This is a genomic window from Streptomyces sp. NPDC127097, from assembly GCF_042724075.1.
Classification (GTDB): domain Bacteria; phylum Actinomycetota; class Actinomycetes; order Streptomycetales; family Streptomycetaceae; genus Streptomyces.
Genome location: NZ_JBHXFI010000025.1, coordinates 1 through 57671, shown reverse-complemented (window position 1 = coordinate 57671; position 57671 = coordinate 1). Strand labels below are relative to the sequence as shown.

Genomic DNA, 57671 nt, shown 5'->3' with positions numbered 1-57671 from the left:
CCGAGGTGGTCCTCGGGGTCCTTGTCGTACTCCGGGGCGACCCGCTCCAGCCACCCGTCCAGGTCATGGGCCGCGACCTTGCGCAGCACCGCGTTCACGAACTTCGCCCGGCCGTCACCCAGCACCACCCGCGCCAGTTCGACGCTGGCGCTGACCGCGGCGTGGCTGGGGATACGGGTGCCGAGCAGCTGGTGCGCGCCGAGCGTCAGCACGTCCAGGACCGGTGGGTCCACCTCGCGCAGCGGCCGGTCCACGCACTGCGCGATGATCGCGTCGTACGTGCCCTGCCACCGCAGCGAGCCGTACACCAGCTCCGTCGCCAGCGCCGCGTCCCGGGCGTCGAAGTCCCCGCCCTCCCGCGCCTTGCGCAGCAGGGGCGGCAGGACCAGATTCGCGTAGGCGTCGCGCTCGTCGACGGCCCGCAGCGCCTCGAACGCGAGGATCCGGACCGGGTCTTTTTGCGGGCGGCGATAGGGCTTGCTGGGGCGACGGCGCGGCTGCTGACTCACAGAAAGGTGCTCCGGATACGAGATGAGGGGTCGGTCCCAGCCTACGCGGGCCCGTCGGGCCGGGCGCGCGGGGCGGCCCAGGCCCGGAAACGGCCTGACGTCGGCAGGTGACCGCTCCGGGGACGGCCCGCCGTCGGCAGGCGACCGCTCCGAGGACGGCCCGGAGACGGCAGGCGACCGCTCCGAGGACGGCCCGGAGACGGCTCGAAGTCCGCGGGTGACGGCCCCGGCGGGCGGGCCCCTCGGTCGGTCCCCTCGGGAATACCCGCCCGCCCCCGCCACGTTGTGGCCCGCAGGGGGCGCCGGCGTCCCCTACGGGATGTGTTCGCCCACCCCCTAAGCGCTGTCCCCCAGCCGCTCCCCGCCCTGGATACGCACCCCGCGCGCCCAGTCCGCGGCCTTCATCGGCTTCTTGCCCTGCGGCTGGACCCAGATGAGTTCCACGGGGTGGCTGCCCGTACCGACGTGGACCGCCTTCTTCGTGACGGCGAGTTCGCCGGGCGCCAGGCCCAACTCCGCGTGGTCCGCGGCGGAGACGGCCGACATCAGCTTGAGGCGCTCACCGCGGAAGACCGTCCAGGCGCCGGGCGCGGGCGCGCAGCCACGGATCACCCGGTCGACCCGCAGTGCGGGCGCCGTCCAGTCCACCTTCGCGTCCTCGACCTCGATCTTCGGGGCGAGCGTGACGCCCTCGGCCGGCTGCGGCACCGCCTGGAGCGTGCCGTCCTCGATGCCGTCCATCGTCGCCACCAGCAGCCCGGAACCGGCGAACGCCAGCCGGGTCAGCAGATCGCCGCTGGTGTCGGTCGGCCGGACCTCCTCGGTCAGCACCCCGAAGACCGGGCCGGAGTCCAGGCCGGTCTCGATCTGGAAGGTCGAGGCGCCGGTCACCTCGTCCCCCGCGAGCACCGCGTGCTGCACGGGCGCCGCGCCCCGCCAGGCGGGCAGCAGCGAGAAGTGCAGATTGACCCACCCCTTGGCGGGAATGTCGAGCGCGGCCTTCGGCAGCAGCGCACCGTAGGCGACCACCGGGCAGCAGTCCGGCGCGATCTCCCGCAGCCGGGCCAGAAAGTCCTCGTCGCGCGGCTTGGCGGGCTTGAGCACCTCGATGCCCGCCTCCTCCGCACGCTCCGCGACGGGGCTGGCGACCAGCCTGCGGCCGCGTCCGGCGGGGGCGTCGGGCCGGGTCACCACGGCCACGACCTCGTGCCGGTCCGAGGCGATCAGGGCATCGAGGGCGGGTACGGCGACCTCGGGGGTGCCGGCGAAGACAAGCCTCATGGGTGGCGAACTACCTCTCACACGCAGCGGAACGACACACCAGTCTATGGGTCCCGCAGGAGGCCATGGGCGGTGGTCCGAGGGGGCGTACACGAATTCCCGCGCCTTGTAGGAAAGCTCGTACGCCCCCATACCGTGACCAGAGCCGCTGCTGTCGCGTTGGTCAAACAGCATTGACCCGGGCCGGGCCGCTCTGGCGGCCCGCTCGTATCACATCCTTCCTATTTCACGCCGGTTCGAGAGGCTTGCTCATGGCCGACCACGCAACCCACGACGCCCAGGCGCGCGCCAGCCTGCATCTCCTGGTGCGGGACATCGAGCGGGTACGCCGGCAGGTGGACGCACTGCGCACGCTGACCGCTCAGCTCGGCAACGTCTACCGGCCCCGGCGCACGGGCCCTTCCGCGGGCTTCGTCGTCTACGGACGCGCGCCCGCTCCGACGGTGCGCCTCGCCCAGGAACTGCGGGACAGCGTCGAAACCCTCGTCACGGCCGCGGTCGACTTCGACCGTTCGCTGGGATTCTCGTGGGACGCGGTGGGCTCGGCGCTCGGCGTCACCAAACAAGCGGTACACCGTCGTTACGGTGCCCGCAGAGCCGCGGCCCAGCCCGCCGCGGAGGCCAACGGCGCCGAGCCGGCGGTGCGTTCGCCGGAGGCCACCGCGACCCGTGCGGTGACCGTGGCCGCGGGGCTGCCCGGCGCGCCGTCCGTCCCGGCCGCCCGTTCCATGCCCGCCCAGCCCTCCGCGGCCGCCCGCGACGAACCGGCCCGGCCGGGCGCCTTCCCCGGCCCCCGCAACGGCTGAACCACCCGCGACACCGGGCGCCTTCGCCCCCACGCCGCTCGCCAACGCCCCGGGACGCCGCCCTCGGTCCCGGGGCGGCGCCATGTCCGGGGCGCTGACGCCACGACGGCCCGCCCCTCCTCCGGCGGAAGCTCCCCCGGGCGAACGCTCACCCCAGATCAGGCGGATCGATCCGGACCCGTACGGCCTCCCCCTCCCGCTTGACCAGCCGGGCCGCGCGGGCCGCCTTGAGCGCGGCGGCGAGGGCCGCGCCCTGGCCGGGGCGGACCCGGACCAGCGCACGCTCCCACTGCTCGCCCGGCGGCGGGTCGCCCGGCCGGCGCGGGCGGGCGGGGTCCGGCACCGGAAGCGGTACGGGCCCCAACACCTCGGCGCCCGCCGGGAGTTCGGCGGAGCTCAACAGCTCGGTGACATCCTCGCCGCGGCCGGCCACGGAGGCCATCCGCGACACCGGAGGGAAACCCAGCTCGGCCCGCTCGGCCAGCTCACGGACCGCATGGCCGACCGGGTCCCAGCGCACCAGCGCCTGCACCGGCCGCAGCGTCGGCTCCGCGATCACCGCGACCGTGCCTCCCGCCGCCTGCCCGCGGACCAGTGCGGCGGCGCCCAGCCAGCGGCGCAGCGCCTCCTCCCCCGCCCGCAGGTCCGGCCGCCCCAGCAGCGCCCAGCCGTCCAGCAGCAGCGCGGCCGCATACCCGCCGCCCTCCGCCACCGGCTCCGCGCCCGGGGTGCTCACCACGAGCGCGGGGACATCGGGCACCGTGGCCAGCACATGATCCCGCCCGGAGGTCCGCACCGGCACCGCCGGGAACACCCGGCCCAGCTCCTCCGCCGTCCGCCGCGCGCCCACGATCTGCGCCCGCAGCCGCGCGCCGCCGCACTCGGAGCAGTGCCAGTCCGGCTCCGGGCGGCCGCACCACGCGCAGCACAGCTCGCCGGCCTCCCGCGCCTCCAGCGGGCCTGCGCAGGACCGGCAGCGCGCGGGGGTACGGCACCGTTCGCACGCCAGCCGGGGCGCATACCCCCGGCGCGGGACCTGGATCAGCACCGGTCCGCGCTGAAGGCCCTCCCGCACCACCTGCCAGGCCATCGACGGCAGCCGGGCGGCCCGCGCGGCGGCATCCCGCGCCTCGTCACCGTCGCCGACCGTACGCACCAGTGGCGCCGCGGCCCGCACCTGTTCGCGCTCGGCGGTCAGCGGGCGGGCCCAGCCCGTCTCGACCAGCTGGGCCGCCTCGACCGTGCAGCTCAGCCCGCCCAGCAGAAATCCCGCCCGCTCATGGACCGACCGCTGGATGAGGACCTCACGGGCATGCGGCTGCGGGGCATGCGGATCGCTGTGGCTGGCGTCCCCGTCGTCCCAGAGGGCGACCAGGCCCAGGCCGGCGACCGGCGCGAACATCGCCGCCCGGGTCCCGACCACGGCGCGCACCGCGCCACGGCTGACCGCCAGCCAGCGGCGATAGCGCTCCTCGGGCCCGGCGTCGGCGGTCAGCAGCACATGCCGGCCGGCGCCGATCAGCTCGCCGAGCGCCGCGTCCACCCGCGCCGCGGCCCGCCCGTCCGGCACCACCACCAGCGCACCGCGCCCGCCCGCCAGCGCCGCGGCCGCCGCCCGCGCCAGCTCCTGCGGCCAGGTCGCCCCGGGCAGCGCCGTCCACACCGCCCGCGGTGCGTCCCCCCGGGTGAGCGCGGCGAGGAAACCGGCGCCGGCGCCGTAGCGCTCCCAACTGCCCGGCTCCGGGGGCGGGTTGGGCGGTAGAGGGTCGGGGGACGGCTTGGCTTCCGCGCGCGCCCGGCGGGGCGGCACCGCCAGCTGCACCACATCGGCGAGCGTCCCGGCATAGCGGTCCGCGACCGACCGGCAGAGCGCCAGCAGCTCGGGGGTCAGCACCCGCTCCGACGACAGCACCTGCGCGATCGGGGCGAGCACCCCCCGGTAGTCGCTCTCCGCGACCCGCTCCACGATGAATCCGCTGACCAGCTTGCCGCCCTCGCGCCGGCCGCCCTTCTCCCCCGCCCCGAAACGCACCCGGACCCGGACCCCGGGCTGCGCCTCGTGATCCATCGCCGCCGGCACCGCATAGTCGAAATACCGGTCGAGGTGCACCAGCCCCTTGTCGACCAGCACCCGCGCCACCGGCAGCTCGGCCGCCAGCTCGGCTCCCCGCCAGGTCCGCGGTCTGGCCCGCTCCGCCTTGGTCTCCCGCACGGCCTCCCGGATGAGGGCCAACTGCTCGCCCGCATCCGCCGCCCCCGCCTCCGGTCGCCCGTTCTCCCTGCTCACAGCATCAGTCTTAGCAGACCGCACGGACAGTGCCCGGCGGCCTGTGGACAACCGACGGCCCCGGACCGCCGAGCGGTCCGGGGCCGTGGCACTCACACGGGCGCTACGGGACTTACAGCCCCGCGGCCGCCTTCAGCGCCTCCACGCGGTCCGTGCGCTCCCAGGTGAAGTCCTCCAGCTCACGGCCGAAGTGGCCGTAGGCGGCGGTCTCCGCGTAGATGGGACGGAGCAGGTCGAGGTCGCGGATGATGGCGGCCGGGCGAAGGTCGAAGACCTCGCCGATGGCCTGCTCGATCTTGTCGGTGTCCACCGTGGCGGTGCCGAAGGTCTCGACGAAGAGACCAACCGGCTCGGCCTTGCCGATCGCGTAGGCGACCTGGACCTCACAGCGGGCCGCGAGGCCGGCCGCGACGACGTTCTTGGCGACCCAGCGCATCGCGTAGGCGGCCGAGCGGTCGACCTTGGACGGGTCCTTGCCGGAGAAGGCGCCGCCACCGTGGCGGGCCATGCCGCCGTAGGTGTCGATGATGATCTTGCGGCCGGTCAGACCGGCGTCACCCATGGGGCCACCGATCTCGAAGCGGCCGGTCGGGTTGACCAGCAGCCGGTAGCCGTCGGTGTCCAGCTTGATGCCGTCCTCGACCAGCTGGTTGAGGACGTGCTCGACGACGAACTCGCGGATGTCGGGCGCGAGCAGCGAGTCGAGGTCGATGTCGCTGGCGTGCTGCGAGGAGACCACGACGGTGTCGAGGCGGACGGCCTTGTGGCCGTCGTACTCGATGGTGACCTGGGTCTTGCCGTCGGGACGGAGGTAGGGGATGGTCCCGTTCTTGCGGACCTCGGACAGCCGGCGGGAGAGCCGGTGCGCGAGGTTGATCGGGAGCGGCATCAGCTCAGGCGTCTCGTCGCAGGCGTAGCCGAACATCAGGCCCTGGTCGCCGGCGCCCTGCCTGTCCAGCTCGTCGTCATCGCCCTCGACGCGGTTCTCGTACGCGGTGTCGACGCCCTGGGCGATGTCCGGGGACTGCGCGCCGATGGACACCGAGACGCCACAGGAGGCGCCGTCGAAGCCCTTCTTGGACGAGTCGTAACCGATGTCCAGGATCTTGTTGCGGACGAGGTTGGGGATGTCGGCGTACGCCTTCGTCGTCACCTCGCCGGCCACATGCACCAGGCCGGTGGTGATCAGCGTCTCCACGGCGACCCGGGACGTCGGGTCCTCCTTGAGGAGAGCGTCGAGGATGGTGTCGCTGATCTGGTCAGCGATCTTGTCGGGGTGGCCCTCGGTGACGGATTCCGAGGTGAACAGGCGGCGGGACACATCGCTCCCTGGGGTTGCAGCGGCTGCTGGCTGATCATTGGCGGACGGGCCGAGAGCTGCGCTCGGCCCGATCCACTCGCCAGTTTATCGGTCGGATGCGGCGTTCGGGCACACGGTCTCGATTTATGGACCCCCCGTGACCTGGGACACCGCGGCTTACGCTAGGACGATCACCTCGAGAATGTGCCGGGTCAAGGGGACATGCCCGATTTTGCAGGGCTGACGGAGTGATTCCGGGGCCGCTTCGGCGCTTCAGCGGCGAGTCTCGGCCAGGCGGGGTGCGACCAGGTCCCAGACCGTGTCGGCCAGGGTTTCTTTGGGCCCGTACGGCACCGGGGTCTCGGTTCCGTCGGCCGCGAGGATCACCGCTTCGTTCTCCGCCGAGCCGAAGGCTTTGTGCTCGCCGACCTCATTGACGACGAGCAGGTCACAGCCCTTGCGGGCGAGCTTGGCGCGTCCGTTGGCGAGCACCTCGTCGGTCTCCGCGGCGAAGCCGACCACGAGCTGGCCCGGGTGTGCCCGCTCGGCGGAGAGCTCGGCGAGGATGTCCGGATTTCGCACCAGGGCGATGGGTTCCGGCTCCTGGCCCTCGACCTTCTTGATCTTGCCGGAGGCGTAGACGGCGGGGCGGAAATCGGCGACGGCGGCGGCCATGACCACCGCATCGGCGTCCGCGGCGGCCTTCACCACTTCCTCACGGAGCTGTCGGGCGGTACCGACGGGGATCACGTCCACACCGGCCGGATCGGGCAGCTCGGTGTTGCCGGCGACCAGGGTGACCCGGGCACCGCGGGCCACCGCCGTACGGGCCAGCGCGTAGCCCTGCTTGCCGGAGGAGCGATTGCCCAGGTAGCGGACGGGATCCAGCGGCTCGCGGGTGCCGCCCGCGCTGATCACGACATGGCGGCCGGCGAGATCCTGCTCGCTCGCGCGTGCGCCGCGGGCCAGCACCCGGCGACAGAACGCGAAGATCTCGGCCGGGTCGGGGAAGCGGCCCTTGCCGGTGTCGACGCCGGTCAGCCGGCCGACCGCGGGGTCGATCACCAGCGCGCCGCGGCGGCGCAGGGTGGCGACGTTCTCCTGGGTGGCGGGGTTCTCCCACATCTCGGTGTGCATCGCGGGCGCGAAGATCACCGGACAGCGGGCGGTGAGCAGCGTGTTCGTCAGCAGATCGTCGGCGAGGCCGTGCGCGGCCTTGGCCAGCAGGTCGGCGGTGGCGGGCGCGACCACGACGAGATCGGCGGCCTGGCCGATACGGACGTGCGGGACCTCGTGGACGGACTCCCAGACCTCGGTGCCGGCCGGATTGCCGGACAGCGCCGACCAGGTGGCCTCTCCGACGAAGTGCAGCGCGGAAGCGGTCGGCACCACCCGTACGTCGTGCCCGGACTCCGTCAGTCGCCTCAGCAGTTCGCACGCCTTGTACGCGGCGATCCCGCCGCTGACCCCCAGGACGACCCTGGGCCGCTCCCGCTCCCGCTTGTCCATCGCTTCGCCGCTCCCCGGGCTAGGTCCCTGTGTATGCCCCTATGACACACCAAGGGCCCGGCGGACACGCCGCCGGGCCTCGATGAACGGTACTGCTGTGCTGCTTACTGCGCGGGGCCCTCGATGGCCTCCGAGGTCAGCAGACCCGCGTTGATCTCGCGGAGCGCGATCGAGAGGGGCTTCTCGTGGACGTGCGTGTCCACGAGGGGGCCGACGTACTCGAGCAGGCCCTCGCCGAGCTGCGAGTAGTACGCGTTGATCTGGCGCGCGCGCTTGGCGGCGTAGATCACGAGGCTGTACTTCGAATCGGTGGCCTCGAGAAGCTCATCAATGGGCGGGTTGATGATGCCCTCGGGTGCAGTGATGGAAGAGGACACTCTCTACCTTCCGAAGGGGGATGAAGCGTGGGTGTGACGCAGAAGTCCTGGTCGGCCGGGGAGCTGCGCGGTCAGCCGCGGGTGTTCCGGTCCCCGGAACGATTCAGCATCAAGGCTAGCAGCTCGCGGCTGACGTCCTCGACGGAGGTGTTGACAAGCGTCATATCGAACTCTTTCTCCGCTGCCAGCTCGACCCTGGCGGCGGCCAGCCGGCGCTCGATGACCTCCGGCGCCTCCGTGCCCCGTCCGGTGAGCCGGCGGACCAGCTCGTCCCAGCTCGGCGGGGCCAGGAAGACCAGCTCGGCCTCCGCCATGGACTCGCGGACCTGGCGGGCGCCCTGAAGGTCGATCTCCAGCAGGACCGGTTCCCCGGCCGCCAGCCGGTCCAGCACCGCCTTGCGGGGGGTGCCGTAGCGGTTGCCCGCGAACTCGGCCCATTCGAGCAGCTCACCGTTGGCGATGAGCTTGTCGAACTCCTCGCCCTCGACGAAGAAGTAATGGATGCCGTGCTGCTCCCCGGGCCGCGGCTTGCGGGTGGTGGCCGAGACCGACAGCCAGACCTCGGGGTGGACCTTGCGCATATGCGCGACGACCGTGCTCTTGCCGACCCCGGAGGGGCCGGAGAGCACGGTCAGCCGCGGCTGTCTGGCCGGGGGCGCGGGGGTCGTCCCCCGGGAGACGTCAGAACTCATGCAGCGATTATTCCAGCTTCCCGGTGATGCCGGAAAATTCAGGAAGCGGTGCTGCCGAACTCGCGCTCCAGCGACGCGATCTGGTTGGAGCCGAGCCCCCGGACTCGGCGGCTCTCGGAGATACCGAGCCGCTCCATGATCTGCTTGGCGCGGACCTTGCCGACGCCCGGCAGGGACTCCAAGAGGGCGGAGACCTTCATCTTGCCGATGACGTCGTTCTCCTGGCCCTGCTTGATGACCTCATGGAGGGAAGCACCGGAGTGCTTGAGCCGATTCTTGACCTCGGCGCGCTCCCGGCGAGCCGCGGCGGCCTTCTCGAGCGCGGCTGCGCGCTGTTCAGGGGTAAGGGGCGGAAGAGCCACGCCTACGTCACCTCGGATGTCGAACTGTCGGATACGGACCAGTGTGGAACCTAGTCACCCCACACGTGCGGAGCAACGAGCAACGCGCTTACGTGCAGTGCTCTCGACGGAGACTAGCGGCCGAGGGCGCCAGAGTCAGCGAGAACAGACGAAAAGTCCTGGTCAGACTCTGCTGACCAGGACATTTCGGGACCAAAGTCCCCGTCTTTCGGGTCCTAGGCGAGCGCGGTGCGCACTTCCCCGGCGAATCGGTCCGCCGCCGCGCGCAGCGCCGCGGGGTCCGGACCGTGCCGCAGCACCCCCCGGCTGACGCTCGGCACGACGTTGTGCACGGCGTTTCCGAAGACCTTCGGCAGGTCGGCGGGCGTGGCGCCCTGCGCGCCGATGCCGGGGGCGAGCAGCGGACCGTTGATCGCCAGATCGAACGAGGAGAGATCGCCGAGCGTGGCGCCGACGACCGCGCCGAAGGAACCCAGCGGCTCGGCTCCGGCGTTCTCGGCGGCAAGATGGCCGAGCATCGTCGCCGCGAGGGTGCTGCCGTCCTCCCGCACCGCCCGCTGGACCTCCGCGCCCTCCGGGTTGGAGGTGAGGGCCAGCACGAAGAGGCCGGCGCCGCTCTCGCGGGCCAGGTCGACGGCCGGCCGGAGCGAGCCGTATCCGAGGTACGGGGAGACCGTCAGCGCGTCGGAGAACAGCGGGGAGTCGGGGCGCAGGAAGGTCTCGGCGTAGGCGGCCATGGTGGAGCCGATGTCGCCGCGCTTGGCGTCCATCAGGACCAGGGCACCGCGTTCGCGCGCCTCGGCGACGGCGGTCTCCAGGACGGCCAGGCCGCGCGAGCCGAAGCGCTCGAAGAACGCGGACTGCGGCTTGAAGACGGCGACCGTCTCGCCGAGGGCCTCGACGACCGTGCGGGTGAAGCGGGCCAGGCCCGCGACATCGTCGTTCAGGCCCCAGTCGGCCAGCAGCGAGGCGTGCGGGTCGATCCCGACGCAGAGCGGGCCCCGCTCGTCCATGGCCTGGCGCAGGCGCGCGCCGAAGGGGGCGGCCGGGTGGGCGACGGCTTCCCGGGTCATCCGGTCACCTTCTTGTGCTCGGCGCCGACCGCGTCGGCGAGGGTGGCGTAGGGGCTGTTGCGCAGGCGGGCGGCCAGCCCCTTGTGGATCGTGCGGCACCAGAACGGGCCCTGGTAGATGAAGGCGCTGTAGCCCTGGACCAGGGTGGCGCCGGCGAGGATGCGCTGCCAGGCGTCCTCGGCGGTCTCGATGCCGCCGACCCCGACGAGGGTGATCTTGTCGCCGACACGGGCGTAGAGGCGGCGCAGGACCTCCAGGGAGCGCTCCTTGACGGGCGCGCCGGACAGTCCGCCGGTCTCGGCGATCAGCTTCGGGTCGGAGGTCAGCCCGAGGCCCTCGCGGGCGATGGTGGTGTTGGTGGCGATGATCCCGTCCAGGCCGAGCTCGACGGCGAGGTCGGCGACCGCGTCCACGTCCGCGTCGGCGAGGTCCGGGGCGATCTTGACCAGCAACGGGACCCGGCGGTCGGTGACCGTGCGGTCGGCGGCCTCGCGTACGGCGGACAGCAGCGGGCGCAGATGCTCGACGGCCTGGAGGTTGCGCAGCCCCGGGGTGTTCGGGGAGGAGACATTGACGACCAGGTAGTCGGCGTGCGGGGCGAGCCGCTCGGTGGAGGTGACGTAATCGGCGGTCGCCTCGTCCTCCGGTACGACTTTGGTCTTGCCGATGTTGACGCCGACGGTGGCCGGGAACACCGGGTTGCGGGCCGCCAGGCGGGCCGCCACGGACGCGGAGCCGTCGTTGTTGAAGCCCATCCGGTTGATCAGCGCGCGGTCCGGTACGAGCCGGAACAGGCGCTTCTTGGGGTTGCCGGGCTGCGGCTGCGCGGTGACCGTGCCGATCTCGACATGGTCGAAGCCGAGCATGGTCATCCCGTCGATGGCGACGGCGTTCTTGTCGAAGCCGGCGGCCAGGCCGAAGGGGCCGTGCATCCGGCGGCCCAGGGCCTCGGTGCGCAGCTCCTTGTAGCGGGGCGCGAGGGCGGCCGCGAGGAAGGTGCGCAGCACGGGCAGGCGCACGGCCAGCTGGATCCAGCGGAAGGCCAGGTGGTGGGCCTTCTCGGGGTCCATGCGCTGGAAGAGCAGTTGGAAGAAGAGGCGGTACATCGTCGGTGGTGCCTTCCGCACGGGGAGGGACGGGGGGGCTCATGAAGAGGGGGACACCGTTTCGGTGTCCCCCTCCCGGCCGCTACTCCTGGCGGGCCGCGGTGAGATGTTCGGCGTGTTCCTGGAGGGAACGCACGCCCACGTCTCCGCGGGACATCGCCTCGATGCCCTGTACGGCGGCGGCCAGCGCCTGGACCGTGGTCAGGCAGGGGACGCCACGGGCGACGGCGGCGGTACGGATGTCGTAGCCGTCCAGCCGGCCGCCGGTGCCGTAGGGGGTGTTGACGATCAGGTCGACCTGGCCGTCGTGGATGAGCTGGACGATGGTCTTCTCACCGTCCGGCCCCTCGCCCTCGGACTGCTTGCGCACCACGGTGGTGTTGATGCCGTTGCGGCGCAGCACCTCGGCGGTGCCGGAGGTGGCGAGCAGCTCGAAGCCGTGGGCGACCAGCTCACGGGCCGGGAAGATCATCGAGCGCTTGTCCCGGTTGGCGACCGAGACGAACGCGCGGCCCTTGGTGGGCAGCGCCCCGTAGGCGCCGGACTGGGACTTGGCGTACGCGGTGCCGAAGACCGAGTCGATGCCCATGACCTCGCCGGTGGAGCGCATCTCCGGGCCGAGGACGGTGTCCACCCCGCGGCCGTGGATGTCGCGGAACCGCGACCAGGGCATCACGGCTTCCTTGACGGAGATCGGCGCGTCCAGCGGCAGGGTGCCGCCGTCGCCGTTCTTGGGCAGCATGCCCTCGGCGCGCAGCTCGGCGATGGTGGCGCCGAGCGAGATCCGGGCGGCGGCCTTGGCGAGCGGTACGGCGGTGGCCTTCGAGGTGAAGGGCACCGTACGGGAGGCGCGGGGGTTGGCCTCAAGGACGTAGAGGATGTCCCCGGCCATCGCGAACTGGATGTTGATCAGTCCGCGGACGCCGACGCCCTTGGCGATGGCCTCCGTCGAGGCGCGCAGCCGCTTGATGTCGAAGCCGCCGAGGGTGATCGGGGGCAGCGCACAGGCGGAGTCGCCGGAGTGGATACCGGCTTCCTCGATGTGCTCCATGACGCCGCCGAGGTAGAGCTCGTGGCCGTCGTAGAGCGCGTCGACGTCGATCTCTATGGCGTCGTCGAGGAACCGGTCGATGAGGACCGGGTGCCGGTCGATCAGGCCGGCGTGCCGGGTGAGGTACTCCCCCAGCGAGGGCTCGTCGTAGACGATCTCCATACCGCGGCCGCCGAGCACGTAGGAGGGGCGGACCATGACCGGGTAGCCGATCTCGGTGGCGATCTGCTGGGCCTCGGCGAAGGAGAACGCGGTGCCGTACTTGGGGGCCGGCAGTCCGGCCTCGGTCAGCACCCGGCCGAAGGCGCCGCGCTCCTCGGCGAGGTCGATCGCCTCGGGCGAGGTGCCGACGATCGGCACACCGTTGTCCTTGAGCGCCTGCGCCAGGCCCAGCGGGGTCTGCCCGCCGAGCTGGACGACGACACCGGCGACCGGTCCGGCCTGGGTCTCGGCGTGCACGATCTCCAGGACGTCTTCCAGCGTCAGCGGCTCGAAGTACAGACGGTCGGAGGTGTCGTAGTCCGTCGAGACGGTCTCCGGGTTGCAGTTGACCATCACGGTCTCGTAGCCGGCGTCGCTGAGCGCGAACGAGGCGTGGACGCAGGAGTAGTCGAACTCGATGCCCTGGCCGATGCGGTTGGGGCCGGAGCCGAGGATGATCACGGCCGGCTTCTCGCGCGGGGCGACCTCGGTCTCCTCGTCGTAGGACGAGTAGAAGTACGGGGTCTTCGCGGCGAACTCGGCGGCGCAGGTGTCGACCGTCTTGTAGACCGGGCGGACGCCGAGGGCGTGCCGGACCTCGCGGACGACGTCCTCGCGCAGGCCGCGGATCGCGGCGATCTGGGCGTCGGAGAAGCCGTAGCGCTTTGCGTCCGCAAGGATCTCCGGGTGGAGCTTCTCGGCGGCCGCGATCTCGTCGGCGATCTCCTTGACGAGGAAGAGCTGGTCGACGAACCACGGGTCGATCTTCGTGGCGTCGAAGACCTCCTGCGGGGTGGCACCGGCCCGGATCGCCGCCATGACGGTGTTGATCCGGCCGTCGGTCGGGACCTGGGCCTTCTCCAGCAGCGCGGCCTTGTCCCCCGGCTCGGAGACGAAGTCGAACTGGCTGCCCTTCTTCTCCAGGGAGCGCAGGGCCTTGTTGAGCGCCTCGGGGAAGTTACGGCCGATGGCCATGGCCTCGCCGACCGACTTCATGGTCGTGGTCAGCGTGGCGTCGGCGGCCGGGAACTTCTCGAAGGCGAAGCGCGGCACCTTGACGACGACGTAGTCGAGAGTCGGCTCGAAGGAGGCCGGGGTCTTCTCGGTGATGTCGTTGGGGATCTCGTCGAGGGTGTAGCCGACGGCGAGCCGGGCGGCGATCTTCGCGATCGGGAAGCCGGTGGCCTTGGAGGCCAGCGCCGAGGAGCGCGAGACGCGGGGGTTCATCTCGATCACGATGACCCGGCCGTCCTCGGGGTTGACCGCGAACTGGATGTTGCAGCCGCCGGTGTCGACGCCGACCTCGCGGATCACCGCGATGCCGATGTCCCGCAGGATCTGGTACTCGCGGTCGGTGAGCGTCATGGCCGGCGCGACGGTGATCGAGTCGCCGGTGTGCACGCCCATCGGGTCGAAGTTCTCGATGGAGCAGACGACCACGACGTTGTCGTTCTTGTCGCGCATCAGCTCCAGCTCGTACTCCTTCCAGCCGAGGATGGACTCCTCCAGGAGCACCTCGGTGGTTGGCGAGAGCGTCAGGCCCTGGCCGGCGATCCGGCGCAGCTCCTCCTCGTTGTGGGCGAAGCCGGAGCCGGCGCCGCCCATGGTGAAGGAGGGGCGGACGACGACGGGGTAGCCGCCGAGTTCGTCGACGCCCTTCAGGACGTCGTCCATGGAGTGGCAGATGTACGAGCGGGCGGACTCGCCGTGGCCGATCTTGCGGTTGACGGCCTCGACGACCTCCTTGAAGAGGTCGCGGTCCTCGCCCTTGTTGATCGCCTCGACGTTGGCGCCGATCAGCTCGACGTTGTACTTGTCGAGGGTGCCGGACTCGTGCAGCGAGATCGCGGTGTTCAGCGCGGTCTGGCCGCCCAGGGTCGGCAGCAGCGCGTCGGGGCGCTCCTTGGCGATGATCTTCTCGACGAACTCCGGGGTGATCGGCTCGACATAGGTCGCGTCGGCGATCTCCGGGTCGGTCATGATCGTCGCCGGGTTGGAGTTCACCAGGATGACGCGCAGGCCCTCGGACTTGAGGACCCGGCACGCCTGGGTGCCGGAGTAGTCGAACTCGGCGGCCTGGCCGATGACGATCGGGCCGGAGCCGATGACCAGGACGGACTGGATATCGGTGCGCTTAGGCACGCTGGCCCTCCATCAGGGATACGAAGCGGTCGAAGAGGTACGCGGCGTCGTGCGGACCCGCTGCTGCTTCGGGGTGGTACTGGACGCTGAAGGCCGGCTGGTCGAGGAGGTGCAGGCCCTCCACCACGTTGTCATTGAGGCAGACGTGGGAGACCTCGGCGCGGCCGAAGGGGGTGCCTACGACCTTGTCGAGCGGAGCGTCGACGGCGAACCCGTGGTTGTGCGCGGTGACCTCGACCTTGCCGGTCGTACGGTCCTGCACCGGCTGGTTGATGCCGCGGTGGCCGTACTTGAGCTTGAAGGTGCCGAAGCCCAGGGCACGGCCCAGGATCTGATTGCCGAAGCAGATGCCGAACAGCGGCGTCTTGCGCTCCAGCACTCCGCGCATGACGGAGACCGGGTGGTCGGCGGTGGCCGGGTCACCGGGGCCGTTGGAGAAGAACACGCCGTCCGGGTTCACCGCGTAGACGTCCTCGACGGTCGCGGTGGCGGGCAGCACGTGCACCTCGATGCCGCGCTCGGCCATCCGGTGCGGGGTCATGCCCTTGATGCCCAGGTCGATCGCGGCGACGGTGAACTTCTTCGTGCCGATCGCCGGGACGACGTAGGACTCCTTGGTGGCGACCTGCGTGGACAGGTCGGCGCCCTGCATCTCGGGGGCCTGGCGCACCTTGGCCAGCATCGTGCCCTCGTCGGGCAGCGCCTCACCGGAGAAGATGCCGACCCGCATGGCGCCGCGCTCGCGCAGGTGCCGGGTCAGCGCGCGGGTGTCGATGCCGCTGATGCCGACGACGCCCTGGGCGACCAGCTCGTCGTCCAGGGAGCGCACCGAGCGCCAGTTGGACGGGAGCCGGGCGGGGTCGCGGACGACGTAGCCGGCGACCCAGATCCGCTGCGACTCGGGGTCCTCGTCGTTCACCCCGGTGTTGCCGATGTGCGGGGCGGTCATGACGACGACCTGGCGGTGGTACGAGGGGTCGGTCAGCGTCTCCTGGTAGCCGGTCATGCCGGTGGAGAACACCGCTTCGCCGAAGGTCTCCCCCACGGACCCGTAGGCGCGGCCGCGGAAGGTGCGGCCGTCCTCCAGGACGAGTACGGCGGGGATCTTGGCGGTCCCCCTGGTGGAGGTCGTCATCGTGCGCCTTCCGTTTCGGTGTGCTCGGTGGTGCTGGTGTGGTGCTCGGTGGTGCTGTGCTCGGTGGTGCTCAGCCGGTCGATGGCCTCGACCCAGGCCGGGTGCTCGGTCGCCTTGTCGGAGCGGAAGCCGGAGTCGATCTCCTTGTCCCCGTGCCGCCAGGTGACGATCAGCAGGCCGCCCTCGGGGAGGACCTTGCCGGCGATGCCCTTGTCGAGGCGGGCCCCGCGCAGTGCGGCGGCCGGCACGAAGAAGTCCTGGGCGCCCGGCCGTACGACGTCCAGCCCCTGATCGGTCAGGGTCAGCTCGACGCGGCTGCGGGTGCCCAGACCGTGGGCCACGATCCGGTCCAGCCACTGCCCGGCGGTGGTGGAGCCGTGGTAGCGGCCGCTGAGGGTCAGCTCGGGCTCTCCGGGCTCGTCCGGGGTGGCCGGCAGCTCGGGCAGATCGCCCTGGAGGGTGCCGCGCCACTTCCAGCCCTGGCGCATCAGCCAGTAGACGAAGACGACGAAGACCAGCAGACCGACGACCCAGGCGATCCGGCCCGCCCAGTCGGTGACCGGCGCGGACTTCTGCGCTGCGGCCAGGTGGATCAGTGGAGGAATCACGCCAGCTTCCCGTCGACGACCGTTGCCCGGCCCCGCAGGAAGGTGTGGGTGACGCGTCCCGGCAGCTCACGGCCCTCGTAGGGGGTGTTGCGGCTGCGGGAGGCGAAGCCCGCGGGGTCCACCTCTCCACGGTAAGCGGAATCGAGCAGCGTGAGGTTGGCGGGCTCACCAGCCGAGACGGGGCGGCCGTGGCCCTTGGCCCGCCCGATCCGCGCGGGCGCGTAGGACATCCGGTCCGCGACGGCCGCCCAGGTCAGCAGGCCGGTCTCGACCATCGTCTGCTGCACGACCGACAGCGCGGTCTCCAGGCCCACCATGCCCATGGCGGCCGCGGCCCACTCGCAGTCCTTGTCCTCGTGCGGGTGCGGGGCGTGGTCGGTGGCGACGATGTCGATCGTGCCGTCGGCGAGGGCCTCGCGCAGGGCCAGCACATCGCGCTCGGTGCGCAGCGGCGGATTGACCTTGTAGACGGGGTTGTAGGTGCGCACCATCTCGTCGGTGAGGAGCAGGTGATGCGGCGTGACCTCGGCGGTGACGTCGATGCCGCGGGACTTGGCCCAGCGGACGATCTCGACGGAGCCGGCGGTCGACAGATGGCAGATGTGCACCCGCGAGCCCACGTGCTCGGCGAGCAGGACGTCCCGGGCGATGATCGATTCCTCGGCCACCGCCGGCCAGCCCCCGAGCCCCAGCTCCGCCGAGACGATGCCCTCGTTCATCTGGGCGCCCTCGGTGAGCCGCGGTTCCTGGGCGTGCTGCGCGACGACGCCGCCGAATGCCTTCACGTACTCCAGCGCCCGGCGCATGATCACGGCGTCGTGCACGCACTTGCCGTCGTCGGAGAAGACGGTGACCCCGGCGGCGGACTCGTGCATGGCACCCAGCTCGGCGAGGTTGCTGCCCTCCAGGCCGACGGTGACGGCACCGATGGGCTGCACATCGCAGTAGCCGTGCTCCTGGCCGAGGCGGTAGACCTGCTCGACCACGCCGGCGGTGTCGGCGACGGGGAAGGTGTTGGCCATGGCGAACACCGCGGTGTAGCCACCGGAGGCGGCCGCCCGGGTACCGGTCAGCACGGTCTCGGAGTCCTCGCGGCCCGGCTCGCGCAGGTGGGTGTGCAGGTCGACGAGGCCCGGCAGGAGGATCTTGCCCTCGGCCTCGATGACGTCGGCGCCCTCGGCGGACAGCCCGGCGCCGACGGCCTCGATGGTCTCGCCGTCGATCAGGACGTCCTGGGCCTCGCCGCCGAGCACCTTCGCACCACGGATCAGGATCTTGCTCATGGGTCTTACTTCTCCTCGGTACGGGTGTGGGTGACGGCGGGCTCGTTGCCGCCGAGCAGCAGATACAGGACGGCCATGCGGACGGAGACGCCGTTGGCCACCTGCTCGACGACCGTGCAGCGGTCGGAGTCGGCGACCTCGGCGGTGATCTCCATGCCGCGGACCATCGGGCCGGGGTGCATCACGAGGGCGTGCTCGGGCATCCGCGCCATCCGCTCGCCGTCCAGGCCGTAGCGGCGCGAGTACTCCCGCTCGGTCGGGAAGAAGGCAGCGTTCATCCGCTCGCGCTGCACCCGCAGCATCATCACGGCGTCGGTCTTCGGCAGGACGCGGTCGAGGTCGTAGGACACCTCGCACGGCCAGGTCTCGACGCCGACCGGCACCAGGGTGGGCGGGGCGACGAGGGTGACCTCGGCGCCGAGGGTGTGCAGGAGGTCGACGTTCGAGCGCGCGACGCGGCTGTGGAGCACGTCACCGACGAGGGTGATGCGCCGCCCGCTCAGATCCTGGCCGAGCCCGGCGTCCGGGCCGGTCAGCCGGCGCCGCATGGTGAAGGCGTCGAGCAGGGCCTGGGTGGGGTGCTGGTGGGTGCCGTCGCCGGCGTTGATGACGGGAGCGTCGATCCAGCCGGAGTTGGCGAGCCGGTAGGGGGCGCCGGAGGCGCCGTGCCGTATGACGACGGCGTCGACGCCCATCGCCTCCAGGGTCTGGGCGGTGTCCTTGAGGGACTCTCCCTTGGAGACGCTGGACCCCTTGGCGGCGAAGTTGATGACGTCCGCGGAGAGCCGCTTCTCGGCGGCCTCGAAGGAGATCCGGGTCCGGGTGGAGTCCTCGAAGAAGAGATTGCAGACCGTGCGTCCCCGCAGGGTGGGGAGCTTCTTGATCGGCCGGTCGGCGACCCGGGCCATCTCCTCGGCGGTGTCGAGGATCAGGACGGCGTCGTCGCGCGTGAGGTCGGCGGCCGAGATGAGGTGACGCTTCATCCGGTGTTCTCCGTGGGTGAAGGAGGTGTACGGGAATGTCCGTTGAGCGGGCATGCCTGCGGGCCCGGGGTCACCGGGTCCGTGTGCGGTGCGCTATCGCTCGCCGGCCGGGGCGGTGTGCTTCACGCCGAGCAGCACGGCGTCCCGGCCGTCCTCCTCGGTGAGCTGGACCTTGACCGTCTCCCGCAGCGACGTGGGGAGGTTCTTGCCCACGTAGTCGGCGCGGATCGGCAGTTCGCGGTGGCCCCGGTCGACGAGGACCGCCAGCTGCACGGCGCGCGGCCGGCCGATGTCGCCCAGCGCGTCCAGCGCGGCGCGGATCGTGCGCCCGGAGAAGAGGACGTCGTCGACGAGGAGGACGACCCGGCCCTCGATGCCGTCGGCGGGGATGTCCGTGCGGGCGAGCGTGCGGGCGGGGCCCAGACGCAGGTCGTCGCGGTACATCGTGATGTCGAGCGAGCCGACCGGGACCGTACGGCCGGTGATCTCTTCGAGCTTCTCGGCCAGTCGCCGGGCGAGGAAGACGCCGCGGGTGGGAATCCCCAGGAGCACCACATCGTCCGCGCCCTTGGCGCGCTCGACGATCTCGTGGGCGATACGGGTGAGCATGCGCGCGATGTCCGGGCCTTCGAGCACCGGCCGCGCGGGGAGCTGAACCCTCGTGTCGGGATTGCTTGCGTCCATACGAAACGGACCTCCTTCTCCGCCTCACGGGACGGACCTTAAAGGACGTCGGAATTACGCGCCCAAGGCTACCAGGGGGCCCGCCACGGCCCGTCGGCACCCCTGACGGGTGAGGGTCTACCCCGTTCCGCTTGACGAAGTCAGATTACGCTGCGTAACCTCACAGTGAGTTACCAGCCCGCGGCGGAGCCGCATGTCGATAGAGCCGTCTGGGGAGTTTTATGTCCAGCGAATACGCCAAACAGCTCGGGGCCAAGCTCCGCGCCATCCGCACCCAGCAGGGCCTTTCTCTCCATGGCGTCGAGGAGAAGTCCCAGGGCCGCTGGAAGGCCGTGGTGGTGGGTTCGTACGAGCGCGGCGACCGCGCCGTGACCGTACAGCGCCTTGCCGAGCTGGCGGACTTCTACGGCGTCCCGGTGCAGGAACTGCTGCCGGGCACGACACCGGGCGGAGCGGCCGAGCCGCCGCCGAAGCTGGTGCTCGACCTCGAGCGCCTCGCCCATGTCCCGCAGGAGAAGGCCGGCCCGCTTCAGCGCTACGCCGCCACCATCCAGAGCCAGCGCGGTGACTACAACGGCAAGGTCCTCTCGATCCGCCAGGACGACCTGCGCACCCTCGCGGTCATCTACGACCAGTCGCCCTCGGTGCTGACCGAGCAGCTGATCAGCTGGGGCGTGCTCGACGCCGACGCACGCCGCGCCGTGTCACACGAGGAGCTCTGACCCCTCGCACCGCAGAAACGTACCGCCGCTCCGGGCTTCCGGGGCGGCGGTTCTGCGTTCCGGGGCGCTCCGGGACGTGCCGGTTCCCCGCGAGGCACCCCCCCACGAGGCCGCTGACGGCGTTCTGCGGGCATGCGAAGGGCCCGGAGCCTTGCCCTTCGCTCCGGGCCCGTTCGCACGCTCTGCCGACCGCCTGCTACGCCTCGCGCCGCAGGCTCGGCTTCAGCTCCTTGAGCCGGCCGAGGAGGCCGTTGACGAAGGCCGGGGAGTCGTCCGTGGAGAACTCCTTGGCGAGCTGCACGGCTTCGTCGATCGCCACCGCGTCCGGCGTGTCGTCCACCCAGAGCAGTTCGTAGGCACCGAGCCGCAGGATGCTGCGGTCGGCCGCCGGCATCCGGTCCAGGTCCCAGTCGACCGCGTAGGTGGAGATCAGCTCGTCGATGCGGGTGACATGGTCCGCGTATCCCTCGACCAGCTCCAGGGTGTATTCGTTCACCGGCGGCTGGCGCGGATCGGTCCGGGCGTGCCGCATCCAGTCCGCGAGCACGGACTGCACATCGGCACCGCGCTGGTCGGCCTCGAAGAGTATCTGGAAGGCGCGCTTACGGGCCTTGGTGCGGGCAGCCACGGTTAGCTGTTCACCCGGCCGAGGTAGTCGCCCGTGCGGGTGTCGACCTTGATCTTCTCACCGGTGGTGATGAAGAGCGGCACCTGGATGGAGTAGCCGGTCTCCAGCTCGGCGGGCTTGGAGCCGCCGGTGGAGCGGTCGCCCTGCACACCGGGCTCGGTGTGCTTGATGGTCAGCTCGACCGCGGCGGGGAGCTCGACGTAGAGCACCTCGCCCTCGTGCTGCGCCACGACCGCCTCGAAGCCCTCGATGAGGTAGTTCGCGGCGTCACCGACCGACTTGCGGTCGACGTGCAGCTGGTCGTAGGTGTCCATGTCCATGAAGACGAAGTAGTCGCCGTCCATGTACGAGAACTGCATTCCGCGCTTGTCGACGGTGGCCGTCTCGACCTTCACGCCGGCGTTGAAGGTCTTGTCCACCACCTTGCCGGACAGCACGTTCTTGAGCTTCGTGCGGACAAAGGCGGGGCCCTTGCCGGGCTTGACGTGCTGGAACTCGACGACGGACCAGAGCTGGCCGCCTTCGAGCTTGAGCACCATGCCGTTCTTGAGGTCGTTCGTGGATGCCACGGTTGCGGAATCTCCTGGACTGCAGGTGGTGGGACCCCGGAGCGGCGCACGCCGAAGCCCTACGGCTCAGAGTGCGAGCAGCTCCTTGGTCGTGATCGTGAGTAGCTCGGGCCCGCCGTCCGCCTCGGGGCGGACGACGAGTGTGTCGTCGATCCGGACACCCCCACGGCCCGGGATGTGAACCCCCGGCTCGACGGTGACCGGCACGCAAGCGTCCAGTTTACCCATGGCGGCAGGGGACAACTGAGGGTCCTCATCGATTTCGAGTCCGACACCGTGCCCGGTCCACGGTCCGAGCCGCTCCCCGTACCCCGCGGCATCCAGGACATGACGGGTCACCCGGTCCACCTCGCGGCACTCCACACCCGGCGCGAGCGCCTCGCGTCCGGCGCGCTGGGCTGCGAAAACGAGATCGTACAGCTCGATCTGCCAGTCCGAGGGCGTGGTGCCGATGACGAAGGTCCGGCCGATCTCGCAACGGTAGCCGCGGTAATTGGCGCCCAGCCCGACGCTGAGGAAGTCGCCCTCCTCGACCCGCCGGTCGGTGGGCAGATGCCCGGGGCGGCCGGCGTTCGGGCCGGTCGCGACGGAGGTGGGGAAGGCCGGGCCGTCCGCGCCGTGGTCGACCAGCCGGCGCTCCAGTTCCAGCGCGAGATGCCGCTCGGTGCGGCCGACCAGGATCGATTCCAGGAGCTCCCCCAGGGCCTGGTCGGCGATCTCCGCGGCGATCCGCAGACAGGCGATCTCGTCGTCGTCCTTGACCAGCCGCTGCGCCTCGACCGCGCAGGCCAGATCCGTCAGCCGCAGCCGGGGCGCGACCTGGGAGAGCGCCCGGTGCCGGGTCACGGTGAGGTGGTGTTCCTCCACGGCCAGGACCTCCGCGCCGGCCTTCTCGGCCAGGTCGGCGCCCGCCACGACCGGGTCGCCACCACGGGTCGGCAGCACCGAGACCCGGACGTCCTCGGCCGGGCGCCCCTCGGAGGGATCACCGCTCAGCGGGCTGCCGCAGAGCAGCACATCGTCGGCCGGTCCCAGCAGCAGCGCGGCGCCCGGCGGGGCACAGCCGGTGAGGTAGCGGACGTTCGCGGGGCGCGAGACCAGTGCGCCGGCGCTTCCGGCCCCGGCTACGCGGCCGCGCAGACGCGTGCGTCGGGCCGCGTACAACTCGGACATATCACGAGCGTACGGCGACTCCCCCGAGGCGGCCGGTCGAGCGGGGCCGCCCGGGGGACCGGTGCCGTCCTACCAGTTGGGCGGGCTGGCGATGCTGCGGGCGACGACGTCGTCCAGCACCCGCACCGTCGTGGCGACGTCGTGCTGGGAATTGTCGATGATCGGCAGACCGGAGCCGTACCAGCCGGCCATCCGCCCGTGGATCCTGGCCACCTCTTCGTCGGAGAGCCGGCGGTTGCCGCTGCGCCGGGCATTGCGCTCCAGCACGATCTCCAGGCCGGGCAGCAGCACGATCGGCAGCAGTCCGGGTCCAACATGCCGCTTCCAGCCGCCGAGGCCGACGACCGGCCGGTCGGGGAAGACGGCGTCGTCGAGGATGCAGGAGATGCCGTTGGCGAGGAAGTTGCGGGCCGCGAAGCCGCAGGTGCGGCGGGCGAGGCGGTACTGCGCCTCGGAGTGGTCGTTCCAGCCGGACTGCGGGTCGGCGAAGCCCGAGCGGACCCATTCGCGGACATCGTCGAGGCTGATGTGCGCGGTCGGCACCCGCCGGGTGTCGGCCCAGTGGCGCGCCACGCTGGTCTTGCCGGCCCCGGCCGGGCCGATGAGCAGCACCGCGACGGCCGCCTGGCTTGCGTCCGGCGCGGCGGCATCGGTGGGCGGGCTGGGCAGCGGCACCGGGGCGCCCGGGGGCAGCGGCACATGGCCGGTGATGTCCGTGCTGTGCGGGGTGGGCGGGGCCTGCTGGGGTGCGGTCCCGTGCCAGCCCTGGCCGGCGGCGGGGGCGGGCTGCTGCGCGGGCGGCGGCGGAGCGGCGGGGGCCTGCGGCGGGGGCGAAGGGGCCGGCGGCGCGGCGGGCGGATGGTGCCCGCCCGGTGTGGGCCCTGCCGGTGTGTGCCCTCCTGGGTGGGGCGTCCAGTGCATGGATGCCCCGGGTCCTGATGCCTGCCCGCGGGGCGGTGGCAGCGGAGCCCCCACTGCGTAGTGCATCCGGTGGCTCTCCGTCTCGTGCGGTCGACGTGGTGCGGTGCTCCCGGCTCACGCCGGGTGGCGCCCGGACACCGGGCTCGGTGCCCGGTGCCCCGTGCGGTAACCCACCGGCCCGGAGGGGCCGTTGTGCCCCACAGCCGTCGGCGTGGGTGGTGCTGCTGCGAACGGTACCCTCCCGGACACGGCCGGTGGGTCTCCTGCCCCCGCCGCTCGCTGCGGGAACGGCCGGGGGCGCCGTACGTGCCCGAGGGCGTCAGTCCCGCAGTTCCTCGGCCAGCGCGCGGAGCGCGAGCCGGTAGGAGCCGATGCCGAAGCCGGCGACCGTACCGCTGGCGATGGCCGCGATGACCGAATTGTGGCGGAACTCCTCGCGGGCGTACGGGTTGGAGATGTGCACCTCGATCAGCGGGGCGGTGCGCTGGGCCGCCGCGTCCCGCATGCCGTACGAATAGTGCGTGAAGGCACCGGGGTTGATGATGACCGGAATCGATCCGTCGGCGGCCTCGTGCAGCCAGCGGATCATCTCGCCCTCGTCGTTGGTCTCCCGGACCTCGGCCTCGAACCCCAGCTCCTTGCCGAGCCTGGTGCACTCCTCGACCAGCCCGGTGTAGGAGGTGGCGCCGTAGACATCGGGCTCACGGGAGCCCAGCCGGCCGAGGTTGGGCCCGTTGAGGACGAGCACCCGGCGGGTCCTGCCGCCCTTGCCGCTCATGCCGCTCACGCTGCGATCTCGGCGTGTGCGGCGAGCAGCATGGCCGGGTCCGGGCCCTCCAGGACGGTCGGCTTGGCGAGGCCGTCCAGGACGATGAAGCGCAGCCGGTCACCGCGGGACTTCTTGTCGACCTTCATGGTCTCCAGCAGCTTGGGCCACTGGTCGCCCCGGTAGGTCAGCGGCAGCCCGACGGACTCCAGGACGGCGCGGTGCCGGTCGGCGGTGGCGTCATCCAGGCGGCCGGCGATCCGGCCGAGTTCGGCGGCGAAGACCATGCCGACGGAGACGGCCGCGCCGTGCCGCCAGTTGTAGCGCTCGTTCTTCTCGATGGCGTGCGCGAGGGTGTGGCCGTAGTTGAGGATCTCCCGCAGTCCGGACTCCTTGAGGTCCGCGGAGACCACCTCGGCCTTGACCCGGATCGCCCGCTCGATCAGCTCGGCGGTGTGCGCACCGTCCGGGCGCTTGGCGGCCTCCGGGTCCGACTCGATCAGGTCGAGGATCGCCGGGTCGGCGATGAAACCGGCCTTGATGACCTCGGCCAGACCGGAGACGTAGTCGTTGACCGGCAGCGAGTCCAGCGCGGCCAGGTCGCAGAGCACCCCGGCCGGCGGGTGGAAGGCGCCGACGAGATTCTTGCCCTCGGCGGTGTTGATGCCGGTCTTGCCGCCGACCGCCGCGTCCACCATGCCGAGCACGGTGGTCGGTACGGCGATCCAGCGCACCCCGCGCAGCCAGGTCGCCGCGACGAATCCGGCCAGGTCGGTGGTGGCCCCGCCGCCGACGCCGACGATCACATCGCTGCGGGTGAAGCCGGACTGGCCGAGCGCCTTCCAGCAGTAGGCCGCGACCTCGGCGGTCTTGGACTCCTCGGCGTTCGGCAGCTGGATGGCGATCGCCTCGTAGCCCTGGGAGGCCAGATCCTCGCGCAGCGCCTCTCCGGTGGCGGCCAGCGCCTCCGGGTGCAGCACCGCGACCCGCCCGCCCGTCGCCCGCCGCCGCCCCGGGTCGAGGCGCTCCGCGCCGCTGTGACACCCGCCGATCAGGCCGGGGAGTTCACCGAGCAGCTGCCGCCCGACGAGCACCTCATACGGATCGGTGCCCGCCGTGCCGCCGACCTGGATCCGGGTGGCCTGCTCCGTCATGCCTGTTCCTCCCTGTGGGCGGCCTGCGGGGCGTCTCCCCCGGCCTGGCGTAGCTCCAGCGCGTCCACGATCGCCTCGACGACCTGCTCGGGGGTCCGCTCCCCCGTGGCGATCACGGCGCGCGCGACCTCGGTGTACAGCGGGCGGCGGCGCTCCATCAGCTCCCGCCACTGCTTGCGCGGATTGACGGCCAGCAGCGGGCGGGGCGCGTCCAGGCCCACCCGCTTGACGGCGTCCGCGAGTTCGACGTCCAGGAAGACCACCGGGAGTCCGGTCAGCAGCTTGCGGGTGCCCTCGTCGAGGATCGCGCCGCCGCCGAGCGAGAGCACGCCCGGGTGGCCGTCGAGCGCCTCCCGCACCGCGGCCCGTTCCAGCTCGCGGAAGTGCGGCTCGCCCTGGTCGATGAAGATCTCGGCGATCGGCCGGCCGGCCGTGGCGACGACATCGGCGTCGGTGTCCCGGTAGCCGACGCCCAGCCGCTCGGCCAGCAGTGCACCCACCGTCGACTTACCGGCCCCGGGCGGGCCGATCAGCACGACGACCGGGGACGTCATTTGATCGCCAGGTTGTCGAGGAAGTTCCGCACGTTGCGGCGGGTCTCCGGCACGCTGTCGCCGCCGAACTTCTCCACCACGGCGTCCGCCAGCACCAGCGCCACCATCGCCTCGGCGACGATGCCGGCGGCCGGCACGGCACAGACGTCCGAGCGCTGGTGGTGCGCCTTGGCCGCCTCACCGGTGGTCACATCGATGGTCGCCAGCGCCTTCGGCACCGTGGCGATCGGCTTCATCGCGGCGCGCACCCGCAGCAGCTCGCCGGTGGTCAGCCCGCCCTCGGTGCCGCCGGAGCGGCCCGAGCTGCGCTTGATCCCGTCATCGGTGGAGACGATCTCGTCGTGCGCCTTCGAGCCCGGCACCCGCGCCAGGTCGAAGCCGTCGCCGACCTCGACGCCCTTGATGGCCTGGATGCCCATGAGGGCGGCAGCCAGCCGGGCGTCCAGACGGCGGTCCCAGTGGACGTGCGAGCCGAGGCCCACCGGCACGCCGTAGGCCAGCACCTCGACGACTCCGCCGAGGGTGTCGCCGTCCTTGTGGGCCTGGTCGATCTCGGCGACCATCGCCTTGCTCGCGTCCGCGTCCAGGCAGCGCACCGGGTCGGCGTCCAGCTTCTCGACGTCGGAGGGCCGGGGGTACACGCCGTACGGGGCCTTGGCCGCGGCCAGCTCGACGACGTGCGAGACGATCTCGATGCCGGCCGTCTCCTTGAGGAAGGAACGGGCGACCGTGCCGAGGGCGACCCGGGCGGCGGTCTCGCGGGCGGAGGCGCGCTCCAGGACCGGGCGGGCCTCGTCGAAGCCGTACTTCTGCATACCGGCGAGGTCGGCGTGGCCGGGGCGGGGACGGGTCAGCGGCGCGTTACGGGCCAGCGCGGCGAGCTCCTCCGGGTCCACCGGGTCGGCCGCCATCACCTGCTCCCACTTGGGCCACTCGGTGTTGCCGACCATGATCGCCACCGGCGAGCCCATCGACAGACCGTGCCGCACCCCGCCCAGGAAGGTGACCTCGTCCTGCTCGAACTTCATCCGGGCACCGCGGCCATAGCCGAGCCGGCGCCGGGCCAGCGCGTCCGCCACCATCTCCGTGGTGATCGGCACGCCGGCCGGAAGGCCCTCCAGCGTCGCCACGAGTGCGGGGCCGTGCGACTCCCCCGCCGTCAGCCAGCGCAACCTGCTCAACGGTGCTCCTCATGTACTGCTCATCCGCGTACGGTCTCTCCCCGATCCTCCCACGTCGCGCGGGACGACCGGCGCCCAGTCCAGGGTGCGGACCGGGCGCGCGGGGACGTACGGGACGGACCGGGCGGAAGGGCCCGGTGCGGAGGGTCAGCGGGCGGTGAGCGCCGCCTCGCCCGCCGTGCGCATCGCGGCCAGCGGCGCCGGGGAGCACCCCGTCATCCGCTCCACCTGGAGCACGGCCTGGTGGACCAGGAGGTCGAGGCCGCCGACCACGGCGCCGCCGCGGTCGGACCAGGCCGTGGCCAGCGCCGTCGGCCAGGGCTCGTAGAGGACGTCGAAGAGCGTGCCGGGCCGGTCGGGGACCGCGGCGGCGAGCGCGTCGGTGGTCCCCGCCGGGGTGGTGGCGATGGTCAACGGCGCCTCGAAGGCCGCGGCGGCGTCCTCCCAGGCGGCGGTGCGGACCGTGACCCCGAGCCGCTCGCCCCAGCCGCGCATCTCGTCGGCGCGCGCCGCGCTGCGGACGTACGCGGTGACCTCGCCGGTGCAGATCCGGGCGAGCGCGGCGAGCGCGGAGGAGGCGGTGGCCCCGGCCCCCAGGACCGACGCCCGCTCGATCTGCTCCACCCCGCGCTCACGCAGCGCGGCGAGCATGCCGGGGATGTCGGTGTTGTCGCCCACGCTCCGGCCGCCCTCGGTGAAGACCACCGTATTGACGGCCTCAACGGACGCCGCGACCTCACTGACCTCGTCGAGCAGCGGAATGACCACGCGCTTGAGCGGCATGGTCAGCGACAGACCCGCCCACTCGGGGCCGAGCTTCTCAAGAAAACCGGGCAATGCCGCCTCGTCGACCTCATAGCGGTCGTACGCCCAGTTCTCCAGCCCCAGTTCCGCATACGCGGCACGGTGCAGAACCGGGGAGAGGGAGTGGGCGATCGGGGAGCCGAGTACCGCAGCCCGACGGGTGGTGCTCATTGCTTGGCTTTCTCTTGTTCCTTGAGGTAAATGCGGCGGTTGCGTTCGTGCTCTTCGTTCGTCTCGGCGAACAGCGTCTTTTCCGGATTGATCGAGACGAAGTAGTACCAGTTGCCCTTGGTCGGGTGGATCGCCGACTTCAGCGCCTCTTCACCCGGGTTACCGATCGGCCCCGGCGGCAGTCCCTTGAACTTGTAGGTGTTGTAGGGATCGTTGAAGTTCCGCAGGTCGTCGACGGATCCGGTGTCGAGCGTGCTCTGGGACCTGGCGTAGTTCACCGTCGAGTCGAAATCGAGCAGACCGTAGGTCTCGGTGTTGTTCGGCTTGAGACGGTTGTAAACGACCCGTGCGACCCGGTCGAAGTCGTGCTTGTACTTGCCCTCGGCCTGCGTGAGGCTGGCAACGGTGAGCAGCTGCGTCGGCGAATCGAGGTGCAGCTTCCGCGCATTCCCCTCCAGGTCGTACTTCCCATAGACCTGATTCGCCCGCGCCACCATCTGCTTCAGGACCGCCGCCGGCTTCGTGTTCTCCCCCACGCTATACGTCGACGGATAAAGGAACCCCTCCAGCGGGTCCTTTATCTTCGCGGAGTTGTTGGCCCACGAGGGCAGGCCGAGGTTCTTGGTCTCGGTCTTGGCGATGCCCTTGGTCGTGCCGGTCTTGAGGTGGAGCTTTTTGTCGATGAGTTTGTAGACGTCGCCGGAGCGCAGCCCTTCACGGATCGTGAGGCCGTTGCGGCTCTTGGGGTCCACCATCAGCTCGACGGCCGAGGCCGCGGACATGTGCTTGCGCAGGGAATATGTCCCGGGCTGAAGGATTTTGTCCTTCTTGCTGTCGACGGCCGCCTCGGAGAACGCGTCGGCGCTCTTGACCACGCCGGCCTTCTTGAGGGCCAGACCCATCTGAAGGATCGTGGAGTCCTCCGGGACGTCGACCTGGACCTCGCCGGTTCCTTCGCCCTCGTAGTCGGGGGCCGAACCGAAGTGGCTCATGATGAAGTCATAGCCGAAATAGCCGACGACGCCGACGGCTCCGGCGAAGAACACCGTGACGACCAGGCAGGTCCGGCCGCTGTGCCGTTTGTTCTTCTTGTTCTTCTTGCCGCGGCGCTCGCGGCCGCCGCGGCCCTCCTCGCGCGGGTCGTGGTCGTCGCGGTCGTCGTCATCGCCGTGGTCCGCGAAGAACGCGTGCTCCGGCTCCGGCTCGCGCGGCTCCGGCTCGGCCCGCCAGTCGTCGCCGGCCGCGGTGCCCTCGTCGTAGTAGGGCTCCCGCTGCTGGGGGTGCGGCGGCTGCTGGTACTGCTGTTGCTGCTGCATCTCCTGCTGGGGGTGCTGGGCCTGCATTCCCTGCTGGGCCTGCATTCCCTGCTGGGCCTGCTGCCGGGGCTGCGGCGGATAGCTCTCGGGTGCCGCGTAGTAGTCGGGGCTCGCCCCGCCGTACGGGTCGGCCGACGGCTGCTGCCCGTAGGGGTCGTACGGGTCGTAGGGCACCTGCCCGCCCTGCGTCCCGTCCCACCCGCCGTTGTAGTGCTGCTGGGCATACGGGTCAGCCTGCTGCTGGGGATACCGGTGGGCCTGCTGTCCGTCCCACTGAGGCTGCTGCTCCTGACCTCTGGAGGAACCGTCTCCGTAGAGCGGGTCCTCGGGATGCCACGGTTCGGAGCCATAGCCCCGGCCATACTCGGTCATCGATCCCCTAGAGCCGAGAGGCGGTGCACTCCGGCCTGGCAGTGCGCTTGCTGAAACCCGGTCCGCCTCTACTTGCACGCGCGGCTGTTCGAACGCCGCACATCGCGCGGAACGTTACCGTACCGCGATCAGATGACCACTTCGACGCTCTCGCCCGGAGGTTCCCCGGAGACGCGTTCGGTCTCCAGCGCGCTCTGAAGGATCACCACCGCGGCGGCCTGGTCGACCACCGAGCGGCCCTTCTTGCTCCGGACCCCGGAGGCCCGCAGGCCCTGGGTGGCGGTGACCGTCGACATCCGCTCGTCGACCAGCCGGACCCCTACGGGGGCGATGTTCCGGGCCATCTCCTGGGCGAAGGCCCGGACCTTGGCCGCGGCCGGCCCCTCTCCCCCACTGAGGGAGCGGGGCAGGCCGACCACGACTTCGAGCGGCTCGTACTCCTCGACGATCGCCCTGAGCCGACGATGTGCTGACGGAACGTCACGTCCCGGCACGGTCTCGACGGGGGTGGCGAGGACCCCGTCGGGGTCGCACGAGGCGACCCCGATACGGGCATCCCCGACATCCACGGCGATACGCCGGCCGCGTCGCATCTCACTCACGCGCGTCAGGCCGCCTCGGCGACGAGGCGCTCGACGGCCTCGATGGCCTCGGGCACCGCGGCGGGGTTCTGACCGCCGCCCTGGGCGACGTCCGGCTTGCCGCCGCCACCGCCGCCGAGCGTCTTGGCGGCCGTACGGACCAGGTCACCGGCCTTGATGCCGCGCTCGCGGGCGGCCTCGTTGGTGGCGATGACCGTCACCGGGCGACCGTTGGCGACGGAGAACAGGGCCACCACGGCGGGGCGGTCGCCCTGGATCCGGCCGCGCACGTCGAGGACGAGCTTGCGCAGGTCGTCGGCGGAGGTGCCGTCCGGGACCTGGCCGGAGGCGAGGGCGACACCGCGGACGTCCTTGGCGCCCTCGGCCAGCCCGGCGGCGGCCTGGAGCACCTTCTCGGCGCGGAACTTCTCGATCTCCTTCTCGGCGTCCTTCAGCTTGGCCAGGACACCGGAGATCTTCTCGGGCAGCTCCTCGGGGCGGCCCTTGACCAGCTCGGTGAGCTGGGAGACGACGGTGTGCTCGCGGGCCAGGAACCGGTAGGCGTCCACGCCGACCAGGGCCTCGACCCGGCGCACACCGGAGCCGATGGACGACTCGCCGAGCAGCTTCACCAGGCCCAGCTGAGCGGTGTTGTGGACGTGGGTTCCGCCGCACAGCTCCTTGGAGAAGTCGCCGATGGTGACGACCCGGACACGGTCGCCGTACTTCTCACCGAATTCGGCGATGGCGCCCTGCTTCTTGGCGTCCTCCATGCTCATGACCTCGGCGTGCACATCGAGCTCACGGGCGAGGACGTCGTTGATCTTCTGCTCGACGTCGGTCAGCACCGTGCCGGGCACGGCGGCCGGCGAGCCGAAGTCGAAGCGGAAGCGGCCCGGGGAGTTCTCCGAGCCGGCCTGCGCGGCCGTCGGGCCGAGGGCGTCGCGCAGCGCCTGGTGGGTGAGGTGGGTGGCGCTGTGGGCACGGGCGATGGCGCGCCGGCGGCTGACGTCGATGGTGGCGTACGCGGCCGAGCCGAGCACCACCTCGCCGACCTGGACGACGCCCTTGTGGACCGTCACACCGGGCACCGGCTGCTGGACGTCACGGACCTCTACGACGGCGCCGGAGTCCAGCTTGATCCGGCCGGTGTCGGCGAGCTGGCCGCCGCCCTCGGCGTAGAAGGGGGTGCGGTCCAGGACGACCTCGACCTCGTCGCCCTCGTGGGCGGCGGGGGCCGGGGCGCCGTTGACCAGGAGGCCGACGATGGCGGACTCGCCCTCGGTGGCGCTGTAGCCGGTGAACTCCGTGCTGCCGGACTTGTCGGCGACCTCACGGTAGGCGGACAGGTCGGCGTGGCCGCTCTTCTTGGCCTGGGCGTCGGCCTTGGCGCGGTCCCGCTGTTCCTTCATCAGGCGGCGGAAGCCGTCCTCGTCCACCGAAAGGCCCTGCTCGGCGGCCATTTCGAGGGTGAGGTCGATCGGGAAGCCCCAGGTGTCGTGGAGCAGGAACGCCTTGTCGCCGGGCAGCACCGCGGAGCCGGCGGCCTTGGTGTCCGTGACGGCGGTGTCGAGGATGTTGGTGCCGGCCTTCAGCGTCTTGACGAAGGCGGCCTCCTCGGCGAGGGCGACCGTCTCGATCCGGCGGCGGTCCTCCAGCAGCTCCGGGTACTGCTGGCCCATGGTCTTGATGACCACGTCCAGCAGCTCACCGATGACCAGCCCGCTCGCGCCGAGCAGCCGCATGTTGCGGATGGCGCGGCGCATGATGCGGCGCAGGACGTAGCCACGGCCCTCGTTGCCGGGGGTGACGCCGTCGCCGATGAGCATCGTGGACGTACGGATGTGGTCGGCGACGACGCGGAGCGAGACATCGGTGGCGTCGGAGTCGCCGTAGCGCACCCCGGAGAGCTCGGTGGCCTTGTCGATGACGACGCGCAGGGTGTCCGTCTCGTACATGTTCGGGACGTCCTGGAGGATCATCGCCAGGCGCTCGAGGCCGAGGCCGGTGTCGATGTTCTTGCTGGGCAGGTCGCCGAGGATCTCGAAGTCCTCCTTGCCGGTGCCCGCGCCCCGCTCGTACTGCATGAAGACCAGGTTCCAGATCTCCACATACCGCTCGTCGTTGACGGCCGGGCCGCCCTCGACACCGAACTCCGGACCGCGGTCGTAGTTGATCTCGGAGCACGGGCCGCAGGGGCCCGGGACGCCCATGGACCAGTAGTTCTCCTTCTTGCCCAGGCGCTGGATGCGCTCCTTGGGCACCCCGATGACCTCGTGCCAGATGCGCTCGGCCTCGTCGTCGTCCAGGTAGACGGTGATCCAGAGCTTTTCCGGGTCGAGGCCGTAGGCGCCGTCGGCCTGGGAGCCGGTCAGCAGCTCCCAGGCGTACTTGATGGCGCCTTCCTTGAAGTAGTCGCCGAAGGAGAAGTTGCCGCACATCTGGAAGAACGTGCCGTGCCGGGTGGTCTTGCCGACCTCTTCGATGTCCGGCGTACGGACGCACTTCTGCACGCTGGTGGCGCGCGGGGCGGGCGGCTTGACCTCACCGAGGAAGTACGGCTTGAAGGGGACCATGCCCGCGTTGACGAGCAGCAGCGTCGGGTCGTCCGCGATGAGCGACGCCGACGGCACGACGGTGTGCCCGCGCTCCTCGAAGAAGCGCAGCCAGCGGCGGCGGATTTCAGCCGACTCCATCAGTGGTCCTCTTTTCCAGTCGGTCCGGTCAGACCGGTGTGTCCGGTTGTTCTCGTGGTTCGGTACTGCGGTTCGAGCACCGCACGGCGCGGCGCCGGCAGCTCGCGCACCCCGTTCGGCTCACCGAGCCCCAGGGCGTCGTGCAGCTGCTCTTCACGGTCCGCCATTCCGGTGCGTACGTCCAATGCAAATTGGCGCAGCCGGTGTCCGGTCTCGACGGCCTTGTCCGCGGCCTGTGCGGCGAGGCTGTCGGGCTGGAGCTTGCGCAGCTTGCGGTGGACCTTGTTGGTGGCCCACACGCCGGCGGCGGCGCCGGTGGTGAACCAGAATGCGCGGCGGAACATCGCTGTGATCAGTCCTTGGAGCGACGGTTGCGGCGCCCGCCGCGGCGGGCGCCGGGCAGGATACGGCCGGGGACGACGGTGCGCTTCGGCTCCGGTTCGCCCTTCTTGCCGATCGCGCGGCGCACGCCGTAGCCGAACGCCGCCACCTTGACCAGCGGGCCGCCGAAGGCGGAGGACACGGTCGAGGAGAGCGCGGAGGCGTTGGCGGTGACCTCTTGGACGTCGGCGGCGATGGCATCGACGCGGGCCAGCTGGGTGTGCGCGGAGCGGACCGTTGCGGAGGCGTCGGCGAGGAGCGGCACGGCCTTGTCGGACACCTCGGCCACCATCTTGGTGGTCGCCTTGAGCGTCTGTGCGAGCCTCACCAGCACGAGGGCGAGGAACGACACAAGGATCGCCCAGAAGACGGCCACGAGGATCCCGGCCACCTCTCCACCGGACACGTTGGCACCACTCTCCGACTGGTTTGGTCTGGTTCTCGTCCTGCTCGAACGGCAACCTTGACCTTATCGCGCCGTGACTGTCCGTCCGTACCCCGTTCCCGGTCACCCGGGGTGGCCGCCGGGGGAATCCCGCGGCGTGATTGTACGGTCCGCATCCTGCCGAGTACGCTCCGTGTGCCATGCGACGCCTCACGCGCCCCGGTCCCCTCTCCCGCCCTTCCCCCGAGCGTCTGCGGGCACCGGGCAGGCCGGGGAACCTGCCCGCGGAACTCAACCGCTTCGTCGGCCGCGACGACGAACTGGCCGCGCTGGCACGGCAGCTGGAATCGGCCCGGCTGGTGACGCTCACCGGCCTCGGCGGCATCGGGAAGTCACGTCTCGCCCGCCATGCCGCAGCGATCTTGCAGGATCGCTTCTGCGATGGGGTGTGGCTGGTCGAACTCGCGTCCCTGCGCGAACCGCACCTCCTGGACCACGCCGTCGCCGAGGCGCTGGGGCCGGCCGACCACGGCGGCCGCCCGGTGCGCGCCGCGCTCTGTGACCACCTCGCCGGCCGGGAACTGCTGCTCGTCCTGGACGGCTACGAGCATCTGGTCGACGCCTGCGCCGAGCTGACCGCGGAGCTGCTGCGCCGCGCCCCGGGGCTGCGGGTGCTGGCCGCCGGACGACGGCCGCTCGGGCTCACCGGCGAGCAGAACATGGCGCTGGCGCCGCTGAACACCGCCGATGCGACCGCCCTGTTCGCCGACCGGGCGGCGGCGGTGCTCGGCGCCTTCACCGTCGAGGAGGCCAACGAGGCCGCGGTCACCGAGCTCTGTGCGCGGCTCGACGGGATTCCGCTCGCGCTGGAGCTGGCCGCCGGGCGGCTGCGCGCACTCTCCGTCGACCAGGTGCTCCAGCGGCTCGACGACCGCTTCCGGCTGCTGACCGGCACCGGCCGCGGTGCCCTGCCGCGCCACCAGACGCTGCGTACCGCGATCGGCTGGAGCCATGAGCTGTGTACGCCCGGGGAGCGGCTGCTGTGGGCGCGGCTGTCGGTCTTCGCCGGGCAGTTCGACCTGGAGGCGGTGGAGTACGTCTGCTCAGGACCGGAGCTGCCGGCCGACGAACTCCTCGATGTCATCGCGGAGTTGGTCGCCCAGTCGGTGCTGGTGCGGGAGGAGACCGCGGCCGGGGTGCGCTACCGGATGCTGGACACCGTACGGGCCTACGGCGCGGACTGGCTGGCGGCGACGCACGACGGTGACCGGCTGCGGCGCCGGCACCGCGACTGGTACCTGGGGCTGGCCACCTGGTGCGAACTGGACTGGTTCAGCTCCCGGCAGGCCGAGATCGCGGCCCGGATCGAGGCCGAGCTGCCCAATCTGCGGGTGGCGCTGGAGAAGAGCCTGGAGTGCCCCGCCGATACCCATCTGGGCCAGTATCTGGCGGGCACCCTGTGGTTCTACTGGGTGGGCTGCGGCCGGCTCTCCGAGGGCCGGCACTGGCTGGACCGGGCCCTGGAGCTGGAGAGCGACCACGACGACGCACGGCTGAAGGCGCTGTGGGTGACCGGCTATGTCGCGGTGCTCCAGGGGGACACCATCGGTGCGCTGGGGGCACTACAGGAGTGCCGGGACGAGGCCGAGCGGACCGGCAACGCCACCGCGGCCGCCTACGCGCTGCACCGCACCGGCTGTCTGGCGCTGGTCTGCGACGACATGCCGCGCGCCGAGGAGCTGCTGCGCGGAGCGCTGCGGCGCTACCGGGAGATCGGCGAGCTCAACGGCACCGTGCTGCTGGCGCAGGTCGAGCTGGCGATGGCGGTGGCCTTCCGGGGCGAGCCGGCGGACGCGGTGCGGCTGTGCGAGGACGTGGTGGAGGTGTGTACGGAGCACGGGGAGCGCTGGACGCGGGCGTACGCCCAGTTCGTGCTGGGGTACGCGGCCTGGTCGCGGGGCGAGGGCGAGCGGGCCCGGGCCCTGCTGGAGGAGTCGCTGGCCGTCCATCACGCCTTCCACGACCTGCTGGGCGTGGTGCTGGCGCTCGAACTGCTGGCGATGGTCACGCTCGGCGAGGGGGACGCGGAGGCGGCGGCGGTGCTCCAGGGCGCCGCGGGGCGGATCTGGCCGTCGGTGGGGCTGCCGCTGTTCGGCTCGCGCCACTTCCGCCGGCCGCATGTGCTGTGCGAGGAACAGGCGCGGCAGCGGCTGGGGGCCGAGCGCTACGAGCGCGCCCTGCGCAGGGGCGAGCTCCTCGGCCTGGACGCGGCGGTGGCCCGGGGGCTGCGGACCGAGGGTCCGGCGCCCGCCCGGCCCTGGACGGTGCGGATCACGCCGCCGGGCACGAGCGAGCCCGCCGCCTCCCCCTCCGCGAGCGGCGGGGAGACGGCGGGCTGAGCGTGGTGCTGCGCCTGCGGTGGTGCTTAGCGGGCGTAGTACTCGACGACGAGCTGCTCGTCGCAGATCACCGGGATCTCCTTGCGGTTCGGGTCCCGGTCGAGGCGGAACGCCAGAGCCTGGAGGTTGACCTCGAGGTAGCGCGGGGTCTCGCCGTCGGGGGCGTAGCCACCCTCACGCGCGACCTGGAAGGGGTGCTTCTCGCGGCTGCGCTCGCGGACCATCACGACGTCGCCGGGGCGGACGCGGAAGGACGGCTTGTCGACCTTGCGGTCGTTCACCGAGATGTGGCCGTGGACGACCATCTGGCGAGCCTGGTAGATCGTGCGGGCGATGCCCGAACGCAGGACGAGCGCGTCCAGACGGCGCTCAAGCTCGATGATCAGCGCTTCGCCGGTCTTGCCTTCGACCTTCCGAGCGCGGTCGTAGGCACGCGCCATCTGGCGCTCGCTGATGTCGTACTGCGCACGCAGACGCTGCTTCTCGAGCAGACGGACCTTGTAGTCACTGGTCTGCTTGCGGCCACGGCCGTGCTCGCCGGGCGGGTAGGGACGGGCCTCGAAGTACTTGACGGCCTTCGGCGTCAGCGCGATGCCGAGCGCGCGGGACTTCTTGACCTTGGGACGCGACTGGTTCACGTGGAACGGACCTCCGTGTAAGTTAGGTGAGGCTTACCTTAGCGCGAGGAGAACGCATGTTTCGACCTGGGATCCCCCTGCCCAGTGCACACCGCACCGAGGCGGGTCAGCCGCGTCCCGTGGAAGGCGCCCAGCAGCCCACTGCCGCCGAGCGCATACGAACCCTCGTCGAGTCCAATGGTATGGCGTCTCTGAGCATCCCCGGTGTCGAGGATCCCGACGAGACCGGTCTCTCGGCACCGGTCTGCCGGACCGTGACACCCGACGGAGACGTGCTGTTGCTGGTTTCCGGGGACTCCGCGGCGGCTCGGGCGGCGGCACACGCGCAGGACGACGACCTCACAGCCGTGATGGAGATCACGGATGTCGCGCCCGTTTCCGTGCCCCATCGCATCCGCGGACGGGCCTGGGTGGCCGGCTGGCTCACCCCCGTCCGCAATGCGCAGCGGGCCGAGGCGGCGCTGCTGCTCGCCGAGCGGCACCCGGTGGGCGAGCTGCTCGGCATCGGCGAGGCACTTCAGCCGGACCCCGCACCGGGGCTGTACGGGCGGAGCGCCTGGATGATGCTGCGCCTGGAGGTCGGCGAGGGCGCGGTGGACGATCTGTGGGGCACCGAGTCCGTCGAACCGGACGACTTCGCCCACGCGGCCGCCGATCCGCTGGTCGCCCACGAGGCGGAGCTGCTCCAGCATCTGCACGCCGCGCACAGCGAGCAGGTACGCGGGCTGTGCGCCCTGCTCGGCGACCGCGAGGGCGGCTGCGGGCTGCGCGGCCGGGCCGTACCGGTGGGCCTGGACCGCTTCGGGCTGCGGGTCCGCTTCACCGACGCCAGGCAGCACATCTTCGACGCGCGGTTCGACTTCCCCGAGCCCGTGCGGGACGTGGCGGACCTGCGGCGGGCGATGCATCTGCTCTTCGAGGCGGCGGCGGAGTAGTCCGGCGGCGCCGCCCCGCGGAGGGCTACTCGGCGGCGCTCTCACCGGAGTCGGCGCGCAGACGCGTCCGCACCCGCTCGACGACATCGGCGTAGCGCGCCTCCGCACCATGGCGGGTGGGCGCGTAGTACCGCTTGCCGTGCACCTCGTCCGGCGCGTACTGCTGGGCCGCGATACCGCCCGGCAGGTCGTGCGGATACTGATAGCCCTGGCCGTGGCCGAGCTTCTGAGCGCCCTTGTAGTGGCTGTCGCGCAGATGCGGCGGCACCGCTCCCGCCTGACCGGCCCGGACGTCCGCCAGGGCGGCGTCGATGGCCAGATACGCGGCGTTCGACTTCGGCGCCAGGGCGAGCGCGATGGTGGCCTGGCTCAGCGTGATCCGCGCCTCGGGGAAGCCGATCATCGCCACGGCCTGGGCGGCGGCGACCGCGGTCGGCAGGGCCGTGGGGTCGGCCAGGCCGATGTCCTCGCTCGCCGAGATCATCAGCCGGCGGGCGATGAACCGCGGGTCCTCCCCCGCCTCGATCATGCGCGCCAGATAATGCAGCGCGGCGTCGACGTCCGAGCCCCGGATGGACTTGATCAGCGCGCTGGCGACGTCGTAGTGCTGATCGCCGTCCCGGTCGTACTTCACCGCCGCCCGGTCGACGGACTCCTCCAGCGTCTGGAGGGTGATCTCCTTCTCGCCCTTGGCCAGCGCGGAACCGGCACCGGCCTCCAGGGCCGTCAGCGCACGCCGGGCATCGCCGCCGGCGATCCGCAGCAGATGCCCCTCGGTGTCCTCGGGCAGGGTCACCGCGCCCGCCAGCCCGCGCGCATCGGTCAGCGCACGCCGCAGCAGCCCGCGCAGATCGTCGTCCGTGAGGGGTTCGAGGGTCAGCAGCAGGGAGCGGGACAGCAGCGGCGAGATCACCGAGAAATACGGGTTCTCGGTCGTCGCGGCGATCAGGGTGACCCAGCGGTTCTCCACGGCGGGCAGCAGGGAATCCTGCTGGGCCTTGCTGAAGCGGTGGATCTCGTCGAGGAAGAGGACGGTCTCCTTGCCATAGCCGCCCGAGGCCCGCCGCGCACCGTCGATGACCGCGCGGACCTCCTTGACGCCCGCCGTGATCGCCGAGAGCTCCACGAAGCGCTTGTTCGTCGCCTGGCTGACGACATACGCCAGGGTCGTCTTGCCGATACCGGGCGGCCCCCACAGGAACACCGAGGACGGGCCCGCAGGCCCGCCGTTGCCCTCACCCACCAGCCTGCGCAGCGGCGAGCCCGGCTTGAGCAGATGCTGCTGGCCCACGACTTCGTCGAGGGTGCGCGGGCGCATCCGGACGGCGAGCGGGGACCCCGCGGGGTCCTTCTCCTGGCGGTCTTCGGCAGCGGCGGTGAACAGGTCGGGCTCCACGATCACGAGCCTAAGCCACCCCACTGACAACGCCCCGGCCGCCGTCATGGACGGGGCCGGGGCGCGGACAACGCGGCGGGCGGGACCTCAGATCAGGCTGCTCCAGTACGACCACCACTTGGTGAGGATCAGCAGCGCGATCACGCCGTACCAGAGCACCGGCACGACCCAGTGGAACTCCAGCACGGTCCGGCGCAGCCCCGCGGGGGCCGGGATGATGCCGTGCTTGATGTTGTGCACGGTGGTGTACCAGAACATCAGGATGGTGACCATCCAGGTCAGCGTGCACCACAGGCAGAGCGAGTTGATCACGTACAGCGACTGGGACATCAGCCACATGCAGAAGACCGTGCCGAGCAGCGTGCCGATGTTCAGCCCGATCCAGTACCAGCGGCGGAAGCGGCCGCCGGCCAGCAGGGCCATGCCGATCGCGACAACCGCGCCGAAGGCGACCAGCCCGGCGACCGGGTTCGGGAAGCCGAAGACCTCCGCCTGCTTGCTCTGCATGATGTTGCCGCAGGAGATGATCGGGTTGAGGCTACAGGCCGGCTTGTAGTGCGGGTCCTTCAGCAGCTCGAACTTGTCCAGGGTGATGACCCAGGCCGCCAGCAGACCCAGCGCGCCGGTGATCACCAGGAGCAGGGCGTATCCGCGACCCGAGCCGATGGTGCCCGGGCCGCTCGCGCGGTCGTCGTCGGTGGACACGTCGTCAAGCGCTGTCGTCGTCATATCGCCGTTCCGTCGATCCCTGGGAGTCGGGGCTGAGCGCGGGCCCGAGAGTGGCCACGCCGTTCATTCTGCCCCAACTCCACCATGACCCACTGTGCGATGAGCATAAAGAAGAGGCGCCCGCACACAGCGTTCTCTCAGCATTCGCGGGGCCACCGCCCCGTCTGCCGCCCGCACGCTGCCCTCCGCCACCGGTGCGGCCGCGCCGGAAACCCTTCGCCGGGATGACGGCACCGCCGCCGTTGACACCGGGCGCCCGGCGGACGGAGGGCCCGGCACGCACGAGGGGCCCGGCCGGCCGATCGCCGTCCGGGCCCCTCGGGTCCGCCGTCCCGCGGGCTCAGCCCAGCGTGCGCCGGACCTCGTCGGCCACGGCGTCCAGCGCGACCGCGGTCTGCTCACCGCTCTCCAGGTCCTTGAGCTGGACGACGCCCTCGGCCAGGTCCCGCTCGCCGGCCACCAGCGCCAGCCGCGCGCCGGAGCGGTTGGCGGACTTCATGGCGTTCTTCAGGCCCTTGCCGCCGAACGCGAAGTCGGTGGCGACGCCGGCCCGCCGCAGCTCGGTGACCACGCCGAACAGCACCCGGCGGGCCTCCTCGCCGAGCGGCACCGCGTAGACGGCCGTGGCGGCGGGGATGTCGAGCGTGACGCCCTCCGCCTCCAGCGCCAGCACCGTGCGGTCGACGCCCAGCGCCCAGCCGACGGACGGCAGCGCGGGGCCGCCGATCATCTCCGAGAGACCGTCGTAGCGGCCGCCGCCGCCCACCGCGGACTGCGAGCCGAGGCCGTCGTGGACGAACTCGAAGGTGGTGCGGGTGTAGTAGTCCAGGCCGCGGACCAGCTTCTCGTCGTCCTCGAAGGCCACGCCCGCCGCGGTCAGCAGCTCACGCACCTGCTCGTGGTACGCCTTGCATGCCTCGCAGAGGTAGTCGCGGAGCTTGGGCGCCCCGTCGAGCTGCTTCTGTACGGACTCGCGCTTGTCGTCCAGGACGCGCAGCGGGTTGATGTCGACCCGGCGCCGGGTGTCCTCGTCCAGGTCCAGGCCGCGCAGGAAGTCCTGGAGCGCGGCCCGGTAGACGGGGCGGCACTCCTTGTCGCCCAGGGAGTTGAGCAGGATGCGGAAGTTCCGCAGCCCCAGCGCGCGGTACGCCTGGTCGGCCAGGATGATCAACTCGGCGTCCAGCGCCGGGTCTTCGGCGCCGATGGCCTCGGCACCGACCTGGGAGAAGTGGCGGTAACGGCCCTTCTGCGGACGCTCGTAGCGGTAGTACGAGCCGGAGTACCAGAGCTTGACCGGGAGGTTGCCCGCCTTGTGGAGGTTGGCCTCCAGCGCGGCGCGCAGCACGGACGCGGTGCCCTCGGGGCGCAGCGCCAGCCGGTCGCCGCCCTTGGTCTCGAAGGCGTACATCTCCTTGGTCACGATGTCGGTGGACTCACCGACACCGCGCGCGAACAGCTCGACGTTCTCGAAACCGGGCGTCTCGACATAGCCGTACCCGGAGTTCTTCAGCGGCGCGGCGATCGCCTCGCGCACCGCGAGATAGGTGGCGGACTGCGGCGGAATCAGGTCGTACGTGCCCTTGGGGGCCTTGAAGGTGCTCACGGAAGGTCTCGTCACATTCCTCGTCGTGGAGCGGCGCGGAAGCCGTCTCCGAGGCCGGCGGGCGCGGGGGTCTGGGGGTGTCCCCCAGAGGACACAGCCCGCAGGAAGGGGTTGGTGGCGCGCTCGCGGCCGATGGTGGTCTGGGGGCCGTGGCCGGACAGGACGACGGTCGAGTCCTCCAGCGGCAGGCACACACGGGCCAGCGACTGAAGGATCTCGGCGTGATCGCCGCCCGGCAGGTCGGTGCGTCCGATGGAGCCGGCGAAGAGCAGGTCGCCGGAGAAGAAGACCGGCGGAATGTCCGCCTGCTCAGGCATCCTGAACGTCACCGACCCCTTGGTATGGCCCGGGGCGTGCGCGACGGAGAACTCCATCCCGGCGAGTTCCAGGGCGGCACCGTCGCTCAGCTCCTTGACGTCGTCCGGCTCCCCCACGGTGAGTTCGCCCATGAGCTGCTGACCGATGGAGCGGCCGAGGGCCTTCTCCGGGTCGCTCATCATGAAGCGGTCCTCGGGGTGGATCCAGGCCGGGACGTCGTGCGCGCCGCACACCGGGACCACGGAGGCGACATGGTCGAGGTGGCCATGGGTGAGAACGACCGCGACGGGCTTGAGCCGATGCTTTGCGACCGCGTCCTCGACGCCTTGGGCCGCCTGGTGGCCCGGGTCGATGATGACGCACTCCTCGCCGGCGGCGGGGGCGACCAAGTAGCAATTGGTGCCCCAGGCCCCGGCGGGGAACCCGGCAATCAGCACGTTCGTCCTTAAAGGTCGGTGGTGGGGGTCGGTCCACGGGACCGCTCCCGGAACATCTCGGCAGCTCCAGAGCCTACCGGCGGGACTCCCGGCAGAGCGAACCCGTATACGGTACGGCCACGGCGACGACAGCGATCGGTGATCGGACGAAGGAGACGACCGGTGGTCAGCAGAGATCAGCGGCGGCGGCAGCTCGCCAGGGAGAAGTACGAGCGCCAGCAGCAACGGCGGTCCACGGCACAGCGGAAGACCAAACGCCGCAATGTGGTCATCGCCTCCGCCATGGCCGTCGCCCTGGCCGCCGGCGTCACCGCCTACGCCACCACCGGGCTGGCGGGCACCGGCAAGGACGCCGACCGGGCGGCCGCCCCGTCCCCCTCCAAGGCCCCGGACCCGTGCGGCAAGCCCGCCAAGGGCACGCCGTCCACCAAGACCTGGAAGAAGGAGCCGGCGATGTCCGTCGACACCTCGGCTTCCTACTCCGCGAAGCTGGCGACGACCTGCGGCACGATCGAGCTGAAGCTGGACGCCGGCAAGGCGCCGCACACGGTCAACTCCTTCGCCTTCCTGGCCGGTCAGGGCTACTTCGACCACAGCAAGTGCCACCGCCTGGTCGACCAGGGCATCTACGTCCTCCAGTGCGGCGACCCGAAGGGCACCGGCCAGGGCACGCCCGGCTACACCATCCCGGACGAGAACCTCAAGGACCCCCGGCTCAAGGGCGGCGTCTATCCGGCGGGCACGGTCGCGATGGCCAACCGCTACGACGGGCAGAGCGACAAGACCCGCGACTCCGGCGGCAGCCAGTTCTTCCTCGTCTACCAGGACAGCAAGCTGCCTCCCAACTACACACCGTTCGGCACCGTCACCGGCGGTATGGACGTGCTGAAGAAGATCGCCAAGGCCGGTTCGACGCCCGACCCGCAGACCGGCAACACCGCACCGAACGCCACCGTCGTGATCGACCGGGCAACCGTCAAAAAGTCCTGACCTGCCGGGCGACCTGGGGCGGTACGGCGGCCCAGCCACGCGAACCGCGGAATTTCGGTCGTGCTGGATGCGGACAGCCGACCGCCGGTCGCCTAGATTGGCGTTGGGTAGGGTGCCTGCTCCGACGGCTGCCACCCTCACCCGCAATTCAGCCCGTCGGACCGGTCAGGGCGCGGCTCTGCCGGACAGAAACTGTGGACGATGCCGGGGGGCCGCACGCCCCCGTCGGCATCATGTGGAGGAGGCGCTGTGAGCAGCGACCCATGGGGCCGCGTCGACGAGACGGGGACCGTGTACGTGCGTACCGCCGATGGCGAGCAGGTCGTCGGATCGTGGCAGGCGGGAACTCCCGAGGAGGCCCTCGCCTACTTCGAGCGCAAGTATGAGGGCCTGGTCGTCGAGATCGGCCTCCTCGAGCGCCGGGTCAAGACCACCGACCTGTCGGCGAAGGACGCCACGACCGCGATCGAGCATCTGCGCACCCAGGTCGACGAACACCACGCGGTGGGCGATCTGGACGCGCTGAAGAAGCGGCTCGACAAGCTCGTCGAGGCCGTCGAATCGCGCCGCGAGGAGCGCAAGGCACAGAAGGCACGGCAGAGCCACGAGGCCCGGGAGGCCAAGGAGAAGCTGGTCGCCGAGGCCGAGGAGCTGGCCGCCAGCGAGCAGTGGCGGGCGGCCGGTGAACGTCTGCGCGCGCTGGTCGACACCTGGAAGGGCCTGCCGCGGCTCGACCGCAAGGCGGACGACGAACTCTGGCACCGCTTCTCGCACGCCCGCTCGGCGTTCTCCAAGCGGCGCAAGGCGCACTTCGCGTCGCTGGACGCGCAGCGCGAGGAGTCCCGTAAGGCGAAGGAGAAGCTGGTCGCCGAGGCCGAGGCGCTGTCGAACTCGACGGACTGGGGGGCCACCGCGGCCCGCTACCGCGAGCTGATGGCGGACTGGAAGGCGGCCGGACGCGCCCAGCGTGAGCACGAGGACGATCTGTGGAACCGCTTCCGCGGCGCCCAGGACGTCTTCTTCCAGGCGCGCGGTGAGGTCTTCGCGGAGCGCGATGCCGAGCAGCGGGAGAATCTGACCCGCAAGGAGGAGCTGGCCGTCGAGGCCGAGAAGCTGCTCCCGGTCTCGGACCTGAAGGCCGCGCGGGCCGCGTTCCGCTCGATCAACGAGCGGTGGGAGGCCATCGGCCATGTGCCGCGGGACGCCCGCCCGAAGATCGAGGGCCGGATGCACGCCGTCGAGCGGGCCATCCAGGAGGCCGAGGAGAGCGAGTGGCGCCGGACGAACCCTGAGGCCCGGGCCCGCGCCGCGGGTCTGACCGGCCAGCTCCAGGACGCGGTCGACAAGCTGGAGAAGCAGATCGACACGGCACGGGCGGCGGGCAACAACGCCAAGGCCGACAAGCTCGGCCGGGAGCTGGAGGGCCGCAAGGCGCTGCTGGACCAGGCACTCAGGGGCCTGGAGGAGTTCGGCGGTTAGCGCGGAACAGCAGGCGGCCCCGGTACGGAATCCGTACCGGGGCCGCCTGCTGTGTACGCCGTTACGGCCTGCGGGCCGACGTCACCCGGTAGACGTCGTACACGCCCTCCACGCTCCGCACGGCCTTCAGGACGTGCCCCAGGTGCTTGGGGTCGCCCATCTCGAAGGTGAAGCGGGAGGTGGCGACGCGGTCGCGGGAGGTCTGGACGGCGGCCGACAGGATGTTGACGTGCTGGTCGGACAGGATGCGGGTGACGTCCGACAGCAGCCGGGAGCGGTCCAGCGCCTCGACCTGGATCGCGACCAGGAAGACCGAGGACTGGGTGGGCGCCCATTCGACGTCGAGTATCCGCTCCGGCTGCCGGGACAGCGAGTCGACGTTGACGCAGTCGGCGCGGTGCACCGAGACGCCGTTGCCGCGGGTGACGAAGCCGATGATGGGGTCACCCGGCACCGGCGTACAGCAGCGGGCCAGCTTGACCCACACATCGTCGACGCCCTTGACGACCACCCCGGGGTCGGCGCTGGAACGGCGCTTGGAACGCGGCCGGATCGGCGTCGACTCGGCGATGTCCTCGGTGGCCTCGTCCTGGCCGCCGAGCGCCTGCACCAGCTTCTGGACGACGCTCTGCGCGGCGACATGGCCCTCGCCGATGGCGGCGTAGAGCGAGGAGATGTCGGGGTAGCGCATCTCGTGCGCGAGGGTGACCAGGGAGTCGCCGGTCAGGATCCGCTGGATCGGCAGGTTCTGCTTGCGCATGGCGCGCGCGATGGAGTCCTTGCCCTGCTCGATGGCCTCGTCGCGGCGCTCCTTGGAGAACCAGCCGCGGATCTTGTTGCGGGCCCGCGGGGACTTGACGAAGCCGAGCCAGTCGCGGGACGGTCCGGCGCCCGGCGCCTTGGAGGTGAAGACCTCGACCAAGTCGCCGTTGTCCAGGGTCGATTCGAGCGGGACGAGGCGCCCGTTGACCCGCGCCCCTATCGTGCGGTGGCCGACCTCGGTGTGCACCGCGTACGCGAAGTCGACGGGGGTGGCACCGGCCGGCAGCGCTATGACATCGCCCTTGGGGGTGAAGACGAAGACCTCGTTGCGGGACAGGTCGAAGCGCAGCGACTCCAGGAACTCGCCGGGGTCCTCGGTCTCCTTCTGCCAGTCGAGCAACTGCCGCAGCCAGGCCATGTCGTTGACGGTGTCCTGGCCCTTGCCGGCGTTCTTCGGTACGTCCGTGCGGATCTTGGAGGCGCCGGCGACCGCTTCCTGCTTGTACTTCCAGTGCGCGGCGATGCCGTACTCGGCACGGCGGTGCATGTCGAACGTACGGATCTGGAGCTCAACGGGCTTGCCGCTGGGGCCGATCACGGTCGTGTGCAGCGACTGGTACATGTTGAACTTCGGCATCGCGATGTAGTCCTTGAACCGGCCGGGGACCGGGTTCCATCGCGCGTGGATGGTGCCGAGCGCGGCGTAGCAGTCGCGGACGGTGTCGACGAGGACGCGGATGCCCACCAGGTCGTAGATCTCGGCGAAGTCGCGGCCGCGCACGATCATCTTCTGGTAGACGCTGTAGTAGTGCTTCGGGCGGCCGGTGACGGTGGCCTTGATCCGGGCGGACCGCAGATCGGCCTGGACCTCGTCGGTCACTATGGCCAGGTACTCGTCCCGCTTGGGCGCCCGCTCGGCGACCAGCCGCACGATCTCGTCGTACATCTTGGGGTAGAGGATCGCGAAGGCGAGGTCCTCCAGCTCCCACTTGATGGTGTTCATGCCCAGGCGGTGGGCGAGCGGAGCGTAGATCTCCAGCGTCTCGCGGGCCTTCTTCTCCTGCTTCTCCCGCTTGAGGTAGCGCATGGTGCGCATGTTGTGCAGCCGGTCGGCGAGCTTGATGACCAGGACGCGCGGGTCCTTGGCCATCGCGACGACCATCTTGCGGACGGTCTCGGCCTGCGCGGCCTCGCCGAACTTGACCTTGTCCAGCTTGGTGACGCCGTCGACCAGCAGCGCGACCTGGTCGCCGAAGTCGCGGCGCAGGGTGTCCAGGCCGTACTCGGTGTCCTCGACGGTGTCGTGCAGCAGGCCCGCCATCAGCGTGGCCGGGTCCATGCCCAGCTCGGCGAGGATGGTCGTCACCGCGAGCGGGTGGGTGATGTACGGGTCGCCGCTCTTGCGCTTCTGGCCGCGGTGCCAGCGCTCGGCGACCTGGTAGGCCCGCTCGACCTGGCGCAGCGTCGCGGTCTCGATCTTGGGGTCGTTGCCGCGGACGGCCCGCAGCAGCGGCTCCAGGACCGGGTTGTACGGGCTGGAGCGCTGGACGCCCAGCCGGGCCAGTCGGGCCCGTACCCGGTTCGGGGAGCCGGAGCGGCCGGCGGGGGCGGGCGGCAGCGGCTTGGTGGCGGCGGGCTGGTCGGCCTTGGCGGGCGGCTTCGGCGCCCGGGACGGCGCGGAGGCCGGCTGGGACGAGGAGGCGGCGGGCCCCGGCTTGGGCGCCGTACTGGGCCGCTCGGCGGGCGCCGGGGACGCGGAGGTCGGGCCGGCCGGCGGCCGGGGCGTGGCGGTGCCGTCGGGCGCACCCTGCCGCTCGGGCTGGGGCGCGTCCGAGGAAGCCACGTCCGTGGGCTTCGGCTCGTCCGGGCGCGCGGCGTCGGATCCCGTCGGACGCAGTCCGGGGGAGAGCGGCTGGGCCTCGTCTGGCAAGAGCACTCCTCAGGCGGTTCCGGACCCCAGAACCTCTAACGGGTCGGGGTGCCATGGTATCGACCCCTCGGCCGCGACTCCCCCGCGGCCATGGGTCCGTACATGACACAGCAGCGGGGGCACCCGGATTCTTCCGGCTGCCCCCGCTGCGGAACCGCTGCCCGCGACCGGCTCAGACCGTGATCAGGGCCTCCAGCGGAGCGCCCTTGAGCCCCGGCTCCAGCCGCTGCCGCCCGGCCAGGAAGCCGAGCTCCAGCAGCACGGCCAGGCCCGCGACCTCGGCGCCCGCGCGGCGGATGAGCTGAAGCGAGGCGTCGGCGGTCCCGCCGGTGGCGAGGACGTCATCGATCACCAGCACCCGGTCGCCCGGGGTCAGCGCATCGGTGTGGATCTCGATCTCGGCGGTGCCGTACTCCAGCTCGTAGGACTGCCCGAGCGTCGCGCCGGGCAGCTTGCCCGCCTTGCGGACGGGGACGAAGCCGACGCCGGCCCGGACCGCGACCGGAGCGGCGAGTATGAACCCGCGCGCCTCCAGGCCCACGATCTTGTCCACCCGGTGCCGTCCGCACAGCTCGGCGAATGCCTCGGTCAGCGCGCCGAAGGCGGCCGGATCGGCCAGCAGCGGGGTGATGTCCTTGAACATCACCCCCGGCTGCGGGTGGTCGGGGATGTCCGTGATCCGGCTGAGCAGAAGCTCGCGCAGCTCTGCCGGGGCGCTCATCGGCGCTTCCCCGAGGGGCGGCCGCGTCCGCGGTTACGGGAGGCGGGCTGGTGGCGCGGTCCGACGACCGCGGCACCGTCCGCGGCGTCCGCCGGGGCGGGGGCCGACTCCTCGGTGTCCTCCTGGCTCGCCTCCTTGGCGGCGGCCGCGGCGCGCTTCGCCTTCACCCGCTTGGCCAGCGCCTTCATCTGCGGCTCGCGGTTCTTCAGGTCGGCGACCAGCGGCGTCGCGATGAAGATCGACGAGTACGCACCGGCGGCGAGGCCGACGAACAGGGCCAGCGAGATGTCGTTGAGCATGCCCGCGCCCAGGAAACCGCCGCCGACGAACAGCAGACCGGCGACCGGGAGCAGCGCCACGACCGTGGTGTTGATCGACCGCACCAGGGTGCTGTTGATCGAGCGGTTGGCGATCTCGCTGTACGTGAAGCGGGTCTGCTTGGTGAGGTCCTTGGAGGCTTCCTTGAGGCTGTCGAAGACGACGACCGTGTCGTACAGGGAGTAACCGAGGATGGTCAGCAGACCGATGACCGTGCCGGGCGTGACCTCGAAGCCGACCAGGGCGTAGACACCGACCGTGATCGTGAGGTCGTGGATCAGCGCGATCAGGGCGGCGAGCGCCATCCGCCACTCGAAGGCGATCGCCAGGTAGAGCACCACGAGGACCATGAAGATCCCCAGGCCCAGCCATGCCTTGTTGGCGATCTCCTCACCCCAGCTCGGGCCGACCAACTGGGTGTTGACGTCCTTGACCGGGATGTTCAGGTCCTTGGCGAGCTCTTCCTGGACCGGCACCGCCTGCTTGGTGTCCAGGCCGCTGATCTGGATGCGCACCGAACCGCCGCCGAGCTTCTGCACGACGGCCTGGTGGCCGCCCGCCGCCGACTCGGCCTGGCTCTGGACCTGCGAGGTGGAGACGGAGGTCTTCGCGGTGAAGACCGCGCCGCCGGAGAACTCGATGCCCATGTTCAGGCCGCGCACCGCCAGGCCGACGATGGCCGTGATGGTGATGAGGATCGAGATGCCGTACCAGATCTTCCGCTTGCCGATGAAGTCGTAGCCGACCTCGCCGCGGTAGAGCCGGGCGCCGATGTTTCCGAGCTTGGACATCACGCCTCCTTCGTCTGGGTGGGGGCGGCGCCGCGACGACGGCGCAGCGGCGGCTTGGCGCCCAGGCGCTTGGGATCGAGACCGGACCAGGGGTGCCCGTCGGCGAAGAACTTCCGCTGGGCCAGCATCGTCATCAGCGGCTTGGTGAAGTAGAAGACCACGATGACGTCGAGGACGGTGGTCAGGCCGAGCGTGAACGCGAAGCCCTTCACCTTGCCGACGGTGACGATGAACAGCACCGCGGCGGCCAGGAACGACACGAAGTCGGAGACCAGGATCGTACGGCGGGCGCGGGGCCAGCCGCGCTCGACGGCCGGGCGCAGGGTGCGGCCCTCGCGGATCTCGTCCCGGACGCGTTCGAAGTAGACGATGAACGAGTCGGCGGTGATACCGATGGCCACGATGGCGCCGCAGACCGCCGGGAGGTTCAGCGCGAACCCGATGGTCGGGCCGAGCAACGTCATGATCGTGTACGTCAGGATCGCCGAGACCAGGAGGCTCGCCAGCGCGACCAGCGCCAGCCCCCGGTAGTAGGCGACGAGGTAGACCACGACCAGTGCGAGGCCGATGGCGCCGGCGATCAGACCGGCGTGCAGCTGCTCGCCACCGAGCGCCGCGGTGACCGTGGTCTCGTCGTCGATCTTGAAGGAGAGCGGCAGGGAGCCGTAGGACAGCATGTTGCCCAGGTCCTCGGCGGACTGCTGGGTGAAGCCACCGGAGATCGTGGCGTTGCCACCGTTGATCGCGTTGCTGACCGACGGGGCGGAGACCACCGCGCCGTCCAGCACGATCCCGAACTGGTTCTGCGGCGGCGCCTTGGCGGCCAGCTTGCCGGTGACGTCCGCGAACTTCTTGCCGCCCTCGGAGGTGAAGTCCATCTGGACGATCCAGCCCTGGCCACCCTGGCTGTCGAAGACGGCCTTGGCGTCGCTGACGTCCGTGCCCTCGACGCCGACCGGGCCGAGCACGTACTTCTGCGCGCCGTCGTCCTTGCACGCCACGACCGGGTCGGACGGCTTGGCGTTCGCGGCCTTCTCACCGGCGGCGGCGCGGCTCTGCTTGGTGGAGCAGTCCAGCGCGTTGAGCTGCTTCTGGAGGGCCGGCGGGATGTCCGCGCCGGGCGTCGGCGGCACCGCGGGGGTGGAGGGCTTGGCCGGGCCGGAGGGGGTGGGCTTGGCGGACGGTGCCTTCTTCAGCGCGTCCGTCACCGCCCGGCCCTGCGTCGTCGGCTTGGCGTTCGGCGACTGCGAGGCCGAGGCGCTCTGCTGGGCGCCCGGCTGGTCCTTGGCCGGGTCACCCGCGGCCTTGTCGCCCTTGGCCTTGCCGTTCGCGCCGCCCTTGGAGGGGCTGGGCTTGGGCTCGGGGGTCTTGGTGCCCGCCGTGGTGGTGAGCACCGGCCGGAACCCGAGCTTGGCGGTGGTGCCGACCTGCTGGCGGGCCTGCTTCGCGTCCGTCCCCTTGGGGATGTTCACGATGATGTGGTCGGTGCCCTGCGTCTGGACCTCGGCCTCGGACACACCGAGACCGTTGACCCGCCGCTCCATGATGCCGGCGGCGGTTTTCATGTTGGTCTCGTTGATCGCGTTGGGCTTGCCCGGCTGGTTCTGCGCCGCCAGCGTGAAGCTGGTGCCGCCTGCCAGGTCGATGCCCAGCCGCGGCGTCATCGTGCCGGAGTAGAACATCCCTCCGATCAGCCCCGCCATGGCGATGAGGACCAGGAGCAGGGTGCGGCCCGGATGCCCCTGGCTCGCGGGCGCCCTGCGGCCCTTCTTCGGTGCTGCCACCTTCTCGTATCTCCCTGTCCAACCCCTCGGACCGGGATGCCGGCCGAGGGGCCACGAAGTCTTGTGGGGACGTGCCCCCGCCGGAGCCTAGACCGTCCCGGAACCGCGGTGCACGACACACCACGCGTGCTCCGCGGTTCCGTGGGGGTGGACTACTTCGCGTCGTCGCCGGACTTCTTGTCGTCCTTCGCGGCGTCGGTGTCCGCCTTGACGGTGTCCTTGGCCTCGTCGGCGGGCTTGGCGTCCTTGGCCTCGTCGGCGGGCTGGTCCGCGGCGGGCTCGGCGTCGGCCGGGGCGGCGGTCTTGCCCAGGTCGATCTTGTCGCCCTTCTCGGCCCCGGCGGCGGTGTCGCCGGTCAGCGAGGAGGCGTCGTCCGGGACGATCGGCTCGCCATGGTGGATCGGGTCGGCACCGTCCAGGATGCGGTTGTACTCCTCGTCCGCCAGCACGGCGCCGATGGCGTTCTTGGCGTAGATGGCGTGCACGCCGGGGGCGACCTCCAGGAGGACGGTGTCCTCGTGGACTTCCTTGACGGTGGCGTACATGCCACCGATGGTCCGGATGCCGGTGCCGGCCTGCATTTCATTGCGCATCTGCGCGGCCGCCTGCTGCTTCTTCTTGGCAGACCGAGTCATCAGGAACATGGCCCCGATGAGGACGATGAAGGGGAGGAGAGTCACGATATTCACGGGACGGAAATTCCTTCGCACGACCGCTGATGCGCGATCTCATATACGGGGGTGGGAATGCCGCCCATACGAACGGCATCGGCGGAGTCTAGGCGAGTCCCCACCAGTGGAACAACGCACAGCATCCCACCGCAGTTCCTGACCGGGCGAGTCCCCGCGCCGTCACGCCCCGAACAAGCCCTGCTGGCCGCCGGTGCCCGCCTGCTGCCGCGGCGGGACGAGCTCCAGATGGTCCCAGGCCGCCGGGGTCGCGATCCGGCCCCTGGGGGTCCTGGCCAGCAGTCCTTCCCGTACGAGGAACGGCTCGGCGACCTCCTCGACGGTCTCCCGCTCCTCCCCCACCGCGACCGCGAGGGTGGACAGGCCCACCGGGCCGCCGCCGAACAGCTTGAGCAGGGCCGTGAGCACCGCCCGGTCGAGGCGGTCCAGGCCGCGGGCGTCGACCTCGTAGACCCCGAGGGCCTGGGAGGCGATCTCGCGGGTGATCACGCCGTCGGCCTTCACCTGGGCGTAGTCCCGGACCCGGCGCAGCAGACGGTTGGCGATACGGGGCGTGCCGCGGGAGCGGCCGGCGATCTCGGCGGCGCCCTCGGGTTCTATGTCGACGTCCAGCAGCCCGGCGGAGCGGTGGATGACCCGCTGTAGCTCGGCGGGGGCGTAGAACTCCATATGGGCGGTGAAACCGAAGCGGTCGCGCAGCGGGGGCGGCAGCAGACCGGCCCTGGTCGTGGCCCCGACCAGGGTGAACGGGGGGAGTTCGAGCGGGATGGCGGTGGCGCCCGGGCCCTTGCCGACGATCACGTCGACGCGGAAGTCCTCCATCGCCATGTAGAGCATTTCCTCGGCGGGCCGGGACATCCGGTGGATCTCGTCGAGGAAGAGGACCTCGCCCTCCTGGAGGGAGGAGAGGATCGCGGCGAGATCACCGGCGTGCTGGATGGCGGGGCCGGAGGTGATGCGGATCGGGGCGCCCATCTCGGCGGCGATGATCATCGAGAGGGTGGTCTTGCCGAGGCCCGGCGCCCCGGACAGCAGGACGTGGTCGGCGGTGGCGCCGCGGGCGCGGGCGGCGCGCAGCACCAGGTCGAGCTGTTCGCGCACCCGCTCCTGGCCGACGAATTCCTCGAGGTCCTTGGGCCGCAGCGCGGCCTCGACGGCGGTGTCCTCACCGTCCGCGTCGGCCCCGACCAGCCGGTCGGGCGCGCCCGTGGCGGGGTCCTCGGTGGTGGGCGGTGCGGTGTCGTCCCAGTTCACTGCGGTGTGCCTCGCGGGGTCGGGGCGGCCGGGCCGCCTGCGTGGTCGAACGGTCGGGGGCGCGGGGCCCGGAGGGCGGCGGTCACCGTGCGCGGTTCAGGGTCTGGAGGGCGGCCTTGAGCAGCTGCGGCACCTGGGGGGCTCCGCCGTCGGCGACGGCCGCCTCGGCCTGCGGGGCGACCGCGGCGACCGCTTCGTCCGCCTCGCGGGTGGCGTAGCCGAGGCCGATCAGGGCGGCGTGCAGCTGGTCGCGCCAGCCGGGGGTGACGGCGCTGCCGATGCCCGCCCGGCCGGTGCCCACCGGCTCCCCCAGCCGGTCCTTGAGCTCCAGGAGCAGCTTCTGCGCGCCCTTCTTGCCGATGCCGGGCACGGCGGTGAGCGCCTTCTCGTCACCGGTGGCGACGGCCAGCCGCAGGGCGTCCGGGGAGTGCACCGCGAGCATCGCCTGGGCGAGCCGGGGTCCGACGCCGCTGGCGGTCTGGAGCAGCTCGAAGGTCTGCCGCTCGTCGTCGTCGGCGAAGCCGTAGAGGGTGAGCGAGTCCTCGCGGACGACGAGGGAGGTGGCGAGCTTGGCCTGCTGTCCGATGCGCAGGCCGGAGAGGGTGTCCGGGGTGCACTGGACGGCCATGCCGATACCGCCGACCTCGACGACGGCGGAGTCCGGTGCGAGGGCCGCGACCGGGCCGGAGACGAAGGCGATCATCGGGTGCCCTTCTGGGGTGTCGCCCGGCGGACGCCGGGAGCGCGGACGGGGGCGGCGCGGCGGGCCGCGGCATGCGCCTGCTGGAGGCGGTTGACCGCGGGGGCGCGCCAGATGTGACAGATGGCGAGGGCGAGGGCATCGGCGGCGTCGGCCGGCTTCGGTGGCGCGTCGAGCCGCAACAGACGGGTCACCATCGCGCCGACCTGGGCCTTGTCGGCCCGGCCCGAGCCCGTGACGGCGGCCTTGACCTCGCTGGGGGTGTGCAGCGCGACCGGCAGCCCACGACGGGCCGCGCACAGCATGGCGACCGCGCTGGCCTGGGCGGTGCCCATGACCGTACGGACGTTGTGCTGGCTGAAGACCCGCTCCACGGCGACGAATTCGGGCCGGTGCTCGTCGAGCCAGGCGTCTATCCCGCGCTCGATCTCGACCAGGCGCTGGGCGATCTCGGCGTCCGCGGGGGTACGGACGACGCCGACGCCGACCATCGTCAGCGGCCGGCCGGCGACGCCGTCGACCACCCCGACCCCGCAGCGTGTCAGCCCCGGGTCCACCCCCAGCACCTTCATCGGTCCCCGCCCCTCGCCTATCGGTCAGCTGTGCCTGTCTCGGAAGCGCATGCCCCCTGATCAGCACAGTAGTGGCTGCCACTGACAAACCGACGGGCCGGCGGGGTGTGTCCCCGCCGGCCCGTCAGACGACCGAGTGTGCCGCGCCGGTCAGGCGTCGACCTTGGCCATCGTCTCGTCCGAGACGTCGAAGTTGGCGAAGACGTTCTGCACGTCGTCGCTGTCCTCCAGCGCGTCGATCAGCTTGAAGATCTTGCGCGCGCCCTCTTCCTCCAGCTCGACCTGCATGGTCGGGACGAAGTTGGCGTCGGCAGAGTCGTAGTCGATGCCGGACTCCTGGAGGGCCGTGCGGACCGCGACCAGGTCGGTGGCCTCGCTGAGCACCTCGAAGGACTCGCCGAGGTCGTTGACCTCTTCGGCTCCCGCGTCCAGGACCGCGCCCAGGACGTCGTCCTCGGACAGTTCACCCTTGGGGACGATCACCACGCCCTTGCGGTTGAACAGGTACGACACCGAACCCGGGTCGGCCATCGAACCGCCGTTGCGGGTCATGGCGACGCGGACGTCCGAGGCGGCACGGTTGCGGTTGTCGGTGAGGCACTCGATGAGCACCGCGACACCGTTGGGGCCGTAACCCTCGTACATGATGGTCTCGTAGTCGGCGCCGCCGGCCTCAAGACCCGCACCGCGCTTGACCGCGGAGTCGATGTTCTTGTTGGGCACCGAGCTCTTCTTGGCCTTCTGGATGGCGTCGAAGAGGGTCGGGTTGCCGTCCACATCGGCGCCGCCGGTACGGGCCGCGACCTCGATGTTCTTGATCAGCTTCGCGAAGAGCTTGCCGCGCTTGGCATCGATCACGGCCTTCTTGTGCTTCGTCGTAGCCCATTTAGAGTGGCCGGACATCCGCCTGTCTCCTTCGCGTAACCAACGTCTGAAACGAACGTCTCAGATCCTACCGGGGCCGGGTCACACGGTGTCACTCCCGCCCGTCACCCGGCCACGACCGTGATCAAGCGCCGTGGCCCGCCCCTGGGATCATTTCCGGGCCCGCCGCACCATGTCCACGAACAGGGCGTGGACCCGGTGGTCGCCGGTGAGCTCCGGGTGGAAAGACGTGGCGAGGACGTTACCCTGCCGCACGGCCACGGTGTGCCCGTCGTACGTCGCCAGGACCTCGACCGCACCACCGACCGACTCGACCCAGGGCGCCCGGATGAAGACGCCCTCGACCGGTCCGCCGGGAATCCCGGCGACGTCGATGGCCGCCTCGAACGATTCGTTCTGCCGCCCGAAGGCGTTACGGCGCACGATCATGTCGATGCCGCCGAACGTCTCCTGGTCCTCACGGGCGTCCAGCAGTTTGTCGGCGACCATGATCATGCCGGCGCAGGTGCCGTAGACCGGCTTGCCCGCGCGGACGAAGGCGCGCAGCGGCTCCAGCATGCCGAAGACGACCGCCAGCTTGGACATCGTGGTGGACTCGCCGCCCGGGATGACCAGGCCGTCGATCTCGTCCAGTTCCTCGGGACGGCGTACCGGCCTGGCCAGGGCGTCCGCCTCGGCGAGCACGGTGAGGTGCTCGCGGACGTCGCCCTGGAGAGCCAGCACACCGATGGTGGGGGTGCTCATCCGGTGTCCTACCAGCCGCGGTTGGCGTAGCGCTCGGCCTCGGGGAGGGTGTCGCAGTTGATGCCGACCATGGCCTCGCCCAGGTTGCGGGAGACGTCCGCGATCACCTTCGGGTCGTCGTAGAAGGTGGTGGCCTTCACGATCGCGGCGGCGCGCTTGGCGGGGTCACCGGACTTGAAGATGCCGGAGCCGACGAACACGCCCTCGGCACCGAGCTGACGCATCAGCGCGGCGTCGGCCGGGGTGGCGACACCACCGGCGGAGAACAGCACGACCGGCAGCTTGCCGAGCTCGGCGACCTCCTTGACCAGCTCGTACGGGGCACGCAGCTCCTTGGCGGCGGCGAACAGCTCGTTGTTGTCGTAGCCGCGCAGCCGAGCGATCTCGCCCTTGATCTGGCGCATGTGGCGCACCGCCTCGACGACGTTGCCGGTACCGGCCTCCCCCTTCGAGCGGATCATGGCCGCACCCTCGGTGATCCGGCGCAGCGCCTCACCCAGGTTGGTGGCACCACACACGAAGGGGGTGGTGAAGGCCCACTTGTCGGAGTGGTTGACCTCGTCGGCCGGGGTGAGGACCTCGGACTCGTCGATGTAGTCGACGCCGAGCGACTGGAGGACCTGCGCCTCGACGAAGTGGCCGATCCGGGACTTGGCCATGACCGGGATGGAGACGGCGTTGATGATGCCGTCGATCATGTCGGGGTCCGACATCCGGGCCACGCCACCGTCCTTGCGGATGTCGGCGGGGACCCGCTCCAGGGCCATGACGGCGACGGCGCCCGCGTCCTCGGCGATCTTCGCCTCTTCCGGCGTGACGACGTCCATGATCACGCCGCCCTTGAGCTGCTCGGCCATCCCGCGCTTGACGCGCGCGGTTCCGGTCTCGGGGTTCTGGGACGTGGTGGGCGTGCTGGACACGGTTTGACCTCACTCAGTGCGGGTGGCTGTACTGCTGCGCTCACACAACCGTTTGTGAGCGGACCGGGAAAAGGGCCAATTAGAGGTCAGTGGCTCGTCACCGCTGGGAGTCGCAGCCGCCCGCTCGCGGCTCGCGGCCAGGCTCAGTTCCCGGCCGAGCGATCGTCCAGAACGGCCGGCGGCTCATCGTCCATCTCGAAGGCCAGCGGGAACGGCGCATGACCGGCCAGCCGAAAATACCGCACCACCCGGTGGCGACGAACGGCGCGGGCGGCCCGTACGGCGTCGTTGTGAAAGCGCCGCGCCATCGGGACCCGGCGCACCGCGGCGGTGAGCTCGGCGACCGTCTGCTCACCCCCCGGCGCCTCCCGTACGGCCTCCAGCTGCGCCTCCTCCGCGAAGATCGCCCGCAGCGCCTGGCTCAGCTCACTCTCCGCGACCTCCCGGTGGTCCTCCTCGGCCTGCCGCGCCTCGTGCGCGGCCTGGTAGAGGACGATCGAGGCGGCCGGATCAAGGACCCCCGACGTCCCCACCTCCTGCGCGACGGACGCCCGTCGCAGCAGCTGAGCATCGAGCGCCGCCCTGGCCGCGTCGATACGGGCGTGCAGCCGGTCGAGGCGGCCGGCCGTCCAGCTGAGGTAGATACCGATGAGGACGATCGCGAGGGCGATCCAGATGAGCGTGGTCACGGTCGGTTACGGTATCCCACGTTTTTGTCTTTCCCGCCGTGGTGGTTGCTCGCCGTTTATTGCCCGCTTACGCGGTGCCCCCGCCGTTGCGCCAAGCGCTGCGCTTTGCCTCGGCCGGCGTTTGTGGCTTCCCCGCCGTTGCGCCTGCGGCGGGCGGTGCCGCTGCGCGGGGCTGTCGGGTGCGGTGACGGGCCTCCGCGGGTGGGGTGTGCCGGACTGCTTCGC

At 71.2% G+C, this 57671-nt stretch carries 53 protein-coding genes (1 of these 53 running past the window's edge); 6 read left to right on the top strand and 47 right to left on the bottom strand.

The window, feature by feature from the left end; translation table 11 throughout:
• Both ACFWJW_RS20100 and fmt read right to left on the bottom strand, forming a co-directional pair.
• Positions 1-509, bottom strand: partial view of an RsmB/NOP family class I SAM-dependent RNA methyltransferase gene (locus tag ACFWJW_RS20100; protein WP_387242844.1) — the start only. It extends 925 nt beyond the left edge of the window; 509 of the gene's 1434 nt are visible here — the first part of the coding sequence; it begins with the start codon at positions 507-509; its stop codon lies beyond the left edge, outside the window.
• A gap of 336 nt (positions 510-845) precedes the next feature.
• Positions 846-1790: a methionyl-tRNA formyltransferase gene (gene fmt / locus ACFWJW_RS20095; protein ID WP_387242841.1), complete on the bottom strand. Its 945-nt coding sequence runs from the start codon at positions 1788-1790 to the stop codon at positions 846-848.
• 251 nt (positions 1791-2041) lie between these two features.
• Here fmt and ACFWJW_RS20090 point away from each other — a divergent pair, with 251 nt between their 5' ends.
• Positions 2042-2596, top strand: coding sequence for a hypothetical protein (locus ACFWJW_RS20090; protein ID WP_387242838.1), 555 nt, complete (start codon positions 2042-2044; stop codon positions 2594-2596).
• Positions 2597-2744: 148 nt separating this feature from the next.
• Here the strand turns inward: ACFWJW_RS20090 and ACFWJW_RS20085 are convergent, their stop codons facing one another.
• The 14 genes from ACFWJW_RS20085 to pyrR form a co-directional block, all read right to left on the bottom strand.
• Complete coding sequence (locus ACFWJW_RS20085; RefSeq protein WP_387242835.1) at positions 2745-4883, bottom strand: primosomal protein N'; 2139 nt, start codon at positions 4881-4883, stop codon at positions 2745-2747.
• Between the two features lie 112 nt (positions 4884-4995).
• Positions 4996-6204 (bottom strand): methionine adenosyltransferase, encoded by a 1209-nt coding sequence (gene metK, locus ACFWJW_RS20080; RefSeq protein WP_042156834.1) that lies wholly within the window; start codon positions 6202-6204, stop codon positions 4996-4998.
• Between the two features lie 252 nt (positions 6205-6456).
• Positions 6457-7692 (bottom strand): bifunctional phosphopantothenoylcysteine decarboxylase/phosphopantothenate--cysteine ligase CoaBC, encoded by a 1236-nt coding sequence (gene coaBC, locus ACFWJW_RS20075; RefSeq protein ID WP_387242831.1) that lies wholly within the window; start codon positions 7690-7692, stop codon positions 6457-6459.
• Between the two features lie 104 nt (positions 7693-7796).
• Complete coding sequence (rpoZ, locus tag ACFWJW_RS20070; protein WP_005319902.1) at positions 7797-8069, bottom strand: DNA-directed RNA polymerase subunit omega; 273 nt, start codon at positions 8067-8069, stop codon at positions 7797-7799.
• 71 nt (positions 8070-8140) lie between these two features.
• Entirely contained in the window at positions 8141-8761 is a 621-nt protein-coding gene (gene gmk, locus ACFWJW_RS20065; protein WP_387242828.1) for a guanylate kinase, read from the bottom strand.
• A gap of 38 nt (positions 8762-8799) precedes the next feature.
• A complete protein-coding gene (locus ACFWJW_RS20060) occupies positions 8800-9123 on the bottom strand; it encodes an integration host factor (protein WP_006607450.1) in 324 nt (107 codons plus the stop codon).
• A 215-nt stretch (positions 9124-9338) separates the two neighbouring features.
• On the bottom strand, positions 9339-10196 hold the full coding sequence (gene pyrF / locus ACFWJW_RS20055) for an orotidine-5'-phosphate decarboxylase (RefSeq protein WP_387242825.1): 858 nt from the start codon (positions 10194-10196) through the stop codon (positions 9339-9341).
• A complete protein-coding gene (locus tag ACFWJW_RS20050; RefSeq protein WP_387242823.1) occupies positions 10193-11302 on the bottom strand; it encodes a quinone-dependent dihydroorotate dehydrogenase in 1110 nt (369 codons plus the stop codon). The genes pyrF and ACFWJW_RS20050 overlap by 4 nt, the downstream gene beginning before the upstream one ends.
• An 82-nt stretch (positions 11303-11384) precedes the next feature.
• On the bottom strand, positions 11385-14696 hold the full coding sequence (gene carB, locus ACFWJW_RS20045; RefSeq protein WP_387242820.1) for a carbamoyl-phosphate synthase large subunit: 3312 nt from the start codon (positions 14694-14696) through the stop codon (positions 11385-11387).
• Positions 14689-15831, bottom strand: coding sequence for a glutamine-hydrolyzing carbamoyl-phosphate synthase small subunit (gene carA / locus ACFWJW_RS20040; protein WP_387242817.1), 1143 nt, complete (start codon positions 15829-15831; stop codon positions 14689-14691). The genes carB and carA overlap by 8 nt, the downstream gene beginning before the upstream one ends.
• Positions 15828-16439, bottom strand: coding sequence for a hypothetical protein (locus ACFWJW_RS20035; protein ID WP_387242814.1), 612 nt, complete (start codon positions 16437-16439; stop codon positions 15828-15830). Before ACFWJW_RS20035 ends, carA begins: the two co-directional genes overlap by 4 nt.
• The gene (locus ACFWJW_RS20030; RefSeq protein WP_387242811.1) at positions 16436-17722 is read right to left on the bottom strand and encodes a dihydroorotase; all 1287 of its coding nucleotides are present in this window, start codon (positions 17720-17722) and stop codon (positions 16436-16438) included. The genes ACFWJW_RS20035 and ACFWJW_RS20030 overlap by 4 nt, the downstream gene beginning before the upstream one ends.
• A 5-nt stretch (positions 17723-17727) precedes the next feature.
• Positions 17728-18705, bottom strand: coding sequence for an aspartate carbamoyltransferase catalytic subunit (locus ACFWJW_RS20025; protein ID WP_387242808.1), 978 nt, complete (start codon positions 18703-18705; stop codon positions 17728-17730).
• Positions 18706-18798: 93 nt separating this feature from the next.
• Positions 18799-19389, bottom strand: a complete 591-nt coding sequence (gene pyrR / locus ACFWJW_RS20020; protein ID WP_387242805.1) for a bifunctional pyr operon transcriptional regulator/uracil phosphoribosyltransferase PyrR — start codon at positions 19387-19389, stop codon at positions 18799-18801.
• A 221-nt stretch (positions 19390-19610) separates the two neighbouring features.
• Between pyrR and bldD the strand changes: the two genes are divergently transcribed.
• On the top strand, positions 19611-20111 hold the full coding sequence (bldD, locus tag ACFWJW_RS20015) for a transcriptional regulator BldD (RefSeq protein ID WP_018087605.1): 501 nt from the start codon (positions 19611-19613) through the stop codon (positions 20109-20111).
• Positions 20112-20307: 196 nt separating this feature from the next.
• Here the strand turns inward: bldD and nusB are convergent, their stop codons facing one another.
• From nusB to ACFWJW_RS19945, 14 genes are all read right to left on the bottom strand, one after another.
• On the bottom strand, positions 20308-20739 hold the full coding sequence (nusB, locus tag ACFWJW_RS20010) for a transcription antitermination factor NusB (RefSeq protein ID WP_042156860.1): 432 nt from the start codon (positions 20737-20739) through the stop codon (positions 20308-20310).
• Positions 20740-20741: 2 nt separating this feature from the next.
• On the bottom strand, positions 20742-21308 hold the full coding sequence (efp, locus tag ACFWJW_RS20005; RefSeq protein ID WP_127149914.1) for an elongation factor P: 567 nt from the start codon (positions 21306-21308) through the stop codon (positions 20742-20744).
• 66 nt (positions 21309-21374) lie between these two features.
• On the bottom strand, positions 21375-22481 hold the full coding sequence (locus ACFWJW_RS20000; RefSeq protein WP_387242800.1) for an aminopeptidase P family protein: 1107 nt from the start codon (positions 22479-22481) through the stop codon (positions 21375-21377).
• Positions 22482-22550: 69 nt separating this feature from the next.
• The gene (locus tag ACFWJW_RS19995; RefSeq protein ID WP_387242797.1) at positions 22551-23468 is read right to left on the bottom strand and encodes a Pro-rich N-terminal domain-containing protein; all 918 of its coding nucleotides are present in this window, start codon (positions 23466-23468) and stop codon (positions 22551-22553) included.
• A gap of 253 nt (positions 23469-23721) precedes the next feature.
• Complete coding sequence (gene aroQ / locus ACFWJW_RS19990) at positions 23722-24180, bottom strand: type II 3-dehydroquinate dehydratase (protein ID WP_387242794.1); 459 nt, start codon at positions 24178-24180, stop codon at positions 23722-23724.
• 5 nt (positions 24181-24185) lie between these two features.
• A complete protein-coding gene (gene aroB / locus ACFWJW_RS19985; RefSeq protein ID WP_387242791.1) occupies positions 24186-25322 on the bottom strand; it encodes a 3-dehydroquinate synthase in 1137 nt (378 codons plus the stop codon).
• Positions 25319-25876, bottom strand: coding sequence for a shikimate kinase (locus ACFWJW_RS19980; RefSeq protein ID WP_387242788.1), 558 nt, complete (start codon positions 25874-25876; stop codon positions 25319-25321). The genes aroB and ACFWJW_RS19980 overlap by 4 nt, the downstream gene beginning before the upstream one ends.
• Complete coding sequence (aroC, locus tag ACFWJW_RS19975) at positions 25873-27057, bottom strand: chorismate synthase (RefSeq protein WP_387242785.1); 1185 nt, start codon at positions 27055-27057, stop codon at positions 25873-25875. The genes ACFWJW_RS19980 and aroC overlap by 4 nt, the downstream gene beginning before the upstream one ends.
• A 147-nt stretch (positions 27058-27204) precedes the next feature.
• Complete coding sequence (locus ACFWJW_RS19970) at positions 27205-28032, bottom strand: shikimate dehydrogenase (RefSeq protein ID WP_387242782.1); 828 nt, start codon at positions 28030-28032, stop codon at positions 27205-27207.
• Positions 28029-29720, bottom strand: a complete 1692-nt coding sequence (gene mltG, locus ACFWJW_RS19965; RefSeq protein WP_387242779.1) for an endolytic transglycosylase MltG — start codon at positions 29718-29720, stop codon at positions 28029-28031. Before mltG ends, ACFWJW_RS19970 begins: the two co-directional genes overlap by 4 nt.
• Positions 29721-29848: 128 nt before the next feature.
• A complete protein-coding gene (gene ruvX / locus ACFWJW_RS19960) occupies positions 29849-30313 on the bottom strand; it encodes a Holliday junction resolvase RuvX (RefSeq protein ID WP_387242986.1) in 465 nt (154 codons plus the stop codon).
• Between the two features lie 14 nt (positions 30314-30327).
• On the bottom strand, positions 30328-32997 hold the full coding sequence (gene alaS, locus ACFWJW_RS19955) for an alanine--tRNA ligase (RefSeq protein ID WP_387242776.1): 2670 nt from the start codon (positions 32995-32997) through the stop codon (positions 30328-30330).
• Positions 32997-33341, bottom strand: a complete 345-nt coding sequence (locus tag ACFWJW_RS19950; protein WP_387242773.1) for a DUF6167 family protein — start codon at positions 33339-33341, stop codon at positions 32997-32999. The genes alaS and ACFWJW_RS19950 overlap by 1 nt, the downstream gene beginning before the upstream one ends.
• An 8-nt stretch (positions 33342-33349) precedes the next feature.
• Positions 33350-33784 (bottom strand): DUF948 domain-containing protein, encoded by a 435-nt coding sequence (locus ACFWJW_RS19945; RefSeq protein ID WP_387242770.1) that lies wholly within the window; start codon positions 33782-33784, stop codon positions 33350-33352.
• Positions 33785-33963: 179 nt separating this feature from the next.
• Here ACFWJW_RS19945 and ACFWJW_RS19940 point away from each other — a divergent pair, with 179 nt between their 5' ends.
• A complete protein-coding gene (locus ACFWJW_RS19940) occupies positions 33964-36162 on the top strand; it encodes an ATP-binding protein (RefSeq protein WP_387242767.1) in 2199 nt (732 codons plus the stop codon).
• 26 nt (positions 36163-36188) lie between these two features.
• Here the strand turns inward: ACFWJW_RS19940 and rpsD are convergent, their stop codons facing one another.
• Positions 36189-36800: a 30S ribosomal protein S4 gene (gene rpsD / locus ACFWJW_RS19935; protein WP_045867327.1), complete on the bottom strand. Its 612-nt coding sequence runs from the start codon at positions 36798-36800 to the stop codon at positions 36189-36191.
• Positions 36801-36982: 182 nt separating this feature from the next.
• Between rpsD and ACFWJW_RS19930 the strand changes: the two genes are divergently transcribed.
• A complete protein-coding gene (locus tag ACFWJW_RS19930; protein WP_387242983.1) occupies positions 36983-37735 on the top strand; it encodes a DUF2470 domain-containing protein in 753 nt (250 codons plus the stop codon).
• Between the two features lie 25 nt (positions 37736-37760).
• On the opposite strand, the gene ACFWJW_RS19925 is transcribed toward ACFWJW_RS19930, so the two are convergent.
• From ACFWJW_RS19925 to ACFWJW_RS19910, 4 genes are all read right to left on the bottom strand, one after another.
• Positions 37761-39131: a replication-associated recombination protein A gene (locus tag ACFWJW_RS19925; RefSeq protein ID WP_387242763.1), complete on the bottom strand. Its 1371-nt coding sequence runs from the start codon at positions 39129-39131 to the stop codon at positions 37761-37763.
• A gap of 87 nt (positions 39132-39218) precedes the next feature.
• Positions 39219-39860 carry a vitamin K epoxide reductase family protein gene (locus tag ACFWJW_RS19920; RefSeq protein ID WP_387242760.1) on the bottom strand — a complete coding sequence of 214 codons (642 nt, stop codon included), beginning with the start codon at positions 39858-39860 and terminating at the stop codon, positions 39219-39221.
• A 340-nt stretch (positions 39861-40200) separates the two neighbouring features.
• A complete protein-coding gene (gene hisS, locus ACFWJW_RS19915) occupies positions 40201-41463 on the bottom strand; it encodes a histidine--tRNA ligase (RefSeq protein ID WP_387242758.1) in 1263 nt (420 codons plus the stop codon).
• An 11-nt stretch (positions 41464-41474) separates the two neighbouring features.
• A complete protein-coding gene (locus tag ACFWJW_RS19910) occupies positions 41475-42218 on the bottom strand; it encodes an MBL fold metallo-hydrolase (RefSeq protein ID WP_387242755.1) in 744 nt (247 codons plus the stop codon).
• A gap of 162 nt (positions 42219-42380) precedes the next feature.
• Here ACFWJW_RS19910 and ACFWJW_RS19905 point away from each other — a divergent pair, with 162 nt between their 5' ends.
• Both ACFWJW_RS19905 and ACFWJW_RS19900 read left to right on the top strand, forming a co-directional pair.
• The gene (locus tag ACFWJW_RS19905; protein WP_387242752.1) at positions 42381-43208 is read left to right on the top strand and encodes a peptidylprolyl isomerase; all 828 of its coding nucleotides are present in this window, start codon (positions 42381-42383) and stop codon (positions 43206-43208) included.
• A 249-nt stretch (positions 43209-43457) separates the two neighbouring features.
• Positions 43458-44687 (top strand): DUF349 domain-containing protein, encoded by a 1230-nt coding sequence (locus ACFWJW_RS19900; RefSeq protein WP_387242749.1) that lies wholly within the window; start codon positions 43458-43460, stop codon positions 44685-44687.
• A gap of 61 nt (positions 44688-44748) precedes the next feature.
• On the opposite strand, the gene ACFWJW_RS19895 is transcribed toward ACFWJW_RS19900, so the two are convergent.
• The 12 genes from ACFWJW_RS19895 to ACFWJW_RS19840 all read right to left on the bottom strand — a co-directional run bounded on the left by ACFWJW_RS19895 (position 44749) and on the right by ACFWJW_RS19840 (position 57446).
• Positions 44749-47379 carry a RelA/SpoT family protein gene (locus ACFWJW_RS19895; RefSeq protein ID WP_387242747.1) on the bottom strand — a complete coding sequence of 877 codons (2631 nt, stop codon included), beginning with the start codon at positions 47377-47379 and terminating at the stop codon, positions 44749-44751.
• A 172-nt stretch (positions 47380-47551) separates the two neighbouring features.
• Complete coding sequence (locus ACFWJW_RS19890; RefSeq protein ID WP_387242744.1) at positions 47552-48100, bottom strand: adenine phosphoribosyltransferase; 549 nt, start codon at positions 48098-48100, stop codon at positions 47552-47554.
• A complete protein-coding gene (gene secF / locus ACFWJW_RS19885; RefSeq protein ID WP_387242741.1) occupies positions 48097-49209 on the bottom strand; it encodes a protein translocase subunit SecF in 1113 nt (370 codons plus the stop codon). The genes ACFWJW_RS19890 and secF overlap by 4 nt, the downstream gene beginning before the upstream one ends.
• Positions 49209-50993, bottom strand: a complete 1785-nt coding sequence (gene secD, locus ACFWJW_RS19880) for a protein translocase subunit SecD (protein WP_387242738.1) — start codon at positions 50991-50993, stop codon at positions 49209-49211. Before secD ends, secF begins: the two co-directional genes overlap by 1 nt.
• 152 nt (positions 50994-51145) lie before the next feature.
• On the bottom strand, positions 51146-51682 hold the full coding sequence (yajC, locus tag ACFWJW_RS19875; protein WP_387242735.1) for a preprotein translocase subunit YajC: 537 nt from the start codon (positions 51680-51682) through the stop codon (positions 51146-51148).
• Between the two features lie 162 nt (positions 51683-51844).
• Positions 51845-52936: a Holliday junction branch migration DNA helicase RuvB gene (ruvB, locus tag ACFWJW_RS19870; protein WP_387242732.1), complete on the bottom strand. Its 1092-nt coding sequence runs from the start codon at positions 52934-52936 to the stop codon at positions 51845-51847.
• A gap of 82 nt (positions 52937-53018) precedes the next feature.
• A complete protein-coding gene (gene ruvA, locus ACFWJW_RS19865; RefSeq protein ID WP_387242729.1) occupies positions 53019-53639 on the bottom strand; it encodes a Holliday junction branch migration protein RuvA in 621 nt (206 codons plus the stop codon).
• A complete protein-coding gene (gene ruvC / locus ACFWJW_RS19860) occupies positions 53636-54208 on the bottom strand; it encodes a crossover junction endodeoxyribonuclease RuvC (protein WP_387242726.1) in 573 nt (190 codons plus the stop codon). Before ruvC ends, ruvA begins: the two co-directional genes overlap by 4 nt.
• Positions 54209-54358: 150 nt before the next feature.
• Positions 54359-55111, bottom strand: a complete 753-nt coding sequence (locus ACFWJW_RS19855) for a YebC/PmpR family DNA-binding transcriptional regulator (protein WP_387242723.1) — start codon at positions 55109-55111, stop codon at positions 54359-54361.
• A 132-nt stretch (positions 55112-55243) separates the two neighbouring features.
• Positions 55244-55837 carry a pyridoxal 5'-phosphate synthase glutaminase subunit PdxT gene (gene pdxT, locus ACFWJW_RS19850; protein WP_387242720.1) on the bottom strand — a complete coding sequence of 198 codons (594 nt, stop codon included), beginning with the start codon at positions 55835-55837 and terminating at the stop codon, positions 55244-55246.
• Positions 55838-55845: 8 nt separating this feature from the next.
• A complete protein-coding gene (gene pdxS, locus ACFWJW_RS19845; RefSeq protein WP_387242717.1) occupies positions 55846-56757 on the bottom strand; it encodes a pyridoxal 5'-phosphate synthase lyase subunit PdxS in 912 nt (303 codons plus the stop codon).
• A gap of 143 nt (positions 56758-56900) precedes the next feature.
• The gene (locus ACFWJW_RS19840; protein WP_387242714.1) at positions 56901-57446 is read right to left on the bottom strand and encodes a hypothetical protein; all 546 of its coding nucleotides are present in this window, start codon (positions 57444-57446) and stop codon (positions 56901-56903) included.
• Positions 57447-57671: the final 225 nt, after the last annotated feature.

Bases quoted from the DNA above. Each gene is read 5' to 3' on its own strand.
- fmt (WP_387242841.1), bottom strand. From the start codon at position 1,790: ATGAGGCTTGTCTTCGCCGGCACCCCCGAGGTCGCCGTACCCGCCCTC.
- ACFWJW_RS20090 (WP_387242838.1), top strand. From the start codon at position 2,042: ATGGCCGACCACGCAACCCACGACGCCCAGGCGCGCGCCAGCCTGCAT.
- coaBC (WP_387242831.1), bottom strand. From the start codon at position 7,692: ATGGACAAGCGGGAGCGGGAGCGGCCCAGGGTCGTCCTGGGGGTCAGC.
- gmk (WP_387242828.1), bottom strand. From the start codon at position 8,761: ATGAGTTCTGACGTCTCCCGGGGGACGACCCCCGCGCCCCCGGCCAGA.
- pyrF (WP_387242825.1), bottom strand. From the start codon at position 10,196: ATGACCCGGGAAGCCGTCGCCCACCCGGCCGCCCCCTTCGGCGCGCGC.
- ACFWJW_RS20050 (WP_387242823.1), bottom strand. From the start codon at position 11,302: ATGTACCGCCTCTTCTTCCAACTGCTCTTCCAGCGCATGGACCCCGAG.
- carA (WP_387242817.1), bottom strand. From the start codon at position 15,831: ATGACGACCTCCACCAGGGGGACCGCCAAGATCCCCGCCGTACTCGTC.
- ACFWJW_RS20030 (WP_387242811.1), bottom strand. From the start codon at position 17,722: ATGAGCAAGATCCTGATCCGTGGTGCGAAGGTGCTCGGCGGCGAGGCC.
- ACFWJW_RS20025 (WP_387242808.1), bottom strand. From the start codon at position 18,705: ATGAAGCGTCACCTCATCTCGGCCGCCGACCTCACGCGCGACGACGCC.
- pyrR (WP_387242805.1), bottom strand. From the start codon at position 19,389: ATGGACGCAAGCAATCCCGACACGAGGGTTCAGCTCCCCGCGCGGCCG.
- bldD (WP_018087605.1), top strand. From the start codon at position 19,611: ATGTCCAGCGAATACGCCAAACAGCTCGGGGCCAAGCTCCGCGCCATC.
- ACFWJW_RS20000 (WP_387242800.1), bottom strand. From the start codon at position 22,481: ATGTCCGAGTTGTACGCGGCCCGACGCACGCGTCTGCGCGGCCGCGTA.
- ACFWJW_RS19995 (WP_387242797.1), bottom strand. From the start codon at position 23,468: ATGCACTACGCAGTGGGGGCTCCGCTGCCACCGCCCCGCGGGCAGGCA.
- aroQ (WP_387242794.1), bottom strand. From the start codon at position 24,180: ATGAGCGGCAAGGGCGGCAGGACCCGCCGGGTGCTCGTCCTCAACGGG.
- aroB (WP_387242791.1), bottom strand. From the start codon at position 25,322: ATGACGGAGCAGGCCACCCGGATCCAGGTCGGCGGCACGGCGGGCACC.
- ACFWJW_RS19980 (WP_387242788.1), bottom strand. From the start codon at position 25,876: ATGACGTCCCCGGTCGTCGTGCTGATCGGCCCGCCCGGGGCCGGTAAG.
- ACFWJW_RS19970 (WP_387242782.1), bottom strand. From the start codon at position 28,032: ATGAGCACCACCCGTCGGGCTGCGGTACTCGGCTCCCCGATCGCCCAC.
- mltG (WP_387242779.1), bottom strand. From the start codon at position 29,720: ATGACCGAGTATGGCCGGGGCTATGGCTCCGAACCGTGGCATCCCGAG.
- ruvX (WP_387242986.1), bottom strand. From the start codon at position 30,313: ATGCGACGCGGCCGGCGTATCGCCGTGGATGTCGGGGATGCCCGTATC.
- alaS (WP_387242776.1), bottom strand. From the start codon at position 32,997: ATGGAGTCGGCTGAAATCCGCCGCCGCTGGCTGCGCTTCTTCGAGGAG.
- ACFWJW_RS19950 (WP_387242773.1), bottom strand. From the start codon at position 33,341: ATGTTCCGCCGCGCATTCTGGTTCACCACCGGCGCCGCCGCCGGCGTG.
- ACFWJW_RS19940 (WP_387242767.1), top strand. From the start codon at position 33,964: ATGCGACGCCTCACGCGCCCCGGTCCCCTCTCCCGCCCTTCCCCCGAG.
- ACFWJW_RS19930 (WP_387242983.1), top strand. From the start codon at position 36,983: ATGGCGTCTCTGAGCATCCCCGGTGTCGAGGATCCCGACGAGACCGGT.
- ACFWJW_RS19920 (WP_387242760.1), bottom strand. From the start codon at position 39,860: ATGACGACGACAGCGCTTGACGACGTGTCCACCGACGACGACCGCGCG.
- ACFWJW_RS19890 (WP_387242744.1), bottom strand. From the start codon at position 48,100: ATGAGCGCCCCGGCAGAGCTGCGCGAGCTTCTGCTCAGCCGGATCACG.
- secF (WP_387242741.1), bottom strand. From the start codon at position 49,209: ATGTCCAAGCTCGGAAACATCGGCGCCCGGCTCTACCGCGGCGAGGTC.
- ruvA (WP_387242729.1), bottom strand. From the start codon at position 53,639: ATGATCGCCTTCGTCTCCGGCCCGGTCGCGGCCCTCGCACCGGACTCC.
- ruvC (WP_387242726.1), bottom strand. From the start codon at position 54,208: ATGAAGGTGCTGGGGGTGGACCCGGGGCTGACACGCTGCGGGGTCGGG.
- ACFWJW_RS19855 (WP_387242723.1), bottom strand. From the start codon at position 55,111: ATGTCCGGCCACTCTAAATGGGCTACGACGAAGCACAAGAAGGCCGTG.
- pdxT (WP_387242720.1), bottom strand. From the start codon at position 55,837: ATGAGCACCCCCACCATCGGTGTGCTGGCTCTCCAGGGCGACGTCCGC.